49 protein-coding genes and 1 tRNA gene (2 of these 50 running past the window's edge) are annotated in these 57671 nt (G+C 70.1%); 12 read left to right on the top strand and 38 right to left on the bottom strand.

What is annotated here, in order from left to right:
* The 5 genes from EV685_RS05290 to EV685_RS05270 form a co-directional block, all read right to left on the bottom strand.
* A protein-coding gene (locus tag EV685_RS05290) for a DUF58 domain-containing protein (protein WP_130480877.1) crosses the window boundary here: on the bottom strand, positions 1-475 show its 5' portion. It extends 410 nt beyond the left edge of the window; only the first 475 of its 885 coding nucleotides appear in the window; the start codon lies at positions 473-475; its stop codon lies off the left edge, out of view.
* Between the two features lie 11 nt (positions 476-486).
* Positions 487-1506, bottom strand: a complete 1020-nt coding sequence (locus tag EV685_RS05285; RefSeq protein ID WP_130480876.1) for an AAA family ATPase — start codon at positions 1504-1506, stop codon at positions 487-489.
* A 148-nt stretch (positions 1507-1654) separates the two neighbouring features.
* Positions 1655-2089, bottom strand: coding sequence for a hypothetical protein (locus EV685_RS05280; protein WP_130480875.1), 435 nt, complete (start codon positions 2087-2089; stop codon positions 1655-1657).
* A gap of 143 nt (positions 2090-2232) precedes the next feature.
* Complete coding sequence (locus tag EV685_RS05275) at positions 2233-2616, bottom strand: hypothetical protein (protein WP_130480874.1); 384 nt, start codon at positions 2614-2616, stop codon at positions 2233-2235.
* Between the two features lie 65 nt (positions 2617-2681).
* Positions 2682-3593, bottom strand: a complete 912-nt coding sequence (locus EV685_RS05270) for a LysR family transcriptional regulator (RefSeq protein ID WP_130480873.1) — start codon at positions 3591-3593, stop codon at positions 2682-2684.
* Between the two features lie 116 nt (positions 3594-3709).
* On the opposite strand from EV685_RS05270, the gene EV685_RS20755 reads away from it, so the two are divergent.
* Complete coding sequence (locus tag EV685_RS20755) at positions 3710-4711, top strand: NAD-dependent epimerase/dehydratase family protein (RefSeq protein ID WP_130480872.1); 1002 nt, start codon at positions 3710-3712, stop codon at positions 4709-4711.
* 220 nt (positions 4712-4931) lie between these two features.
* On the opposite strand, the gene EV685_RS05260 is transcribed toward EV685_RS20755, so the two are convergent.
* The 7 genes from EV685_RS05260 to EV685_RS05235 all read right to left on the bottom strand — a co-directional run bounded on the left by EV685_RS05260 (position 4932) and on the right by EV685_RS05235 (position 13784).
* Entirely contained in the window at positions 4932-8072 is a 3141-nt protein-coding gene (locus EV685_RS05260) for a type I restriction endonuclease subunit R (RefSeq protein WP_130480871.1), read from the bottom strand.
* Positions 8073-8099: 27 nt separating this feature from the next.
* Entirely contained in the window at positions 8100-9617 is a 1518-nt protein-coding gene (locus EV685_RS05255) for a Fic family protein (protein WP_242615429.1), read from the bottom strand.
* 81 nt (positions 9618-9698) lie between these two features.
* Positions 9699-10832 (bottom strand): restriction endonuclease subunit S domain-containing protein, encoded by a 1134-nt coding sequence (locus EV685_RS05250; protein WP_207224759.1) that lies wholly within the window; start codon positions 10830-10832, stop codon positions 9699-9701.
* Positions 10833-11047: 215 nt separating this feature from the next.
* Positions 11048-11341 (bottom strand): HVO_A0114 family putative DNA-binding protein, encoded by a 294-nt coding sequence (locus tag EV685_RS05245; RefSeq protein ID WP_130480870.1) that lies wholly within the window; start codon positions 11339-11341, stop codon positions 11048-11050.
* 80 nt (positions 11342-11421) lie between these two features.
* A complete protein-coding gene (locus tag EV685_RS05240) occupies positions 11422-13263 on the bottom strand; it encodes a type I restriction-modification system subunit M (RefSeq protein ID WP_130480869.1) in 1842 nt (613 codons plus the stop codon).
* Complete coding sequence (locus EV685_RS20750; protein ID WP_207224772.1) at positions 13260-13436, bottom strand: hypothetical protein; 177 nt, start codon at positions 13434-13436, stop codon at positions 13260-13262. Before EV685_RS20750 ends, EV685_RS05240 begins: the two co-directional genes overlap by 4 nt.
* A 272-nt stretch (positions 13437-13708) precedes the next feature.
* Positions 13709-13784, bottom strand: a tRNA-Ala gene (locus EV685_RS05235).
* A 110-nt stretch (positions 13785-13894) separates the two neighbouring features.
* Between EV685_RS05235 and EV685_RS05230 the strand changes: the two genes are divergently transcribed.
* Positions 13895-14752: an alpha/beta hydrolase gene (locus EV685_RS05230; protein ID WP_242615428.1), complete on the top strand. Its 858-nt coding sequence runs from the start codon at positions 13895-13897 to the stop codon at positions 14750-14752.
* Here the strand turns inward: EV685_RS05230 and EV685_RS05225 are convergent, their stop codons facing one another.
* The 4 genes from EV685_RS05225 to EV685_RS05210 form a co-directional block, all read right to left on the bottom strand.
* Positions 14753-15424 (bottom strand): RnfABCDGE type electron transport complex subunit B, encoded by a 672-nt coding sequence (locus EV685_RS05225; RefSeq protein WP_130481001.1) that lies wholly within the window; start codon positions 15422-15424, stop codon positions 14753-14755.
* Positions 15425-15429: 5 nt separating this feature from the next.
* The gene (locus EV685_RS05220; RefSeq protein WP_130480867.1) at positions 15430-16671 is read right to left on the bottom strand and encodes a polyhydroxyalkanoate depolymerase; all 1242 of its coding nucleotides are present in this window, start codon (positions 16669-16671) and stop codon (positions 15430-15432) included.
* Between the two features lie 220 nt (positions 16672-16891).
* A complete protein-coding gene (locus EV685_RS05215) occupies positions 16892-17761 on the bottom strand; it encodes an HDOD domain-containing protein (protein WP_130480866.1) in 870 nt (289 codons plus the stop codon).
* Between the two features lie 147 nt (positions 17762-17908).
* The gene (locus EV685_RS05210) at positions 17909-20074 is read right to left on the bottom strand and encodes a sodium-translocating pyrophosphatase (RefSeq protein WP_130480865.1); all 2166 of its coding nucleotides are present in this window, start codon (positions 20072-20074) and stop codon (positions 17909-17911) included.
* Between the two features lie 318 nt (positions 20075-20392).
* Between EV685_RS05210 and ppa the strand changes: the two genes are divergently transcribed.
* The 4 genes from ppa to EV685_RS05190 all read left to right on the top strand — a co-directional run bounded on the left by ppa (position 20393) and on the right by EV685_RS05190 (position 23540).
* A complete protein-coding gene (ppa, locus tag EV685_RS05205) occupies positions 20393-20932 on the top strand; it encodes an inorganic diphosphatase (protein ID WP_130480864.1) in 540 nt (179 codons plus the stop codon).
* A 112-nt stretch (positions 20933-21044) separates the two neighbouring features.
* Positions 21045-22865, top strand: coding sequence for an ABC transporter ATP-binding protein/permease (locus tag EV685_RS05200; protein ID WP_130480863.1), 1821 nt, complete (start codon positions 21045-21047; stop codon positions 22863-22865).
* A gap of 100 nt (positions 22866-22965) precedes the next feature.
* Complete coding sequence (locus EV685_RS05195) at positions 22966-23256, top strand: CopG family ribbon-helix-helix protein (protein ID WP_130480862.1); 291 nt, start codon at positions 22966-22968, stop codon at positions 23254-23256.
* Positions 23244-23540: a type II toxin-antitoxin system RelE/ParE family toxin gene (locus tag EV685_RS05190; protein ID WP_130480861.1), complete on the top strand. Its 297-nt coding sequence runs from the start codon at positions 23244-23246 to the stop codon at positions 23538-23540. Before EV685_RS05195 ends, EV685_RS05190 begins: the two co-directional genes overlap by 13 nt.
* Here the strand turns inward: EV685_RS05190 and EV685_RS05185 are convergent.
* On the bottom strand, positions 23534-24811 hold the full coding sequence (locus EV685_RS05185; RefSeq protein ID WP_130480860.1) for a GNAT family N-acetyltransferase: 1278 nt from the start codon (positions 24809-24811) through the stop codon (positions 23534-23536). The genes EV685_RS05190 and EV685_RS05185 overlap by 7 nt on opposite strands.
* Between EV685_RS05185 and EV685_RS05180 the strand changes: the two genes are divergently transcribed.
* The 3 genes from EV685_RS05180 (at position 24810) to EV685_RS05170 (ending at position 31751) form a co-directional block, all read left to right on the top strand.
* Complete coding sequence (locus tag EV685_RS05180) at positions 24810-26522, top strand: NAD+ synthase (protein WP_130480859.1); 1713 nt, start codon at positions 24810-24812, stop codon at positions 26520-26522. The two genes, EV685_RS05185 and EV685_RS05180, sit on opposite strands and share 2 nt — an antisense overlap.
* Positions 26523-26598: 76 nt before the next feature.
* Positions 26599-29460: a zinc-dependent metalloprotease gene (locus tag EV685_RS05175; protein ID WP_242615427.1), complete on the top strand. Its 2862-nt coding sequence runs from the start codon at positions 26599-26601 to the stop codon at positions 29458-29460.
* A 317-nt stretch (positions 29461-29777) separates the two neighbouring features.
* Entirely contained in the window at positions 29778-31751 is a 1974-nt protein-coding gene (locus EV685_RS05170) for a methyl-accepting chemotaxis protein (RefSeq protein WP_165396714.1), read from the top strand.
* 55 nt (positions 31752-31806) lie between these two features.
* On the opposite strand, the gene EV685_RS05165 is transcribed toward EV685_RS05170, so the two are convergent.
* Positions 31807-33630 carry an aminopeptidase P family protein gene (locus EV685_RS05165; protein WP_130480856.1) on the bottom strand — a complete coding sequence of 608 codons (1824 nt, stop codon included), beginning with the start codon at positions 33628-33630 and terminating at the stop codon, positions 31807-31809.
* A 192-nt stretch (positions 33631-33822) separates the two neighbouring features.
* Between EV685_RS05165 and EV685_RS05160 the strand changes: the two genes are divergently transcribed.
* The gene (locus EV685_RS05160) at positions 33823-34362 is read left to right on the top strand and encodes a hypothetical protein (RefSeq protein ID WP_130480855.1); all 540 of its coding nucleotides are present in this window, start codon (positions 33823-33825) and stop codon (positions 34360-34362) included.
* Here EV685_RS05160 and pdeM read toward each other — a convergent pair.
* Positions 34350-35015, bottom strand: a complete 666-nt coding sequence (pdeM, locus tag EV685_RS05155; RefSeq protein ID WP_130480854.1) for a ligase-associated DNA damage response endonuclease PdeM — start codon at positions 35013-35015, stop codon at positions 34350-34352. The genes EV685_RS05160 and pdeM overlap by 13 nt on opposite strands.
* On the bottom strand, positions 35012-37738 hold the full coding sequence (locus EV685_RS05150; protein WP_242615426.1) for a ligase-associated DNA damage response DEXH box helicase: 2727 nt from the start codon (positions 37736-37738) through the stop codon (positions 35012-35014). The genes pdeM and EV685_RS05150 overlap by 4 nt, the downstream gene beginning before the upstream one ends.
* 119 nt (positions 37739-37857) lie before the next feature.
* Between EV685_RS05150 and EV685_RS05145 the strand changes: the two genes are divergently transcribed.
* Entirely contained in the window at positions 37858-38682 is an 825-nt protein-coding gene (locus EV685_RS05145; protein ID WP_130480852.1) for a DNA/RNA non-specific endonuclease, read from the top strand.
* Between the two features lie 17 nt (positions 38683-38699).
* Here EV685_RS05145 and EV685_RS05140 read toward each other — a convergent pair whose 3' ends face one another.
* The 4 genes from EV685_RS05140 to rarD all read right to left on the bottom strand — a co-directional run bounded on the left by EV685_RS05140 (position 38700) and on the right by rarD (position 41784).
* Positions 38700-39083 (bottom strand): type II toxin-antitoxin system VapC family toxin, encoded by a 384-nt coding sequence (locus EV685_RS05140; RefSeq protein WP_207224758.1) that lies wholly within the window; start codon positions 39081-39083, stop codon positions 38700-38702.
* Complete coding sequence (locus tag EV685_RS05135) at positions 39080-39352, bottom strand: hypothetical protein (RefSeq protein WP_130480851.1); 273 nt, start codon at positions 39350-39352, stop codon at positions 39080-39082. Before EV685_RS05135 ends, EV685_RS05140 begins: the two co-directional genes overlap by 4 nt.
* Positions 39353-39484: 132 nt before the next feature.
* Positions 39485-40822, bottom strand: coding sequence for a TAXI family TRAP transporter solute-binding subunit (locus EV685_RS05130; protein WP_130480850.1), 1338 nt, complete (start codon positions 40820-40822; stop codon positions 39485-39487).
* Positions 40823-40878: 56 nt separating this feature from the next.
* On the bottom strand, positions 40879-41784 hold the full coding sequence (gene rarD / locus EV685_RS05125; protein ID WP_130480849.1) for an EamA family transporter RarD: 906 nt from the start codon (positions 41782-41784) through the stop codon (positions 40879-40881).
* Positions 41785-41985: 201 nt separating this feature from the next.
* On the opposite strand from rarD, the gene EV685_RS05120 reads away from it, so the two are divergent.
* Positions 41986-43095 carry a S1C family serine protease gene (locus tag EV685_RS05120; protein ID WP_130480848.1) on the top strand — a complete coding sequence of 370 codons (1110 nt, stop codon included), beginning with the start codon at positions 41986-41988 and terminating at the stop codon, positions 43093-43095.
* Positions 43096-43129: 34 nt separating this feature from the next.
* Here the strand turns inward: EV685_RS05120 and EV685_RS05115 are convergent, their stop codons facing one another.
* The 14 genes from EV685_RS05115 to EV685_RS05050 form a co-directional block, all read right to left on the bottom strand.
* Positions 43130-45628 carry a putative bifunctional diguanylate cyclase/phosphodiesterase gene (locus EV685_RS05115; protein ID WP_130480847.1) on the bottom strand — a complete coding sequence of 833 codons (2499 nt, stop codon included), beginning with the start codon at positions 45626-45628 and terminating at the stop codon, positions 43130-43132.
* 14 nt (positions 45629-45642) lie between these two features.
* Positions 45643-46992, bottom strand: a complete 1350-nt coding sequence (locus EV685_RS05110) for a cyclic di-GMP phosphodiesterase (protein WP_130480846.1) — start codon at positions 46990-46992, stop codon at positions 45643-45645.
* A 163-nt stretch (positions 46993-47155) separates the two neighbouring features.
* Complete coding sequence (gene tolA, locus EV685_RS05105) at positions 47156-48076, bottom strand: cell envelope integrity protein TolA (RefSeq protein WP_242615425.1); 921 nt, start codon at positions 48074-48076, stop codon at positions 47156-47158.
* A 40-nt stretch (positions 48077-48116) separates the two neighbouring features.
* Positions 48117-48593, bottom strand: a complete 477-nt coding sequence (locus EV685_RS05100) for an ExbD/TolR family protein (RefSeq protein WP_130480845.1) — start codon at positions 48591-48593, stop codon at positions 48117-48119.
* A gap of 16 nt (positions 48594-48609) precedes the next feature.
* Positions 48610-49314, bottom strand: coding sequence for a protein TolQ (gene tolQ, locus EV685_RS05095; RefSeq protein WP_130480844.1), 705 nt, complete (start codon positions 49312-49314; stop codon positions 48610-48612).
* Complete coding sequence (gene ybgC / locus EV685_RS05090) at positions 49311-49724, bottom strand: tol-pal system-associated acyl-CoA thioesterase (protein WP_130480843.1); 414 nt, start codon at positions 49722-49724, stop codon at positions 49311-49313. Before ybgC ends, tolQ begins: the two co-directional genes overlap by 4 nt.
* A gap of 37 nt (positions 49725-49761) precedes the next feature.
* Positions 49762-51372, bottom strand: coding sequence for a serine/threonine-protein kinase (locus EV685_RS05085; RefSeq protein ID WP_130480842.1), 1611 nt, complete (start codon positions 51370-51372; stop codon positions 49762-49764).
* Entirely contained in the window at positions 51369-52592 is a 1224-nt protein-coding gene (locus tag EV685_RS05080) for a pyridoxal phosphate-dependent aminotransferase (RefSeq protein WP_275938337.1), read from the bottom strand. Before EV685_RS05080 ends, EV685_RS05085 begins: the two co-directional genes overlap by 4 nt.
* A gap of 25 nt (positions 52593-52617) precedes the next feature.
* Positions 52618-53136, bottom strand: a complete 519-nt coding sequence (nusB, locus tag EV685_RS05075; RefSeq protein ID WP_130480840.1) for a transcription antitermination factor NusB — start codon at positions 53134-53136, stop codon at positions 52618-52620.
* 17 nt (positions 53137-53153) lie between these two features.
* Positions 53154-53618, bottom strand: a complete 465-nt coding sequence (ribH, locus tag EV685_RS05070) for a 6,7-dimethyl-8-ribityllumazine synthase (RefSeq protein ID WP_130480839.1) — start codon at positions 53616-53618, stop codon at positions 53154-53156.
* Between the two features lie 31 nt (positions 53619-53649).
* The gene (gene ribBA / locus EV685_RS05065) at positions 53650-54747 is read right to left on the bottom strand and encodes a bifunctional 3,4-dihydroxy-2-butanone-4-phosphate synthase/GTP cyclohydrolase II (protein WP_130480838.1); all 1098 of its coding nucleotides are present in this window, start codon (positions 54745-54747) and stop codon (positions 53650-53652) included.
* 62 nt (positions 54748-54809) lie between these two features.
* A complete protein-coding gene (gene ribD, locus EV685_RS05060) occupies positions 54810-56051 on the bottom strand; it encodes a bifunctional diaminohydroxyphosphoribosylaminopyrimidine deaminase/5-amino-6-(5-phosphoribosylamino)uracil reductase RibD (RefSeq protein WP_420820804.1) in 1242 nt (413 codons plus the stop codon).
* 97 nt (positions 56052-56148) lie between these two features.
* Positions 56149-57345, bottom strand: a complete 1197-nt coding sequence (locus EV685_RS05055; RefSeq protein ID WP_130480837.1) for a hypothetical protein — start codon at positions 57343-57345, stop codon at positions 56149-56151.
* Positions 57335-57671 carry the 3' end of a hypothetical protein gene (locus EV685_RS05050; protein WP_130480836.1) on the bottom strand. 1004 nt of this gene lie beyond the right edge of the window, so only the last 337 of its 1341 coding nucleotides appear in the window; its start codon lies beyond the right edge, outside the window; its stop codon occupies positions 57335-57337. Before EV685_RS05050 ends, EV685_RS05055 begins: the two co-directional genes overlap by 11 nt.

The raw sequence follows: 57671 nt of genomic DNA, 5'->3' as shown, positions 1-57671 counted from the left end.
CATCTGCCGCGGCCGGCTCGGCGGCGACGCGCCGCAGCGCATCGGCCATGGCCAGGCCGGCGCCCCGGCTGTGGCGCGGGCTCACCTGCAGGTCGTCGCGCGGCGCGTCGTCGCAGGCCAGCAGGCCGAGCGCATCACCACTGCGGAAGGCGCTGTGACCAAGGGCCTCGATGAGGTCGGCGACGACGTGCAGCTTGGGCCGCGCCGAGCCGAAGCGCATCGACGCCGACACGTCCACCACCGCCTGCACGACCACCGCCGCACGCTGGCGCTGGATGCGTACCAGCCACTCGCCGCCGGGGTCGCGCAGGCTGGCCCGCAGATCGAGCCGGCGCGGGTCCGGGTGGTCGAACAGGCGGCGATGCGCCGCGAAGGCCAAGCCGGTGCCCAGGCTGCGACCGGCATGGGCGCCGGGTCGCAGGCCACCGACGCTGCCGGGCAGGCGGTAGTGGAACTCGGCGGCGGGCGACGTCATCGCGTCCGTCCTCAAGGTGCGGCCACCTGATCCATGATGGCCCGCACCAGGGCCGGCGCCAGTTCGGCGCGGCGCAGCTCATGGACCGGCGTGAAGAAGATCCGGTGCCCCAGCACCGTCGGCAGCACCGCCTGCACGTCATCGGGCCGCAGGTGGCTGCGGCCGTCCAGCCAGGCGACCACGCGGGCGGCGCGCAGCAGGGCGCTCATGCCGCGCGGGCTGGCGCCGGCCAGCACCAGGCGGTCCATGTCGATGCCACTCAGGCGCACGCCAAAACGCTGCGGGTCCTCGCTGGCCTCCCACAGGTCCAGCACGTAGCGCTCCAGGGTCTGGCTGCTGCGCACGCCGTGCTGGATCCGCGCGCCGATCTCGTTGAGCCGCTCCCAGGGCAGCAGGCCGGGCGTGACCCGCTCGATCAGCCGGTCGGCGTCGTGGAAGGCGGTGTCGAAGACCAGCGCGCGGCGCACCTCGCGGTCGACCGGCTTGCTCATGCCCAGCTCGAACATGAAGCGATCACGGGCGGCCGAGGCCAGCTCGAAGGTCTCTTCCTTCTCGATCCGGTTGCGGTCGGCGAACACCGTCATGTGCGGGAAGCGGTGTTCGCGCCCGAAGGCCGACACGGTGCGTTCGGCCATCGCCCGCAGCAGCAGCGACTGCACCTGCGGCCGGGCCCGGTTGATCTCGTTGAAGAAGAAGGTCGTCAGCCGCTCGCCGTGGCGCAGCAGCGGGCCGGGGTCGATGCGTGGCTTGCCGTCGGCATCGACATGGGTGTGATAGATCAAGTCGCCGGGCATCAGGTCGACGGTGCCCTCGACCCGCTCGAAGTCGCCGCCGATGCCGCGCGCAAAGGCACGCAGCACGGTGGTCTTGCCCACGCCCACGTCGCCTTCGAGCAGCACATGGCCGCGCGCAAAGATCGCCACATTGATCAGCCGCAGCGTCGGCGCCTGGCCGATCACCACCTGGGCAACCTCGTGTTCCAGGCGCAGCGCCAGCGCGCGCCAGTCGGCCAGTTCGTGGTCCGTGTTCATGGCATCCCTCGGGACCGAAGGGTCCGCGTCGATGCCAGCATGCGCAGGAAGCGGGGTGCGCGCAGCCCCGGGTCTACACCGAGGCGGGGCGCGGGCGCTCAGGCGGGGTCAGGGCGAGTCAGCGCCGGTCGGGGCCGGTCGGGGCAGATCAGGCCTGAGCGGTGCGGCCCGGATCGGTCGGCACCCACGCCCACCAATCATGGTCTTCGGCCACCGGCGTGCCGGCGGCGATGGCGGCCGCCAGTGCGGCGGCGAGTTCCTCGTCGGTGACGGCGAAAGGCCGTGGCACCTTCACGCCCGGGAAGCGGGCGACATAGGCCGCGCGCACCGCCGCCAGGGCCGGCGCCGGCGGCGTTGCCGGTGCCTCGCGCGGCAGGTCGACCCAGCCGTGCGCCTGCAGCGATTCGGCCACCTGCTCGTAGCTCAGACCGGCGTGTGATTCACCGGGACGCACGGTCACGACGACGTCGCCGCTGCGGTCGCTCGGGTGGTTGGATCGGATCCAGATCTGCACCGGCTCACCGGGCAGCGTCGGGCCACCGGCGTAGGCGCGCGTGGGCGGGGCGCGGGGGTCGAGGGTCATCGCGCCATGATGCCGGGCCGGCACGTCGGCGGGATGCCATCCCCCGCATCCGGGTGTGCACGAAGTCTTGATCGGCGCGAGGACATGGGGGTCGGACGCGCGGATCGGACGCGCGGATCGGACGCTCGGATGTGGCGCCCCGATCAGTCGTCCCGCCCCATCGCCGCCGGCCGGTACTTCTCCAGCCAGGCGGGCGTGACATCGAAGCGCTCGGCAGCAAACAGGGCCGCGAAACAGGTGCCCCGGTGCCCTTGCCGCCACAGCGTCACATAGACCCAGCGGCCCCCTCGCCGCAGCAGCAGCACCTCGGCCGGCACATGGCCGCCCCGCTGGTAGAGCGGGTAACGCGCCTCGGCCGCCTGCTGGAAACGCTGCCGGTCCCCGGGGTCGAGCATGGCCTGCTCGGTCGTGACCGGCAGCGTCAGGCCGGGCGAGCCGGAGACGCAGCTGGGGACCGTGAAGCTGGCAGGCTGGGCATTGGCCAGCGGGGTCAGAGCGGCCAGGAGCAGAACGGCAAGGCGGGGCATGGCGGCATCGTAGGAGGGGGGAGGGCGGCTGGGGACGAGGCTATCCCGGAGCCTCCGTCAACCCGTCAACCCGTCAACGCGGGCGGCAGCCGCTGCGCCAGGAAGTCGTAGACCCGCCGCACGACCGGGTTGCCGCGGATCTCTCGGTGCACCGCCAGCCAGCAAGGGAGCGGCGGGATCTTCAGCATCGGCAGCAGCGGCTGGACGCCGCCCAGGTTCGGCAGGGTGTAGGCGGCGATGAAGCCGATGCCGGCGCCGGCCGCCACCAGTTGGCTGTAGACGATCTGGTTGTCGGTGCGCAGCGCGAACCGGCTGCGAGGCAGTGGCAGGCCCAGTCTGGCGAAACCCTGCTCGATGGTCGTGTCGCTGTCATAGCCGATCAGGGTGTGCTCGGCCAGGTCCTCAGGCCGGCGCGGCGTGCCGGCGCGCTGCAGGTAGCTCGCGTGGGCAGCGGCGCAGATGCCGACCTCGCCGAGCTTGCGTGCGATCAGCGAACCCTGGGTCGGGCGCAACATGCGCACCGCGATGTCGGCCTCGCGGCGCAGCAGATTGGTCAGCGTGTTGCTGGCGACCAGTTCGACCTGGATGCCCGGCTCGGCCTGTCGCAGCGCCGCCAGCACCGGCGGCAGCAGCCAGGTGGCCGCCACGTCGCTGGTGGTGATGCGCACCGTGCCGGACGTGGCCTCGCGGCTGCGCTGCAGCGTGCGGCCGAGCGTGTCGGCGCCGTCCTGCATCTGTCGCGCGGCATCGGCGATCGCCAGCCCGGCGGCGGTCGGTACGACGCCGCGGCCCGTGCGCTCGAACAACGGCACGCCCAGTTGCGCCTCCAGCTGGGCCAGGTGGCGCGACAAGGTCGGCTGCTGCGCCTGCAGGCGTCGGGCCGCACCCATCAGGCTGCCGGCGTCCAACACGGCCACGAAGCTCTTCACGAGCGCCCAGTCGAAGTCGCCGGAAGGGGTAGAGGTCGTCGAAGTCATGCAGGAATGTATGGCTGACTTGCCGACCTCGGCAATTGCCGGATGGGTCAGCGGGGTCGAGACTGACGTCATCCCCGGTCTCTCGCCGGGACACCCGAACCGCACAGGAGCCGCCCATGACCGCACCCACCGTCCTCATCCTCGGCGCCGCCGGCCGCCTGGGCAGCGCCGCCGTCATCGCCTTTGCCGCCGCTGGCTGGCGGGTGCTGGCCCAGCAGCGCAAGGCCACGTCCTTGCCAGAAGGCGTCGATCAGGTGTCCACGCCGCTGCACGACACGGCGGCGCTGGCCGCGCAGGCTGTTGGCGCGCAGGTGGTGGTCTACGCCGTCAACCCGCCCTACGACCGCTGGGACCAGGAGCTGCTGCCACTCGCCCGACAGGGCATGGACGTGGCCGAGGCGCTCGGCGCGACGCTGCTGCTGCCGGGCAACGTCTACAACTTCGGCCCTGACATGCCGGCACGCCTGGATGTCGACACCCCGCAGCCCGGCGGCACCCCCAAGGGCCGCCAACGCTGCGCGATGGAGGCCGAGCTGCGCGAACGCACCAGCCGTGGCCGCATGAAGGCCACCGTGATCCGGGCCGGCGACTTTTACGGCCATGGCGTGGGCAGCTGGCTGGACCAGGCCATGGCCAAGGACATCGCCCGCGGCAAGCTGGTCTACCCCGGCCCGCTGGACCTGCCGCATGCCTGGGCCTACCTGCCCGACCTGGCGCGTGCCTTCGTGGCCGTCGCCGAACGCTGCCGGCACGGCGCGGCGCCGGTCTTCGAGACCTTGATGTTCGAAGGCCACACGCTGACCGGCCATGAACTGCTCGCCCACCTGCAACAAGCCGCCGCCGACCTGGGCCATCGGCCCGCCAGCGGCTGGCGCATCGCCGGCCTGCCGTGGGGCGTCATCCGCCTGATCGGCCTGTTCCGCCCGGTCATGCGCGAACTCGCACGCATGAGCTACCTCTGGCGCGTGCCCCATGCCATCGACGGACGTTCGCTGGTGGACGCGGTCGGGCCGCTGGCGGGGACGGCGGTGGGGCCGGCGGTGAGGGCGGCGGTGGTGGGGTTGGGGCTGGTCGGGCCGGCGGAGGGCGCGCGTATCGAGAACCCCCAAGTGTCCTGACGACCAGGGAAAAGCGTTTGAGCTTGACTGAACGCTCGTTTCCAAGGCCGCCGACGGAGCGTCGGTGAGCCGGCGGGTCTGGCGTCCTTGCTGCTTGATCGGTGGGAGGAGGACGGCATCGTCGACCTGGCCTCGTGTTGATCGATGCGCTCGATGTGGTGCAGGTCACTTGCTGCACCAGTTGGCGCCATTCGGACAGTGTGGTCAGAGACCTCCGCATTCACGCCCTGGGCTCAGCGCCTGAGTGCTTCGCGCGCAGGCCTTCGTAGAGCTGCGCGGGCCCCAGCAAGATGTCGCGCAGGCCGTCCTGCACGCGTTCGGATCCCAGCGCCTGCGTGCTCATCTTCTGGTGGGCATCGAAGGCGTCCATGATGGCGTCGAGCAGGGCCTGCTTCAGGTCAGGCGAGTTGGCGAACTGCTCCTTGCTGTTGCTGGCGGCCTGCTGCACCAACAACTCGTTTTCCAGCAGCTTGCCTTTCAGCGCGCCGTTCACGTAGACGAGCTGGTCCGTGTCGGACAGCTCGCCTTCGAACAAGCCGTTCACCTTCTCAATGATCTCGACCAGGTAGTCCTTCTGCTTCTCCTGCACGCCACCCGTGCCCGCCCCGTCCATGGGTGTGAGTGGGTAGGTGCCGTTCGGCGTCAAGCCCAAGGGCTGGTTGCCTCGGTTCTTCAGGTTGTGGTGGGTCAGCACCACTTTGCTCAGGTCGACCGTGTCGCGCTCACGGCCGAAATCGAGCAGGGGGATCAGCCGCTTGAAGAACAGGAAACGCTTCTCGATGGCCGTGTTGCCGTAGTCGAAGATCTGGCTCAGGAAGGCGTACAGGCGCACGTAGGCGCCCATGTCGCCCTTGAAGAGCAACAGCGCGTCCAGCACGTCCTTGGCGGCCTTCGCAGCCGGGTCGTCACCGATGCCCTCGGCGTGCAGCTTCTCGGCCTGTGCGGCCTTGTAGCGCTTGAGCAGGCGGTCGGCCACGGGGGCTATTGCCGCGTCGAGCTGTTTCTGCGTGCCGTTCGGATCGAGGTCGACCTTGGCAACCCGGTCCACCTCGAACTCGTCGTAGTGGCCGGCCGCATCCAGCTTGGCCCGCAGGTCGTAGACCAGGTGCGGATCGGTCGTGGCTTCCAGTTCGGCGGTCTGGTAGTAGGTCTGGAAGGCCGCCAGCACCTGGGCCGGGTCGTTGACGAAGTCGAGGATGTAGGTCGTGTCCTTGCCGGGGTGCGCGCGGTTCAGGCGCGACAGGGTCTGCACCGCCTGGATGCCACCCAGCATCTTGTCGACGTACATGCCACACAGCAGCGGCTGGTCGAAGCCGGTCTGGAACTTGTTGGCCACCAGCAGCAGGTGGTTCTCGGACTGCGCGAATGCCTCGCGGATGTCGCGGCCCTTGAGCTTGGGGTTCACGTCCGCGCTGGCTTCGCTGACCGGTGCCGGGTAGCTCTCCGCGTCATCCACTTCGCCGGAGAAGGCGGTCAACACGCCCAGTTCATAGCCACGCTGCGCGATGTAGGCCCGCACCGCCTTCTGCCAGCGCACCGCCTCCTTGCGGCTGGCCACCACCACCATGGCCTTGGCGCGACCCTCCAGCAGGGGCTGCACGTTCTCGCGGTAGTGCTCGACGACGACCTGCACCTTCTGCGCGATGTTGTAGGGGTGCAGTCGAACCCACTGCATGATCCCCTTCATCGCGGCGCTGCGCTCGACCTGGGCGTCATCGACCTCCTGCCCGTTGTGCGCGAGCTTGAAGGCCAGCTTGTAGCTGGTGTAGTTCTTCAGCACGTCGAGGATGAAGCCCTCCTCGATGGCCTGCCGCATCGAGTAGACGTGGAAGGGTTGAGGCAGCCCATCCGTGCCCGGCCGTCCGAACAGCTCCAGCGTCTTGGCCTTGGGCGTGGCCGTGAAGGCGATGTAGGTCAGCCCTTGCTCGCTGGACTTCGCGGCCATCTGCGCAGCCAGCAGGGCCTCGGTGTCCAACTCGCCGCCGTCCTGCAGATCCTTGGAGACAGCGGCCCATTCTTCGGCCGACAGCAGTTGCTTGAGCTTGGCCGCCGCTTCACCGGTCTGCGAGCTGTGCGCCTCGTCGGCGATGACGACGAAGCGCTTGCCCTCGGTGGCGGCCAGTTCCTGCACCGCCTGCAAGGCGAAGGGAAAGGTCTGGATGGTGCAGACGATGATCTTCTTGCCATCCTTCAGCGCCTGCGAAAGCTGGGCACTCTTGCTGCCCGCTTCGTTGGTGATGCTGGCCACCACGCCGGTGGTGCGCGCGAAGTCGAACAGCGCCTCTTGAAGCTGCGCATCCAGCACGTTGCGGTCGCTCACGACCAGCACACTGTCGAACACCTTCTGGTGCTGCGCATCGTGCAGGTCGGCCAGGAAGTGGGCGGTCCAGGCGATCGAGTTGGTCTTGCCGGAGCCGGCCGAGTGTTGGATCAGGTAGCGCTGGCCACCTTCTCCCCGATTCGCGTTGGCTAGCACGTCGGCCACCAGCCGACGCGTCGCGTCGAGCTGGTGGTAGCGCGGGAAGATCACCGCCTGCAGCTGCTTCTTGTCGTCGCGCTTGCCGACCAGGTATCGGTGCAGGATCTCCAGCCAGCTGTCGCGCGCCCACACCTCTTCCCACAGGTAGGCGGTGGCGTAGCCCTCCGGATTGGGCGCATTGCCTGCCGCGCCTTCGTTGCCCCGGTTGAAGGGCAGGAATCGCGTGGCCGATCCCGACAGCCGCGTGGCCATCATCACCTCGCTCTGGCTGACGGCGAAGTGCACCAGCGCGCCGCCGGGGAAAGCCAGCACGGGTTCCGGCATGCCGCCCTTGGCGGTCTTCGGGTGGGGCAAGCGGTCGTAGCGGTACTGGTCGACCGCATCGTGCACGCTCTGCGTGAAGTTGCTCTTGAGTTCCACCGTTGCCACCGGCAGACCGTTGAGGCACAGCACCAGGTCGAGCGCATCCTTGGGCTGATGGGGCGAGTGGTGCACCTGCCGCAGCACGCGCAGCCGGTTGGCGGCATAGCGCGCCTGCGTGGCCGGGTTCAGGCCCAGCGCGGGCTTGAACTGCGCCAGCGCCAGCGGCTCCTTCAGGCCCAACAGTTCCAGGCCACGGCGCAGCACCTCCAGCGTGCCGCGCTCGTTGAGCACCTTGCGCAGACGATCGGCCAGCACGGTGGGCGCCGCAGTGCCGTGGCTCTTCTGCAGCTTGTGCCAAGCCTCCGCTTGCGTGGCCTCGATCCAGGCCAGCAGGTCGGGCATGTAGAGGCCACGTGCGGTGTCGAAGCCGCTGGCGGCGCCGTCCTCGTAGAGCCAGCCGTGCGCGGCGAGGTGGGCGCAGATGTCGGTCTCGAAGTGGATTTCCTGGTGCAGGCTCATGGCGGCCTTTCTCCCTGTCTTGGTGGGTCACTCGCCCGGGTCGACGTCCGAGTCCAAGGCCTGTCCTTGCATGGCGCGGCGGACGGCCTGCTCGATGGCATCGAGCACATGCGCCTGGACCCGGTCTGCATAGCGCTTGCGGCGGTTGTTGGACAGCGTGCCGCCGTTCTGGTGGATCGTCACGATGAGGGTGGCCAGATCACTGCCGCGCAAGTCGTGGCGGGCGTCGATGTGGCGCTTGACCTGATCGAACAAGGCCAGAAACTCCACCTCCTGGCGCATGTGGGTGTCCAGCGATGCCTCGGCCATGTCGAGCGTGAAGGCCACCGCATCGGTCAGGTCCATGGTCCGGAACCAGATGTCGGCACCGTCGGCCCAGTCGTAGGCATAGTGCTCGTCGCCAGCCCAGGTCACTTGGCACAACTGGCGTGCCGGCTTGCTGAAGGCCGTCAGCGCGCTCAGGTAGGCGGCCTCGTGTTTCTTCATCGCCACCGAGACGGGCAGCAGGAATTGAGGCGGCAACAGGCCCGTCTGCCCCAGGCAGTGGTGGATCAGGAAGCGCGACAGTCGTCCGTTGCCGTCCATGAACGGGTGGATGAACACGAAGGCGAACGACACCACGGCGGCGTGCACCAGGGCGTCCAGCGTGGCGGGGCGCTCATTGGCCAGGCGCATCAGGCCATGCATCAGCGCCACTGCCAGTTCAGGGGCCGGGGGGACGTAGGTCACGCCGGCGGCACCCGGAACGTCCTTCTGCAGCCGGTTCTGTTCGGTGCGGAACTGCACCGCCTTGTCGTATGGGTTGGAGATGGCGGCGTTCTGCAACTCCACCAGCATCTCTTCCGTGACCGGTCGCTGCTCATGGGCGCGTCGCAGCACGGCGGCGAACAGGGCGGTCTTGTCTTGGCTGGGGGTTTCACCCTCGATGGCGAAGGAGCCTTCGGTCTCGCTCAGGTAGGCCCAGGCCAGGGCGCGCTCCAGCATGGCGGCGCCCACCGAATCGGCAAACGCCTTGGCTTGCGCCAGGATGTCCTTGTCCACCAGGGCCTGGATGGCGGGCGTCTTGCGCACCACGGGGCAGAAGTCCAGCTCGCCCAGGCCGTTGCACTCGATGCGCCAGCGCGCATCACGCCGCGCCTGACCCACGAAGTAGGTCGCCGGGTCGAACAAGGGCGCATAGGCAGACGCCACGCGGAAGTCATCCAGCCCGGGCAGCTGCTGTCGGTGCCAACGCTCCCACAGGTGGCCCAGCTTGCGGCCGTACACGCCGTTCGGGGCGGCCAGCACCAGCGCCGTCAGGTCCTGGGGCGGCGTGTTGCGCAGGGCGCTGAGGAGCAGGCCCAGGTGCACGCCCTCGTGCTTGAGGGCGAACAGCGCGTGTTGAAGGACGGTGGGCTCAGGCGCCAGCTTGTCGGGCACCGCCAGTCCACCGTCCGCGCTGCGTTCGATGCGCGTGACCCCTGAGCTCAGGCGCGCGCGCCGCGCACCCAGGAAGTTCGGCGTCCCCAGCCGATCCTGGATCCAGGCGTAGCCCACGTCGCTCATGCCAGTTCCACCCCGAGCGCTTGAAAAACCGCCAGTGTCACGATTTTTTTGCCAGAACGACGGTGCTCACACACTTTTTTCTCAGGCCGCCTGCCAGCCACGCACGTCGATCTGCCCGGTGACGGCGGCGGCGATGAGGGCGGCGCGGCGTTCTTTTAGAAGCGAAATAGTCCGCTGTGCCTCGCCGTAGAGTCGGTCGAGCTTTTTCGTCTCGATGTCAAGGAATTCACTGATCAGTCGTTGCTCTACAACCGGCGGTTTGGTCAGTACATAGTTTCTAATGGTGCCGACATTGACGTGCGGGGAGGTGGCGCCGACGGTGTCCAGTTCGCCTTGTCGATAAGTACTCCGTGCGGTCAATTGCCACATTAAAAACCGAGCGTGCATCGTCGATGCTGAACGAAACTGCATCATCCGCTGACCTAGACAGAACATTTCGCTTTCGGGTACTTGTGCAGCGAAACCCCATCGCTCGCCTTCACGACCGTAGACGATGTCACCTGCCTCGAGAGCCATGCGACGGATGCGCCGTTGATACTCGCCTTGCGCAACTGAATACATTGCATCCAAGTGCAGTTGTCCTTCACTTACATCGGCCGTTCGAATAACTCGATATAAGCCATCGTCGTCATAAGTAGGTGTCTCGTGTGGGCAATCAACTACGAATTCGGTGGCATGTTTCAGCCGCGTGACGTCCCAATGCCCCGGCACCTCTCCCAACCAAGCCACTCCTGAATCCCTCATCGGCACCCCAGGATTGAGCCCGCGCGTCACAGCATGGGAGATGGTGGCCTGCCGCTTCTCGGCCAGCAGGGCGATGAGCTTTTCCTGCTCGGCAATCAGCGCGTCGAGCTTGGCGGTTTCTTGGTCGAGGAAGGTCGCGATGGCGGTTTGTTCGTTAAGCGGCGGGAATGGTGCTCGCTCATTGAAGTAGCGGTCTTGGTCAAGGTTCTGGATGCCGGACGTCTGATTGATGGCACCAACGTTAACGCCGACGGAGTACGCGGCGCTGTGGACATAGTTCCAGAAGCCCGCGCTCATGCCTGACGCCAAAGCCACCCGTGCGACAAAATTCGAGCAAACCGCAGGGGTGTCCAATTGGTACATCACGACTTGGCCAACAGGCTGAAGTTCACCGCCGCCTGACTTTTCAAGCAGGAGATCACCCTTGCGCAACAGCCTGCCAGCTCGCTCCTTTTCGGTGATGGATCGCACCGTCGGAATTGGTGCTTTCACCTTGACACCTATTCGATCGAAATCCGCCACTCGAACGCAAGCAATATCGTCGGTGTCCCCCTTTGGTTCCTCGCCCCAGATGCCGTTGCGCGCCGACTCGATGGACGCCTTGAGACGGTCTACCCGCCAATGCGCTGGAACCTCTCCCAGCCACTCCACGCCGCTGGGCTTGTAGTTTGGATACCTCGGCAAACTCACGCTGCTACCCCCTGCGGCGACAGCAGTTGCATGTCGATGTGCACTTCGGTGTAGGGGCGGACCACGCCGCCGGGGGCCGTGCGTTCCACCAGGCCGAGTTCGAGCAGGGACTGAACATCCTCGTGCATGCGCTTGACGTCACGGCCCGCGCGGCGCCCCAGTTCACACACCCCCAGATCGTCTTGGCCTTGAGGCGCGCCCACCGGCGCCCAACGCTTGTCGCTCAGGCGCGAGAAGAAGGCGGCCGGGGTCTCGAAGTTGAGTTGTTCACCTTGGCGGCGTGTTTGCATCACTAAAAACGGTCTACAAGTAAATCGTGTTTGACTTGTTGGGCACTTTTTAGTCGTGGCGCGTGCGAGATATCGCGTCCTCATTCCGCCAGCTCCCCCAGCATCCGGACGATGTTGGCCGACACCGCCTTCAGCTCCTCGTCGATCGCCTGCAGGCTGCGCGGCGGCTCGAAAACGTAGAAGTGGCGGTTGAAGGGGATCTCGTAGCCGACCTTGCTCTTCTCGTCGTCGATCCAGGCGTCGGGTGCGTGGGGCAGCACCTCGCGGGCGAAGTAGGCAGCGATGTCCTCGCCGAGTGGCACGTTCTCGGTGTCGCGCAGGGCGCTGTCGGGCTGGGGCTTGCCCTTCTGCTTGCCTTTCTGGCCGACGACGATGTTGCCGGCTTCATCACGCAGCGGGCGTTCGACGGTGAGCGTCGTGTAGCCGAAGTCCTCGTTGCGGAAGATGCGGGCGATGGGCACGCGCTTGAGGCGCCCGCCTTCCGGTGCGGCGGGCAGCGTTTCGGTGGCGGGGACGAGCTGCGGTTCGCCGACCGGCTGGCCCCGGGCGTCCAGCACCGTGACCTGCTCGGCTTCGGTGAAGTCGCCGAACAGGTTTGTGACGGTGGAGATGTGCGCGTCGCTCATCTCGCGGCGCTTGCTGCCCAGGCTCTTGCGCATCTTCTGCCAGAAGCTGCTGGCGTCGATGAGCTGCACGTAGCCCTTGCGGTCCTCGGGCTTGCGGTTGGAGACGATCCACACGTAGGTGGCGATGCCGGTGTTGTAGAACATGTCGGTGGGCAGGCCGACGATGGCTTCCAGCAGGTCGTTCTCCAGCACGCAGCGGCGGATCTCGCTCTCGCCGCTGCCGGCGCCACCGGTGAACAGTGGCGAGCCGTTCAGCACGATGCCGAAGCGGCTGCCGCCCTCTGCAGCCGGGCGCATCTTGCTGATGAGGTGCAGCAGGAAGAGCATCGAACCGTCGCTGACACGCGGCAGGCCGGGGCCGAATCGGCCGTCGTAGCCCTTCTGCTCATGCTCCTGGCGCACCTGCTTCTCGACCTTCTTCCACTCCACGCCGAAGGGCGGGTTGGCCAGCATGTAGTCGAAGCGACGGGTGACGTGGCCGTCGTCGCTCAGGGTGTTGCCCGCGACGATGTTGCCGACGTCCTGGCCCTTGATGAGCATGTCGGCCTTGCAGATGGCATAGCTCTCGTCGTTGAGCTCCTGGCCGTACATGGTCAGCCGCGCCTGCGGGTTATGCGCCAGCAGGTGCTCGGCCGCCACGCTCAACATGCCGCCGGTCCCGGCGGTGGGGTCGTAGATCGTCCGCACCACGGCGTTGCCGGGCGTGAGCACGTCGTCGTCCTCGATGAACAGCAGGTTCACCATCAGGCGGATGACCTCGCGCGGGGTGAAGTGCTCCCCGGCGGTCTCGTTGCTGATTTCTGCAAACTTGCGGATCAGTTCCTCGAAGACGCTGCCCATCGTCGCGTTGTCGACCACCTGCGGGTGCAGGTCGATGTTGGCGAACTTCTCGGTGACGAGGTAGAGCAGGTCGGCCTTGGCCAGGCGCTCGACCTGGGCGTGGAAGTCGAAGCGATCGAAGATGTCGCGCGCCGACGGCGAGAAGGCCTGCAGGTAGGCGTAGAGGTTCTGCCGGATGTGGTCCTGATCGCCCAGCAGCGTGGGCAGGTCCAGCGGGCTGCTGTTGAAGAAGCCCACACCGGTCTTGCGCAGCAGGAAGGGCTCGGGATTCAGGCCGGCCTGGGTCTTGGACTTGAACTCGGCCAGCACGGCCGGCTTGGTGGCCTCCAGCACGCAGTCCAGTCGACGCAGGATCGTGAAGGGAAGGATGACGCGGCCGTACTCGGACTGCCTGTAGTCGCCGCGCAGCAGGTCGGCGACGGACCAGATGAAGGAAGAGAGGGCCTGGTTGTTCATGAGGTCGTGGGGGTTCCTGTCGCGTCCGCTGGCGTCGCCAGGGCCACGGTCGCATCCAACGCCAGCGCGATGTCGGAGGTGTTCTTGCCTGCTGCGTGGGCGACTTGCAGGCAAGGCGATAAGACCTGCGTCACCAGCACGGCGACTTTGGTTTCGAACGCTGCGGCTGGCATGGCCGTCTTCTCCCTGGCTTCCACCGTCCGCGCCCCGCTCATTCGCAAGGGGTCATCTGGCCGGCGTTTCGTTTTTCTTCAGCGCGGGGATGGTATCGAACAGGGTTCGGCTGCGAGATCGGCCAGGGCCACAAGCCGCGCGGATGTCGTGCCCTGCGACAAGAGTGGAAAGCCTTGTGACGAGGTCAGGGCAGGGCTCAGAAATCGAAGATGGTCGACCCGCCAAAAGCAAAGGGCCCTGCATCGCTGCAGGGCCCTTGCCGTTGGATCGGTGGTGGAGAGGAGGAGGATCGAACTCCCGACCTCCGCATTGCGAACGCGGCGCTCTCCCAGCTGAGCTACCCCCCCACACGAACGACAAAAAGTATAGCAGGGCGCTATCGGGGGCTGGTGTGGCGTTGGTGTAGAAACCGGGCACTTGTGGGCAACGATAGGGCGAGGCGATGGCGGGTGAACGGGTGAATGAGGGGGTTGATCAGGCGGCGCTGGATGCGCTCTACGACAACCGGGCGCGGGTGCCGGAGCATGGGCAGATCTTCGAGCGCTGGGCGGCGGCTTCGGCGCGGGCTCGGGAGGGGCTGCCGGGCGTTGCGCTCGACCTGGCCTACGGGCCGACGGCGGGGCAACGGCTGGATGTCTTTCCGGCTGACGACGATGGCGCGCCGGTGCTGTTTTTCATCCACGGCGGTTGGTGGCGGTCGCTGGACAAGTCGCAGCACAGCTTTGTGGCGCCGGCCTTTGTGCAGGGCGGGGCGACGGTGGTGGTGCCGAACTACGACCTGTGCCCCACGGTGTCGATCGGCGAGATCGCCGCGCAGATGGCCCGGGCGCTGGCCTGGACCTGGCGGGAGGTGGCCCGCTACGGTGGCGATCGGCGGCGCATTCTGGTGGTCGGTCATTCGGCCGGCGCGCACCTGGCGACCCTGATGCTGGCCTGCGACTGGGCCCGGGTCGATCCGGATCTGCCGGCCGATCTGGTGCGGCGCTCGGTCGGGTTGTCGGGCGTGTACGACCTCGCGCCGGTCTCGCGCGTGGGCTTTTTGCGCGACGACCTGAAGCTGGGCGACGAGGACGTCGCGCGCTGGAGCCCCGTGTGCCGGCCTGCGCCCAAGGGCCGGCACGCGGCCTTCGTGGGTGGCGACGAGAGCAGCGCCTTCCTCGATCAGAACCGCGCGCTGGCGCAGGCCTGGGGGACGCGGGCGGTGCCGGTCTGCGAGACGCTGCCCGGTGTCAACCACTTCACCATCGTCGACGAGCTGGCCGAGCCCGGCACGCGGGCGCAGTCGCTGGTGTTCGAGTGGCTCGACGAGGTCTGATCAGGTCGGATCGGGCTTGCGCTGGGCCCGCGCACGCGCCAGCGCGGCCTGGATGACGGCGCGCTTGCGGGCGAGTTCCTCGCCATGGGCGTCGCGGGTCAAGGTCTCGACGTGGGCGAGCTTGTGTTCGGCCTTGGCCTGCAGCGCCTGGGCATGGCGTGCCTTCAGGCGTTCGCGGCGGGCCTGGCGTTCGAGGTAGAGGCGCCGGGCGGTGGCGGCGGCCTCGTCGCTCCAGGCCGACCAGCCGCTGCGGCCGGGCGTCACGACGTCGAGCTGGATGCAGTCGACCGGGCAGGCGGGGATGCACAGCTCGCAGCCGGTGCAGTCGGCCTCGACCACGGTGTGCATGCGCTTGTGGCTGCCGACGATGCAGTCGACCGGGCAGGCCTTGATGCACAGGGTGCAGCCGATGCACCAACGCTCGTCGATCCAGGCAACGGTGCGCGGCCCTTCGTGGCCACACGCCGGATCGAGCGGGACCGCCGCCTGACCGGTGATCTCGGCCAGCCGCTGCACACCTTGCGCACCGCCGGGCGGGCAGCGGTTGATGGCCGCACGGCCGGCCACGATGGCCTCGGCGTAGCCGTGGCAGTCCGGCTCGCCGCAGCGGGTGCACTGGGTCTGCGGCAGGGCCGCGTCGACCTGTGCGATCGTGAAGACGGGCCGGCTCAGGACGGTCAGCGCTGGTGTTGCAGGATGAAGGAACGGATTTCCGGATAGGCCTTCTCGCGCCAGCGGCGGCCCGAGAAGATGCCGTAGTGGCCCGCGCCTTCGACGCTGTAGTGGCGCTTGCTGGCCGCCGGGATGCCGGCGCAGAGGCCTTGGGCGGCCTCGGTCTGGCCGGCGCCGGAGATGTCGTCCAGTTCGCCCTCGACCGTCAGCAGCGCCGTCTGGGTGATGTCCTGCGGGCGCACCAGCTGGCCGCGCACCTGCCAGGTGCCGTAGACCAGCGCAAAGTCCTGGAACACCGTCCGGATGGTGTCGAGGTAGTACTCGGCCGGCATGTCCAGCACGGCGTTGTACTCGTCGTAGAACTTGCGGTGCGCGTCGGCGCTGTCGTCGTCGCCGCGGATCAGGTCGAGGAAGTAGTCCCAGTGCGAGTTGACGTGGCGATCGGGGTTCATCGCCACGAAGCCGGTGTGCTGCATGAAGCCGGGGTAGACCCGACGCCCGGAGGCCGGGAAGTTCTGCGGCACGCGGTAAATGACGTTGCTCTCGAACCACTCGAGCGTGCGGTTCATCGCCAGGTTGTTGACGGCCGTCGGGCTCTTGCGGGCATCGATCGGGCCACCCATCATCGTCATGGTGCGCGGGGTGGCTTCGCCATTGCTGGCCATCAGCGAGATCGCGGCCAGCACCGGCACGGTCGGCTGGCACACCGAGATGACGTTGACCTCGGGGCCGATCTGGCGGATGAAGTCCTGCACGTAGGCGACGTAGTCGTCGAGGTGGAAGGCGCCGTCGGACAGCGGCACCATGCGCGCGTCGACCCAGTCGGTGATGTAGACCTTGTGGTCCTGCAGCAGCGTGCGCACGGTGTCGCGCAGCAGCGTGCTGTGGTGGCCCGACAGCGGCGCGACGACCAGCACGGCCGGCTGGGCGCGCATGCGCTCCAGCACCTTGCTGTCGTCGGTGTAGCGCTTGAAGCGCAGCAGGCGGCAGAAGGGGCGCGCTTCGACGGTCTGCTCCTGGACCGCGACGTCGACGCCGCCGACCTTGACCGAGGTGATCTCGAAGGCCGGCTTCTCGTATTCCTTGGTCAGGCGATGCAGCAGGTCGAAGCCGGCTGCCATGCGCTGCGAACCTGGTGCGTTGGCGAACGGCGACATCGGATGGCTGTACAGCTTGGACGAGGCGCTCGCGAATTCGGCGAACGGGCTCAGCAGGGCACGCTGGGTTTCATAGAGCTGATAAAGCATCGCGCATCCTTTTGGGGCAATGGGTGGCCGATCGGGTGTCGGCAAACAGCACAAGGGTTGCATGCTGCACCGCAACATTCTATCCGGGACACCCCGGATTCGAAGCTTGTCGCGGCGCTTGACCGTGATCAAGCCAGCAAAGATGCGAGCTTGCGCGAGCGCGCTGAAAGGGTGCTGACACCCGTGGGCTCGGGTCGCCCGGACCCGTCTTCCCCCCTGATCAGGCGGGCTGCAGGTGCTCGAAGACCGGCTGCAGGGCGTCCTGCCAGTGGGTCAGCTCATGTTCATGGATCTGCAGGTGACGCAGGCAGTCGCCGCCGCGCTGGATCCATTCCGGTGCATCCGGGTGGCCTTCATGGCTGTGCACCAGGTGCTCGGCCAGCACGGTGGCGGCCAGCAGCACACGCACCGGTTCGGCGATCGAGCGGTCTTCCAGGGCCTCGACCTCGTGGTGCAGGCGGATGGCGGTCTTGAGGTCCTCCGGCAGTCCCCAGGTGCGGGCGACCAGGGCGCCGACGATGGTGTGGTCGGTCTTGTGGGCGATCTGCTCGGTCAGGGTGTGCGTGCGGTCCATGCGGGCACGCGCCTCGACCAGCGTGCCGGCGTAGCCGGGCAGGCCCTGCAGCATCACCGGGATGCCGACGTCACAGAACAGGCCCAGCGTGTGGGCCAGGTCGGGCGAGGTGCCGTAGAGCTGGCGGGCGACATAGCCCATGGCCAGCGCGCGGCGCGAGGAGCCGAGCCAGAAGGTTTCCAGCAACGGATGGTTGAGCGGCAACGCGCGGGCGGCCAGGAACTGGGTCAGCAGCACGGCGGTCTGGCGCAGGCCCAGCAGCGACATGGCCTGCGGCACGTTGTCGACGCCGCGACCACGGCTGTAGACGGGGCTGTTGGCCGCACGAACCAGCGAGGCGGCCATGGCGACGTCCGCCGAGGCGATCGCGGCGACCGCGTCCCAGTCGGGATCGGCCTCGGCCATCACCGCCTGCAGCCGCGTCAGCAGCTCGGGGCAGGGCGGGATGGTGAGCGTGCGCACGGGGCCGGACTGGCGCGCGTGGTCAAGTTCTCGATCGATGGGGGAGGTGGACATGGGCGGGACCGGGCCGGACGCGTAGCGGACTGAGCGTCGACTCTAGGGCGCCGGGCCGGGCCTGAAAGGACAAACAGCGCGGACGGAGCCGCGCTGTTTGTGCTGGACACGGCGGACGCTGCCGCCTGTCCGGGAGGTGGGCCGACCTTACTGGCTGGCCGCCGGTGCAGCGACCGGGGCCGAGGCTTCGGCCGCCTGCACCTGCGCCGCAGGTTCGGCATGCGCCGCCTTGGGCGCCTGCGCCGCGCCGGCCGGCAGCAGCGGCACGATCAGCAGGGCGACGATGTTGATGATCTTGATCAGCGGGTTGACGGCCGGGCCGGCGGTGTCCTTGTAGGGATCGCCGACGGTGTCGCCGGTGACGGCCGACTTGTGGGCCTCGCTGCCCTTGCGGTGGATCACGCCGTCGCTGTCCTTGAAGCCTTCCTCGATCAGCTTCTTGGCGTTGTCCCAGGCACCGCCGCCGGTGCACATGCTGATGCCGACGAACAGGCCGGTGACGATGGTGCCCATCAGCAGGCCACCGAGCGCGGCCGGGCCGAGCAGCAGGCCGACCAGGATCGGCGCGACCACCGGCAGCAGCGAGGGCACGATCATTTCCTTGATCGCCGCCGTGGTCAGCATGTCGACCGCTGCGCTGTAGTCCGGCTTGCGCTTGCCGGCCATGATCTGGCCGTCAGCGAACTGCTTGCGCACCTCGACCACGACCGCACCGGCCGCACGGCCGACGGCCTCCATCGCCATCGCGCCGAACAGGTAAGGGATCAGGCCGCCGATGAACAGGCCGACGATCACCTTGTGGTCCGACAGGTCGAAGGTGACCGACAGGCCGCGCGCTTCGAGCGCGTGGGTGTAGTCGGCGAACAGCACCAGCGCGGCCAGGCCAGCCGAGCCGATCGCGTAGCCCTTGGTGACGGCCTTGGTGGTGTTGCCCACGGCGTCCAGCGGGTCGGTGATGTCGCGCACGCTGGCGGGCAGCTCGGCCATCTCGGCGATGCCACCGGCGTTGTCGGTGATGGGGCCGTAGGCGTCCAGCGCGACCACGATGCCGGCCATCGACAGCATCGAGGTGGCGGCGATCGCGATGCCGTACAGGCCAGCCATCGCGTAGGCGGCGTAGATCGCCAGGCAGATGAAGGCGACCGGCCAGGCGGTCGACTTCATGCTCACGCCCAGGCCCGCGATGATGTTGGTGCCGTGGCCGGTGGTCGACGCCTGCGCGATGTGCTGCACCGGGCTGAATTGCGTGCCGGTGTAGAACTCGGTGATCCAGACCATCGCGGCGGTCAGCAGCAGGCCGACGATGCAGGCGCCAAACAGGCTCGTCGCGCTCGCGCTGGCGCCGTCGGCCAGGGCGACCGGCTGCGGGAACATCGCCGAGGTGACGAACCAGAAGGCCACCAGCGACAGCAGACCCGCGACGATCAGGCCCTTGTAGAGCGCCGGCATCACGTTCTTCATGCCAGGGCTGGCCTTGACGAAGTGGCAGCCGATGATGGAGGCGATGATGGACACGCCACCCAGCGCCAGCGGGTAGACCACGGCGGTCAGGGCCGCGCCGGTGGCCATCAAGGCACCGAGCGCCATCGCGGCGATCAGCGTGACGGCGTAGGTCTCGAACAGGTCGGCGGCCATGCCGGCGCAGTCGCCGACGTTGTCACCGACGTTGTCGGCGATCACCGCCGGGTTGCGCGGGTCGTCCTCGGGAATGCCAGCCTCGACCTTGCCGACCAGGTCGGCGCCGACGTCCGCGCCCTTGGTGAAGATGCCGCCGCCCAGACGGGCAAAGATCGAGATCAGCGACGAGCCGAAGGCCAGGCCCAGCAGCGGCTTGAGCGATTCGCTCGACACGTTGGTGCCGCCGGTGACGACGTAGAAGAAGCCGGTCACGCCCAGCAGGCCCAGGCCGACCACCAGCATGCCGGTGATGGCGCCGCCGCGGAAGGCCACGTCCAGCGCCGGCCCGATGCCGCGGGTGGCGGCCTGCGCGGTGCGCACGTTGGCGCGCACCGACACGTTCATGCCGATGAAGCCGCAAGCCCCCGACAGCACCGCGCCGAGCACGAAGCCTGTCGCCGTCATGCCACCCAGGAACAGCGCGATCGGGATGGCCAGCGCCACGCCGACGATCGCGATGGTGCGGTACTGCCGCGCCAGGTAAGCGGCGGCACCTTGCTGCACCGCTGCGGAGATTTCCTGCATGCGGGCATTGCCCGCGTCCTGGCCCAGGATCCAGCTGCGGGTGACAAAGCCGTAGATGACGGCTGCCAGGCCACAGAGCAGCGCCAGCATCAGCGCCGTGGATGACGACATGGGGTTTCCTTCCTCATCGATTGATCATCGGGAGCGTCGCCGGGCGATGAGCGCCCCGCGACGGCATCGTGCCTGCGGTGCCTCCTGCGAGGCGGACCCATGCTAGGGGAAGGGTTTCCCGGCCCCGCCCCGTGTTTTCCAGCACGTTCCACCCTGGGACAGGCCCGGCTGACCTCGGTCAAGCGGGCCGGCCAACGCAAGGCCACCGCAAGGCCCAACCGTAGAATCCGGGCGATTCCCGGTTGACGGCAACCCGGCTTTGCAAGCCAAGAGAACGCCGCGCCGACCCCGTCTCCACAACCACCTGGCCGATCCCCCATGAGCCTGCACAACGTCACCCCCGGCGCCAAGGCGCCCGATCAGTTCAACGTGATCATCGAGATCCCGATGAACGCCGACCCGATCAAGTACGAGGTCGACAAGGAGACCGGCGCGATCTTCGTCGACCGCTTCATGACGACCGCCATGCACTACCCGTGCAACTACGGCTACATCCCTCAGACGCTGGCCGATGACGGCGACCCGGTCGACGTGCTGGTCATCACCCCCTACCCGCTGACCCCGGGCGTGGTCGTCACCTGCCGCCCGATCGGCGTGCTGAAGATGGACGACGAGGCCGGTGGCGACGCCAAGCTGCTCGCCGTGCCGATCGACAAGATCCTGCCGATCTACACCCACTGGCAGAAGCCCGAGGACATCAACCAGATGCGCCTGAAGGCGATCCAGCACTTCTTCGAGCACTACAAGGACCTCGAGGTCGGCAAGTGGGTCAAGGTCCAGGGCTGGGAAGGCCCGGAGTCGGCCAAGGCCGAGGTCGTGACCGGCATGGAAAACTACGCCAAGTCCAGCCAGGCCTGATCGGCTCGTCCCGAGCCCCGAAAGAGAGAGCCCCCGGGCTCTCTTTTTTTTCGTCCGCTGATTTAGTCTCGCGGCTTCGTGCCCGCAGAAATCGAACGAATCACGAGGACCCATGGACTGGAACCAAGAATTGCTCAACAGCGCGATCTGGCTGGCGCGCACCTATGCGGTGACGCTGGTCGCCTTTGTCGTGGTGATGGGGGTGCTCGCCCGCACGACGGTCTGGGGGCGCCAGTTCTGGGCGCTCAGCGGCGCGTGGTTCTGGCCTTCCACGGCCGAACTCGGCGGGCGGCCGCGGCAGTGGCGCGACTGGAAGCCGCTGATGGGCGTGGCGCTGATCCTGTTCTTCGTGCTGCTGACGGTGCGGGTGAACGTGCTGTTCTCGTTTTGGTACAACGGTTTCTACACGGCGCTGCAGGGGCTGGACCAGCCGGCCTTCTGGACCCACATGCACCTGTTCGCGCTGCTGGCGTCGCTGCATGTGGTGCGGGCGCTGGTCAATGGCTACATCCGTTCGGCGTTCTCGATCCACTGGCGTGAGTGGATGAACGACCGCCTGCTGACACGCTGGCTCGATGGCCGCGCCTACCACTTGGGCCGCTACGCCAGCCCCGAGGTCGACAACCCCGAGCAGCGCATCCAGCAGGACGCCACCAGCCTGGTCGGCGACACGCTGGGACTGTCGATGGGGCTGGTTGGCTCGGTGGTCTCGGTGGTCGAGTTCACCGGCATCCTCTGGGGCCTGTCCGGGCCGCTGGCGCTGGCGGGCACCGAGGTGCCGCAGGCGATGGTCTTCCTGGTCTACATCTACGTCATCGTCGCAACCTTCTTCGCGGTGCGCATCGGCCGGCCCTTGATCAGCCTGAACTTCCTCAACGAGAAGCTCACCGCCACCTACCGCTACCTGCTGATGCGGCTGCGCGAGTACGGCGAGAGCGTGGCCATGTACCGCGGCGAGGCGGCCGAGCGGGTCACGCTGGAACGCGGCTTCATGGCCGTCATCGCCAACGCCTGGGCGACGCTGTGGCGCACGCTGAAGTTCGATGGCTACAACCTGTCGATCAGCCAGGTGGCGGTCATCTTCCCCTTCCTGATCCAGGCCCCGCGCCTGTTCGCCGGCACCATCAAGCTGGGCGACGTGATGCAGACCGCGCAGGCCTTCGGCCAGGTCGAGGAGGCGCTCAGCTTCTTCCGCACCTCCTACGACTCGTTTGCCAGCTACCGGGCCGTGCTCGACCGCCTGACCGGCTTCACCGGCAACACCGATGCCGCCAGGGCGCTGACGATGCCGACGCTTGCGGCACGTCCCGAGGGCCTGTCGCTCGACCACCTGACGGTGCGCCGGCCCGACGGCCGGGTGCTGACCGCCGACCTGAGCCTGCAACTCGACCCCGGTCAGGCGCTGCTGATCCGCGGCCCTTCGGGCAGCGGCAAGACCACCTTGCTGCGCAGCCTTGCCGGCCTGTGGCCGCATGCCCAGGGCAACGCCGCCCGGCCGGACGATGCCGACTGCCTGTTCCTGTCGCAAAAGCCCTACCTGCCGCTGGGCACGCTGCGCCACGCGCTGGCCTACCCGCGCGCGACGCTGGACGATGCCCAGGCACGCGCCATCCTCGACCAGGTCCAGCTGGGCCATCTGGCCGACCAGCTGGAGGTCGACCGCGACTGGTCCCAGGTCCTGTCACCGGGCGAGCAGCAACGCCTCGCCTTCGGCCGCGTGGTCGCCACACGCCCGGCGCTGGTCTTCCTCGACGAGGCCACCTCGGCCACCGACACCGGTCTGGAACACAGCCTCTACAGCCTGATCCGCCGCGAACTGCCCCAAGCGGTGCTGGTCAGCGTCGGCCACCGCGAGACGCTGGCGCCGCTGCACGACCAGGTGCTGCAGATCGAGCTGGGTGGCGGGTGGAAGCTGGGGACGAGCTTGGCTTGAGCGCTCATTCGCCCCGATCCCCTTGTTGTCTGGCGATGGCTGGTTTGACGGCGACAGTTGGGGTAAGGTAGTACCTAGTGATACTCAACGTGGCGCCGACATGACCGCTTCAGCCGTTCGCCCCATGGCGATCAAACTTGACGACGACACCAAGGGCCGCCTGAAGCGCTTGGCCGAAGCGCGACACCGCACGTCCCACTGGCTGATGCGCGAGGCGATCACCCAGTATGTGGATCGGGAGGAAAAGCGTGAGGCCTTCCGTCAGGACACCCTCAAGGCCTGGGAGGCGTACCGAGCCACAGGGCAGCACGTGAACGCCGAAGAGGCCGACGCCTGGATGGCCAGGCTCGAACAAGGCGATGACGTCGACCCTCCGCCATGTCACGTCTGATCTGGTCGCCTGCGGCGCTGCTTGACGTGCAGCGCCTCTATCGGTTTCTCGCCCTCAAGAATCCCGACGCGGCACAACGGGCAGTGAAGTCCATTCGAGGGGGCGTCAAGGTGCTGGCTCAGCAGCCTGGACTGGGCCGTCTCATCGAAGACATGCCCGACGACTTTCGGGAATGGATCATCGACTTCGGTGACAGCGGCTACCTTGTCCGCTATCACGTCGACGCGCTCGCTGATGTCGCCACGATTCTGGCCGTGCGGCACCAGAAGGAAGCAGGCTACTGAAGCACTTGCCCCGCCTTGAACGGACTGTGCTCCGCCAGCTCATCCACATAGGCATCGATGCCCGCGCCCTCGCGCGCCAGGTGGCGTGCGACGGCGTCGTGGAAGCCGGCGTCGGCCAGGGTGTGGGCTGACCAGGTGGTGACCGGCAGCAGGCCGCGCGCCATCTTGTGTTCGCCTTGGGCGCCACCCTCGAAGCGTTGCCAGCCGTGGGCGATGCACCATTCCAGCGGGGCGTGGTAGCAGGCCTCGAAGTGCAGGCAGCGCACCGGCTCGGTGGCGCCCCAGTAGCGGCCCCAGGCGACGCGGCGTTCGGGGTCCAGGGCGATCAGCGAGCGGGCGATCGGCACGCCCGCGCGTGAGCCCACGACCATCAGCCAGTGCTCGGGCATGTCGCGCGCCATGCGGGCGAAGAAGTCGCGGCTCAGGTAGGGCGTGCTGTGGTGGGCCTGGTAGGTCAGCGTGTAGCAGTGGTGGAAGTGGTCCCAGTCGGCCTCGTTGATCTCGCGGCCGACAAGGCAGTGCATCGTCACGCCGGCCTCGCGCACATAGCGGCGTTCTTGCTGGACCTTCTTGCGCTTGTCGCGCTGCAAGCTGGCCAGGAAGTCGGCCATGTCGGCATAGGGCTGTGGCTGGCGGTTCTCCCAGTGGAACTGGACCGTGCGGCGCATCAGCCAGCCGGCCGCTTCGGCGCAGCGGCGGTCGGCCTCGTCCATGAACAGGATGTGGGCCGATGACAGGCCCATCGCCCGCATCTGCTGCTGCATGACGTGCAGCAGCCGCGTGCGGCCGGCGTCGTCGCGGGCCAGCAGGCGGGTGCCGGGCACGGGCGTGAAGGGCACCGCGCCCAGCATCTTGGGGTAGTAACGACCGCCCGCGCGCTCCCAGGCGTCGGCCCAGGCCCAGTCGAACACGTACTCGCCGTAGGAATGGCGCTTGAGCCAGAGCATCGCCGCCGCCTGCAGCGCGCCAGCGCGATCGCGGGCGGCCAGTACGAAGGGCTGCCAGCCGGTGTCGGCGCAGGCGCTGGCGCTGTCGACCATCGCACTCAGGAAGGCGTGGCGCAGGAAGGGCGTGGGCTGACCGGTCTGCGCCAGCAGGGCGTCCCATTCAGCGCCGTCCAGCTCGTCCAGGCCGGTGTGGGCGTGCCAGGACCAGGTCTCGACGCCGGCCGGGACGTCGCCTGGGTTGTGTCCCGCCTCCCCGTCGGGCAGGGGCGCGCCGCTACCATGCCCAACACCCCTGCTGCCGCGATCTTCCGCACCGCTGTCCATGTCTTCACCGACCTCCGTGTCGTCCGCCGCCGGCCTGCCGGTGGCGCTGCTGCAACTCAATCCGACCGTGGGCGACCTCGCCGGCAACGTGCGCCGCATCGCCGAGGCGGCCCGCGCCGCGCATGCCGCCGGGGCCCGGGTGGCCGTGGCGCCGGAGCTGGCGCTGTGTGGCTACCCGCCCGAGGACCTGCTGCTGCGCCCGGCCTTCCTCGACGCCTGCGAGACCGCCCTGGGCGAGCTCGCCGCCGCGCTGGCCGACCTGGGCGACCTGCACGTGGTGGTCGGCCATCCGCGTGATCTGAGGCGTGAACTGGCCGGCCATCCGGGCCATGTTCGCACGCGCTCCTGGGCCCTGCAGGGCTGCCTGAACATGGCCTCGGTGCTGCACGGCGGCGAGGTCATCGCCAGCTACGCCAAGCGCGAGCTGCCCAACTACCAGGTCTTCGACGAGCGCCGCTACTTCGTCAGCGGCCGTGATGCCGGTCTGGCGCCCGTGGTGATCGAGGTCGGCGGGCGCCGGCTCGGGCTGCTGATCTGCGAGGACGCCTGGTTCGATGAGCCCGCCGACGCCGCGCAGGCCGCCGGTGCCGATGCGCTGCTGGTGCTCAATGCCTCGCCCTTCCACCTGGGCAAGCCGGCCGAGCGCGAAGGCCGCATGGCCGATCTGGCGCGCCGCACCGGCCTGCCGCTGCTCTATGCGCATCTGGTTGGTGCGCAGGACGAGGTGGCTTTCGACGGCGCGTCCTTCGCGGTTGACGCACAAGGCGTGCTGGCCGCCCGCGCGCCGATGTTCGAGGACGCCAACCTGCTGGTGAACCTGCTGCCCGGCGGCGCGGTCAGCGGCCCGGTCGTCGAGCTGCCCGAACTGGAGGCGCAGGCCTGGGGCGCGCTGGTGACCGGCGTGCGCGACTACATCGGCAAGAACGGTTTCCCCGGCGCGCTGATCGGCCTGTCCGGCGGCATCGACTCGGCGTTGGTGCTGGCCATCGCGGTCGACGCGATCGGCGCCGAGCGCATCCGCACGGTCATGATGCCCAGCCCGTACACGGCGGAGATCTCCTGGGTCGATGCGCGCGACATGGCCGATCGCCTGCAGGTGCGCCATGACGAGATCAGCATCGTGCCGATGTTCGACGCCTTCCGCGCCACGCTCGATCCGCTGTTCGAGGGCCGGCCCGAGGACGCGACCGAGGAGAACATCCAGGCCCGCATCCGCGGCACGCTGCTGATGGCGCTGTCCAACAAGTTCGGCGCCATCGTGCTGACCACCGGCAACAAGAGCGAAATGGCGACCGGCTACTGCACGCTCTATGGCGACATGGCCGGCGGCTACGCGGTCATCAAGGACGTCGCCAAGACGCTGGTCTACCGCCTCGCCGAGTGGCGCAACCGGCAGGGCGACGCGCCGGTGATCCCCGAACGCATCATCACCCGGCCGCCTTCGGCCGAGCTGCGGCCCGACCAGACCGACCAGGACAGCCTGCCGCCCTACGAGGTGCTGGACGCCATCCTGGCGATGTACATGGAAGAGGACCGCTCGCTCGAACAGATCGTCGCCGCCGGCTATGCCGCCGCCGACGTCGAGCGGGTGACGCGGCTGATCAAGTTCAACGAATACAAGCGCCGCCAGGCGCCGATCGGGCTGCGCATCACCCACCGCGGCTTTGGCCGCGACTGGCGCTACCCGATCACCTCGAAGTTCCGCGCCTGAGGCCGCCCCGGCCCGAACAACCACTGTCACCGCCACAATGCCGCCACGCCCGAACGCCGCACCCGCCGCCCGCTTCTTGTCCCTGTCCCTGCTGACGCTGTTGGCGGCCTGTGCGCAGACCGGCGAGAAGGGCGATCCGGCGGCCATGCCGGCCGCAGCGGCTGCAGCGCCCAAGCCCGCCCCACAGGCGGGATCTGCGGGATCTGCGGGAGCGGCCGGATCGGCGACTTCGGCCAACGCGGCGGCCGCCCCCGCAGCCCCCGCCGCACCTGCCGCAGCGCCGGCACCCGGCGCGCCGCCGGCCTTTGCCACCGTCATCAAGGACGCCCGCCGCAGCGAGGGCCTGCTGCCGGTCTGGCAACGGGAGGACAAGGTCTGGATCGAGCTGGCCGAGGCCGACCTCAACGTGCCCTTCTTCCTGTCGCCCAAGATTGCCAGCGGCATCGGAGAAGGCCGTCTGGCGGGCGGGCTGATGCTGGGCAGCGGCGCCTGGGTCGAGTTCCGTCGCATCCACAACCAGGTCCAGCTGATCGAGCGCAACGCCGACCATGTCGCGCGCAGCGGCACGCCCGAGGCGCGGGCGGTCGCCGCCGCCTTCTCGCCCAGCCTGATCGCCAGCACGCCGGTGGCCAGCGCGCCGCACCCCGAGCGCAAGACCGTGCTGATCGACGCTGCCGCGTTGGTGATGGGCGACTGGCCCGGCCTGGCCAGCGCCTTGCAGCGCAGCTACCGGCAGAGCTACGGCTACGACGGCCGCAACTCGGCCATCACCTCGGTGCGGGTGTCGCCCGAGCTGCTGGTGTTCGAGCTGCAGAACCACTACGCCGCACCCAACCTGGCCTTCCCCCAGCCCGGTGGCCCGCCCGGCGCGGTGGCGCCGTCCTTGCCGTCCACGCTGCCCGACCCGCGCAGCCTGTTCGTGCGCCTGCATTACTCGCTGACCCGCTTGCCGGCCGAGCCGATGCGGCCCAGGCCGGCCGACCAGCGCATCGGTCACTTCACCACCGTCGTCCAGGACCACAGCGACGACCTGGCGCGCAACGCCAAGCTGCGCCACGTCAACCGGTGGCGGCTGGAGAAGAAGGAGCCGGCCGCCGCGCTGTCCGAACCGGTCAAGCCGATCACCTACTGGATCGACCGCAACGTGCCGCTGAAGTACCGCTCGGTCATCAGCGACGGCATCCTCGAATGGAACACCGCGTTCGAGCGCATCGGCTTCAAGAACGCGATCGAGGTGCGGGTCCAGCCCGATGACGCGCGCTTTGACACACTCGATGCCGGCATCGCCTCGGTGCGCTGGATGCTCAGCGCCCAGCCTGGCCTGGCCGGCATCGGCCCGTCCCACGTCGACCCGCGCAGCGGCGAGATCCTCGATGCCGACATCGCCTTCGAGGGCAATTCGCTGCGCTTCCAGCGCCTGTTGCGGCGCCAGATCCTGGCCGAGGGTGGCCAGACCGACTGGTCGACCGTGCTGCAGGTCGGCGCGGCCGGCCCAGACGGCAGCCGGCCGGCCGCCGCCGGTCCGCTGGCCCCCGCCTCGGCGCTGCAGGCGGCACTGGGTGCGCCGGACCTGGCGTGCGCCGCCGCCGAACGGGGCGCGGCCCAGCTGGGCTACGCGCTCGAACAGCTGGCCGCCGAGTTCGGTGCGTCCAACACCGACAACGACAACGACACCGACGACGACGCCACCGAGGCCGCCGCCGAGGCGCTGGTGCGGTCCTATCTGAAGAACCTGGTGATGCACGAGGTCGGCCACACCCTGGGTCTGCGGCACAACTTCCGGGCCTCTCAGGTGGTGGATCCGACGCGGCTGGCCGATCCGGTCTGGTCGCGCGAGAACCCGCTGACCGGCTCGGTGATGGACTACGTCGCCGCCAACCTGCCCAGCCCGGGCGCGCCCGCACCGGCGGCCTACCAGCAGCAGCTTGGCGCCTACGATTTCTGGGCCATCGAATACGCCTACCGGCCCCTCGATCCGGCCGACGAGCGCGCCGAACTGGCCCGCATCGCCGGCCGCAGCGCCGAGCCCGAGCTGGCTTTCGGCACCGACGAAGACGCCCTGCTGGGGCTTGATCCGCAGGTGCTGCAGTTCGACCTGGGCAGCGACCCGCTGGCCCATGTCAGCAAGCGCCTGGCGATCGCCCGTGACCTGATCTCACGGGCCGAGCGCCAGACCCTGGCCGACGGCGACGAATACGCCCGGCTGCGCCGCCGCGTCTCCTACGCCCTTCTCGACATCGGCGGGGCGACCGGCATCGCGCTGCGCCAGATCGGCGGCGTGGTGACGCTGCGTGACCGCGCCGGCAGCGGGCGTGATCCGCTGCAGCCCTTGCCGGCGGCCCCGCAACGTGCCGCGCTGGACCTGCTCGCCCGCGAGGTGCTGTCGACCCGCGGCCTGGCGGTGTCGGCCGCCCTGCAGCGCCGGCTCGCGCCCGATTACTTCGACCGGGCCGAGAACCTCGGGCGCAGTCCCGTCAACACCGAGTTCCAGCCCGAACAGGTGCTGGGCGGCCTGCAGCGCAGCGTGCTCAACCAGCTGATGAGCGACGGCTTGGCCCAGCGCCTGCTCGACCAGCAGGGCAAGGCCCGCACGGCCGACGAGGTGTTGACGCTGACCGAGCTGCTCGAACGGGTCCGCACGGAGGTCTGGGCCGAACTGGCGCGGCCCGAGGCTGGCCGGATCGAGCCCCTGCGCCGCGACCTGCAGCGCGAACACGCCAGCCGCTTGGCCGGCGCGCTGCTGCGCGCGGCACCCGGCCAGCGCGCCGAGCTGCGCAGCCAGCTGCGCGTGCAGGCCCGCGAACTGCACGCCAGCCTGCGCCGCAGCCTGCAGGCCAAGGGCTGGGATGCGCTGGCACGGCGCCATCTGCAGGACCTGCACGACGAGCTGGGCGAGGCGCTCGACGCCCGCGTGGTCCGCGCGGTCAGCGGCGGCTGAACGCCTCGGCGGCGGCGCCGGATGCGGCGGTGGCGCTCAGGCAACCGGCTTGCCCGCATCGCTTGGATTTATTGATCGCGGCGCGCGCCGGCGGTGGCATCCTGGGACCGGACCGTCGGTCAGCCTGACCGTGACGGGCGCCCGGAACCCGGGGTGGCGCTTGCGCGGTCTGCGCCTTCTTCGCGGTCTGCGTGGTCTGCGCGATTGCGGATGCATTTGCTGGTGCGGCATCCCGCAAGTCGTGGCTTGTCGGAACGGCGTGCGTGCGAAGAATGGCGGACATCCCACACCGCTGCGCTGCCGTCGCCTCCTCTGCCATGTCCAACACTGCCTTGTCCTTCTTCCAGCGCTTCACGCAGGGCGTGGCGCGGCGTCTGGCGCTGGGCTATGCGGCGCTGCTGCTGGCCCTGGCCATCGTGGGCGGGGTGGCCCTCCATGACCTCGGCGGCCTGCAGCGCGAGACCGAACTGGCGCAGACCCGTCACCTCGACCGCGTCGAGCTGGTGCTGTCGCTGCAGTCGGGCATCGACCGCGTGTCGGTCCACGCCCGCAACCTGGTGCTGGCCGACGATGCGCTGTCGCAGACGCAGGAACAGCGCCTGCTGAACCAGCAGCTGGCCCGCGTCGACGAGCTGGAGCGTCGCTTGCGTGCGCTGGACTGGGACGGCGCCAGCCTCGGTCTGCTCGACGCCTGGAGCGCGGCGGCCACGGCGGTGCGGCCGCGTCTGGATGCCTTGACGCGGCAGGGTCGCCAGGCGACCGGCCCGAGCCGTGACGGCCTGACGACGGCGCTGGTACAGCTGCGCCCGGCCGAATCGCTCTGGCAGCAGCAGACCCAGACCCTGATTCGCCACGTCACCGAAGATGCCGAAGCAGCGCTGGTGGCACACCGCGCATCGCACCAGAACGTGCGCCAGCAGCTCTCGGCGCTGCTGCTCATCGGCTTGGTGCTGGGCAGTCTCTTGTCCTGGCTGCTGGTGCGCAGCGTGCGCCAGCCCGTCCGTCAGGCCGTGCGCATGGCTGAGAAGCTGGCGCAGGGTGCGCAGGCCGACCTGGCGGTGCGCGGCGACGAACTCGACCGCATGCAGCACGCGATGCGCGGCCTGCAACAGCGTTTGCGTGCCCAGTCCGTCGACCTGACCCAGCCGCCGCTCCAACGGCCCTCCGTGGCGGTGCCGGGTCGCCTGCAGGAGTCGGAGGCGCCGCGCACGACCGCGCCGGTGTCTGCCTCGCTGTCTGCCCAGGAGTCCGCCCCGCTGTCCGCCCCCCTGTCCGCCCCCCTGTCCGCGCTGGTGGCCGCACCACTGCCGGTTGCCGGCGCTGAGCGGGTCCGGCAGGAACCTCAGTTCGACGGTGCCGAGCCGACCGCCGCCGCAGCGCCGACGCCGGCTACGGACGTCGCCTTGCAGGCCTTGCTGCAGCGGGTCCAGTCCAGCCAACACCCGGTGGATCCCCTGCTCGCGAACGAGGCCAGCGACGACGCGGCCGGCAGCACCGACGCCCAGACGCTGGTCAGCCACGCCGTGGACGTGGCCGAGCGCGGCAGCGAGGTCGTCACCCAGGTGGTCTCCAACATGGAGGACATCTCGACCTCGAGCCGCAAGATCAACGAGATCCTGGCCACCATCGACGGCATCGCCTTCCAGACCAATCTGCTGGCGCTGAACGCCGCCGTGCAGGCGGCCCGTGCGGGTCATGACGGCGGATCGGGCAACCACGGCGCCGTCGCGGGCGAGGTGCGTGGGCTGGCCCAGCGCGCGGCCAGTGCGGCGCGCGAGATCAAGGGGCTGATCAACGCCTCGCTGGATCAGGCCGAAGCCAGCAACCGGCTGGTCAGGGATGCCGGCGTGACGATGGACGCGCTGGTCTCGTCGGTCCAGAGCGTGACCGACCTGGTCGGCCAGATCGGTGGCAACACCGAGGCCCACAGCCCCGAGACGCTGCGCGAGGCCGACCGCTCGGTGCGCCAGCTCGACCAGCTGACCCGCCAGAACGCCACGCTGGTCGAACAGAGCGCCAGCGCGGCCGATGCGCTGCGCGACCAGGCCGAGCGCCTGCAGAAGGTGGTCGCCGCCTTCCGCCTGCTGCAGCAGACCCAGGAAGCGGCATGGACGGCCCACACCGCCATCCACAGCGCCCGCACCACCTCGCGTGGCGACACCTTGCCCGGTGGTCTGGACGAACTTCCGCCGACCGGCACGCCGGTCGCTGATCCGAAGGTCAAGGCCAGCCGCAAGAGCCGCCGCAAGGGCAACGAGCCGCCGGCGGGGAGTGACTGGAAGAACTTCTGACGCGGGGGCGTCGGGCCGCTGAAGCCCGCGCTGGCTGCGCGCCAGCGACCCCGACTCAGATCGGCTCGGTCCGCCGCATCAGCCAGTCCAGCGCATCACCCTCGACCCGCGGCGACAGGCGGGCGCGGACCTCGGCGTGATAGCTGTTGAGCCAGGCGCGTTCGTCCGGGCGCAGCAGCGCCGGGTCGATGCAGCGGGTGTCGATCGGGCAGAGCGTCAGGGTCTCGAACGCAAGGAAGTCGCCAAAACCCTCGTGCAGCGCTGCGGGCACGTTCATCACCAGGTTCTCGATGCGCACGCCCCACTGGCCGGGCCGGTACAGGCCGGGCTCGATCGAGGTGATCATGCCCGGCTGCATCGCCATCTGCGGTTCGGGAATGGCCGGCGAGATGCTCTGCGGGCCCTCATGCACGTTGAGGAAATAACCCACGCCGTGACCGGTGCCGTGGCCGTAGTTCAGGCCGGCCTCCCACAGCGGCGCCCGCGCGATCGCGTCCAGCATCGGCGACAGCGTGCCGAGCGGGTAGCGGGTGCGTGACAACGCGATCGTGCCCTTGAGCACGCGCGTGTAGTCGGCCTTCTGGGCCGCGCTGGCCATGCCGATCGGCCAGACCCGGGTGATGTCGGTGGTGCCGCCCAGGTACTGCGCGCCCGAGTCGATCAGCAGCAGTCCTTCGGCGACCAGGCCGTCCGGCGTCGAGATCGGCGCATGTGACTCGGCCGTGGCGCGGTAGTGCGGCATCGCGCCGTTGGCGTTGAAGCCGGCGATGGTCGGGAAGCTCAGGCTGACGAAGCCGGGCTGCTTGGCCCGTTCGGCACTGAGCCACTCATCGACCGTGATCTCGCTGATCGCCTCGCGGCCGAGCGCGGCTTCGAAGCGGGCATAGAAGGCACACATCGCGGCACCGTCGGCCTCCATCGCCTGACGGATGTGGGCGGCCTCGGCAGCGGTCTTGCGGCTCTTGGCCAGCGTGCTGGGGTTGATCGCCTCGATCACCTGCACGCCGGCCGCGACCGCCTCGCGGAAGCCCAACGTGATGCGGCGCGGGTCCAGCAGCAGCTTGGCCTCGGCCGGCAGCGCCGCCAGGGCGGCGGCGGCGGCGTCGTAGGGCGCCAGCACCAGGCCGTCACTGGCGAGCGTGGCGGCGAGCGCGGCGTCGACCTTGCCGGCGCCGACGAACAGCGTCGCCGCGCCGCCGGCCGGGATCAGCAGGTGGGCCAGGAAGACCGGGTTGTAGTCGACGTCCGCGCCGCGCAGGTTGGTGATCCAGGCGATGTCGTCAACGGTGGAGACAAAGTGGTGCGTCGCCCCGTGCGACTGCATCGCCGCGCGGACCTGGGCCAGCTTGTCGGCCCGGCCGACGACGGCTTCGGGCGGGCGGTGTTCATAGACCGGCGCCTGCGGCAGCGCCGGGCGGTCGGCCCAGGCCTCGGCCAGCAGGTCGACATCGGTGCGCAGCCCGATGCCATGGGGTGCCAGCGCCTCGGCCAGTGCCTTGGCGGCCGCCAGGCCCATCACCGCGCCGTCGACGGCCAGGCTTTGGCCGGCCTGGACATGGCCGGTCAGCCACTGGATCTGGTGGGACACGGCGCCGCTGGGGATCTTGACCAGCTCGACGCCGGTGCCCGCCAGTTCGACCTCGGCCTGGACCCAGTAACGGCTGTCGGCAAACACCGCCGCCTGCTCGGCCGTGACGATCAGCGTGCCCATCGAGCCGGTGAAGCCGCTGTAGCGCACGCGGCCTTGCCAGCGTTCGGGCAGGTATTCCGACAGGTGGGGGTCCGAGGACGGCACCAGCACGGCGGCCAGGCCGTGGTGGTGCAGGGCGATGCGCAATTCGGCCAGGCGCTGGCGGATCGGGTCGGTGCGGGTGTCCATGGGCGTGGGCGGGCTCGAAGGAGGCACGGTGGCCGATCGGGCGATTGTGGCAAGGGCGACGCGGCGCGCCCGTCCGATGCCGACCAAGTCCCTGCCGATCGGGCCGGTGTGGCGGATCTCACGATGGGCATGCCCTTGTCATGTGGGCCGGCTAGCGTCGGCGCCGCCTCAAGGACCTTCCACCGCGCCCCCGTGCTCGATCACCACGTTCCCGTCAAGACGACCGCCTGCCGCCGGCTCTTGAGCGACCACAGCGGCCCGATCACGCGCGCGCGCCGGTCGCTGCTGATCATGGTCGACGGCCGTCGCTCGGTGGCCGAGTTGCGGCCGGCCATGGCGGCGCTGCAACTGGGCATGGGCGACCTGCAGGCGCTGACCGAGGCGGGCCTGCTGCACTGGCTGAATCGGGCGGCGGATGCGCCGCCCCAGCGCCCAGCGGGCAATCGCAGCGTGGCCGGTGCCAAGCTCTATGCGCTGGACCTGCTCGGCCGCATGCTGGCCCGCGATGACGTGCTGCTGCGCGAAGCCGCCCGCGCGGTCACCGTCGAGGCCGACCTGTTGCCTTGGCTGCGGCTTTGCGAGCATGTGCTGACCGAGCGTTGCCATGCGCAGCGAGCGGCGCTGTTCATCGACAAGGTCTGCACCCTGTTGCCGGAGGAATGGGCCACCGCCTTGCGGGCCGGGGACCCATCCGAACTGGACGCGGAGCGGCTGGCACGTCAGAGCCGGTAGACCCGCTCGCCGGTCGTGCCATAGAGCTGGTCACCGCTCAGGCGCCGGATCACCTGCCCGCCGGTGAACTCGCCGAAGGCCGGCAACACCAGCACCGTGGCGCTGGCGTGGAAGCAGGGCAGGCGCACGCTGTCCAGCCCGTGGCCGATGCGTGTGACCGGGTGGATGTGGCCGGCCAGCGCGAAGCCGGATGCCCGGGTCTTCGGGTCATGACAGAGCGCCAGGCCGGCACAGGTGTGTGGCTCGTCGACGACCTCGATGTCGAACGCGGGCGGCGGGTCGCCGGCGTGGTCGTCGTGGTTGCCGCGCACCAGCGTGATCGGCAAGTGGGCATGGCGCTCGCGCCAGGCCTGGATCGCCGCCATCGTGGCCGGGGCCCGGCCGGTGGCGGCATGCAGCAGGTCACCCAGCACGGCCAGATGCCGCACCGGCCAGCGCGCGAGCAGGTCGTCCAGCCGGGCCAGGTTGGCCTCGGTCGTGCCGGCCGGCACCGGCACACCCAGGCGCCGGAAGCTGGCCGCCTTGCCCAGGTGCACGTCGGCCACCAGCAGCAGCCCCGCGTCGGCGAGGTAGGCGGCGCGCTCGGGCAGCAGGGTCAGGGGCCGGCCGTCGGGCAGGACGTGGTCGAGGTGCGGGGTGGGGGCGGACGTCATCGCCCGCGAGTGTCGCGTCGTCGCGGCGAGCGCAGCGCCGGGGCCGGCTCGCTCGGACGGCCCTGCACGGCGGCTTCCAGCTCCGCGAGCAGGCGTTGTACCCGCTGGTTCAGCGGTTCATTGCTGATGCGCTCGCGCAGCCGTTCGAGCATCAGCGGCACGCCGAACGGTGTCAGGCGCTGGGGCCGGGTGATGACCAGCTCGCCGGCCGCCAGCCGGGCCAGGCAGCGCTGCAGGCGTTCGACGTCCAGCTCCTGCGCCAGGGTCTCGGCCTCGGCCTGGGCCAGCAGCAGGTTGCCCGGGTCGAACTTGCGGAACACGTCGAAGAACAGGCTCGACGAGGCCTGCACCTGCCGCGTGCTGCGTGGCGCACCCGGGTAGCCGGTGAAGACCAGGCCGGCGACACGCGCGATCTCGCGGAAACGGCGTTGCGACAGCTCGGTCGCGTTGAGCGCCTGTTGCAGGTCGGGCAAGAGCCGCTCGGCCGACAGCAGACCGCGGGCGCTGGAGCCCGGCCCGTCCGGCTCCAGCAGGGTGGCCCAGTCGAACGGCGTGCGCGACAGCAGCTCGAAGCCGTGGTCGTTCATCGAGAGGCTGAAGGTGCCGGGCCGGTCGCGCGCCGCCCGCCAGGCCAGCAGCGCGCCCAGGCCGATGTGCACCATGCGGCCGGCCAGCGGGTAGCCGAACAGGTGCTGGCCCTCGTCGGTTTCTAGCAGCTCGAAGACGACCCTGCCCGTGCGCGGCAAGGCCGACTCGCGCGCCTGCAGCGCCAGCAACGGGGCCAGGGCGCGGAGTTCGGGCGGCACATCGGCCGGCACCGGCGTGTCGACCGCGCCCGTCAGGGCCGGCAGCAGCGGCTCGGCCCGCGCCAGCAGATCCAGCACGCTGTCGGCCAGTTCGCTGGACAAGGGCATCTTGCCGCCCTGCCAGGTCGGCACCGCGCCCTGGTTCTTGGGTGCCGGCTTGACGTAGGCGGTCAGGTCGCGCACACGGATCAGCTGCAGCACCCGGCCGCTGAAGATGAAGCAGTCGCCCTCGCGCAGGCTGGCCAGGAAACCTTCCTCGATCGAGCCCAGCCGGCCGCCGTTCAACCACTGCACGGTCATCGAGGTGTCCGACACGATGGTGCCGATGGCCATGCGGTGGCGCCGCGCCACGTCGCGCCGGGCCACGCGCCAGAGCCCGTCGTCCGGGTCACGGGCGATGCGGTGGTGCTCCGGGTAGGCCGCCAGCGCCAAGCCGCCATGCACGGTGAAGCCCAGACAGCCGTCGAAGGTCTCGCGGTCCAGGTCGCGGTAGGGCCAGGCCAGCCGGACTTCGTCGAACAGCGCGTCGGCGTCGAAGCCTTCGCCAACCGCCAGCGTCAGCAGGTGCTGGATCAGCACGTCGATCGGCCAGGGCGGCGGCTCGCGCGACTCGATCCGGCGCGCCAGCGCGGCTTCGCGGGCCGCTGCGCCTTCCAGGATCTCCAGCGCATGTGTGGGCACGACGGTGATGCGCGACGGTCGCCCCGGCGCATGGCCCGATCGCCCGGCGCGCTGCAGCAGCCGGGCGATGCCCTTGGGCGAGCCGATCTGCAGCACACGTTCGACCGGCAGGAAGTCCACGCCCAGGTCCAGGCTGCTGGTGCAGACCACCGCCTTGAGCGCGCCGTTTTTCAGCCCGGACTCGACCCACTGCCGCACGGCGGGGTCCAGCGAGCCGTGGTGCAGCGCGATCAGGCCGGCCCAGTCCGGGCGGGCTTCGAGCAGCGCCTGATACCAGACCTCGGCCTGCGAGCGGGTGTTGGTGAAGACCAGGCAGGACGCGGCGGCGTCGACCTCGCGCACCACCTCGTCGCGCAGCCGCAGGCCCAGGTGGCCACCCCAGGGGAAACGTTCCAGCGTGTCGGGCAGCAAGGTGTCGACCGTCAGCGACTTGGGCAGCGCGCCCTGCACCGTCACCGCGTCCGGCCCGGCCAGGGCCTCTGCCGCCAGGGCCAAGTTGCCCAGCGTGGCCGACAGGCCCCAGACCCGCAGGCCGGGGTTGAGTCGGCGCATCCGGGCCAGCGCCAGCATCACCTGGGTGCCGCGCTTGTTGCCCAGTAGCTCGTGCCATTCGTCGACCACCAGCACCTCGACGTCGCCCAGCACGGCCGAGCTGTCGGCCAGCGCCAGCATCAGGCAGAGACTTTCCGGCGTCGTCACCAGCGCCGCCGGCCAGCGCTGGCGCTGGCGGGCCTTCTCGCTGGCCGCCGTGTCGCCGGTGCGCATGGCGACGGTCCAGCCCATGCCGAGGCCGTCGCAGGCCGCTTGCAGCGCCAGCGTCGTGTCGGCCGCCAGCGCCCGCATCGGCGTGATCCACAGGATGCGCGGGCCGCTGCGCCCGACCCGCTCCGGCCGGGCCCGGCAGACCGCCAGGGCGCCAAACCACGCCGCCAACGTCTTGCCGGCACCCGTCGTGGCATGCAGCAGGCCGCTGCGGCCGGCGGCCATGTGAGCCCACACCTCGCGCTGGAAGGCAAAGGGTTGCCAGCCGCGCTGGCTGAACCAGCTTTCGGCATCGGGCGCGACGGGGCCAGCCTTGTCGGGGCCTGAGGTGCGAGCGTGCGCTGACTTCGCTGGCGCGGCGGCCGCCTTGCGCCGTGCCTGCGCCCGCCGCAACGCGGTCAGCTGGGTGCCCACGTTGGGCCCAGGCGGCAAGCCGCCGCGCCAGGGCGGGTCGTCGGGTGATTGCTCGCTCACGTCGGGTTGATGTCGGTTGGGCTCGATCCTTCGGGGGGGACGGCGGCCGCAGCTTAGCCGGCAAAGTCGCCAGCGCCGTCCCCGAACGGGATCGAGGACGCGACCTAGGAGCACATGCGATGCGATGGACCCGCCCAAGCTGGCGCATCCCCATGAGCAGGGCCGCTGGCCTGCTCGTCCTCGGCCTGCTGGCGAGTTGTGGCGACGGGGGCCCGGACGCCGGCATCTCCGCCTTTGATGCCCCTCGTCAGACGGCATCGAGCCACCGACTCGTGACGCTGGTACATGTCGGCTATCAGCTGAGCTACGACTGTGACGACCGCCTCGGCGTGCGATTTGCCTACACGCTCACGTCTGACACGGGTCAAGCCGCTCGCCCGACCGAGTTCACGCGGGTCGACCCTTTGCTGCCAACCGGCTGTCCGGCCCAGCTCAGCGCAGGCGCCTACGGCCCGGGCTGGGCGCGCGGCCACCTGGTTGCCGCCAACCACATGGACGCCAGCGACACGCAGATCGCCCAGACCTTCCTGATGAGCAACATCGTCCCGCAGCGGTCCACGTTCAACCAGGGCATCTGGGCCGAAGCCGAGGCCATCGCCGAATGCTGGCGCGACACCGCGCCGGTCCAGGTGGTTGGCGGCGTGCTGGCGAACGACCCGGCCAACGACGCGTTCACCGTCTCGCACGGCGTCGCCACGCCGGACTGGTTCTGGATGATCCTCGTCAGCGCCGATCCAGCCCGCCCGGGCCAGCAGCGTGTGCTGGCTTGGTGGATCCCCAACATCGACGCCACCGGCACCCTGTCCAGCCGCCGCGTCAGCATCACGACGATCGAGTCCCGCATCGGCACCGCGCGGGTCGGCGTGAGCGGTGTCGATGCGGCCTTGAAGGACTCGATCGGGTCGGACTGGGGCGTGCCGGCGGGGGGGTGTGGGGCGGGGTGAAGTGGCCCGGGCCAGGATCAGATCGCGAAGGGTTCGATCGCCAGTAACGGCACCGGCGAGAAATGCCGGACATTGCCTGTGAGAACCGCCAGGCCATGCACGCGGGCGGTTGCCGCAATCAGCGCGTCGGCCATCTGCAGGCCGTGACTCAAGGTCAGGCTGTTCATCAGTTCCAGGGCCACAGCGGAAATGTCGGCCGACAGCGGCATGACCTGGGCCGATCGACGCTCGAACATTCGCCGCAGTGCTTGCCATTCATGGCGGTTGCGCAGGCCTTGAAGTATCTCCATCTCAGTCACTGCCGAGATCGTCAGGCGGGAGAGGCCGTCAAGCCGGTGCGTGGCCTGGGCGTGATCACGCAGGTGCCAGATCAGCACGTCGGTGTCGACCAGCAGGGTCACGTCCGGCGCCTGCCGTCGCTGCCGTAGCGGCCGGTCCGCAGGTCGCGAACGTGGGCCGTTACATCGGCCAAATCGTCGCGGTCACGCCAGATGCCGAAGGCCGGATCGTCGATCCCGCTGTCGCCTTCCATCGTCACGGGCATGTCTGGTGATTCGAACTCGGCCTCGATGCGTACGGTGACCCGTTCGGCCTGATGCGGTGCCAGCCGCGCTCGCCAGGCTTCGGGCAGCTGGTCCAGTGGTACATGTTCGATCACGACGGCGTTCATGGGGTGTTCCCGGCGATGAGGTCGGGCCAGATTAGCAGCCGCGCCTTCACGGTCGATCCCACCCACGGGGGAAGGTGAAACCCGGTCCCCCCTTGCCCCGTTCCGAATCCGAGCGGCCGAGCGGATTCCCCCTCACGCCGCCTGCAAACGCCGCCTCACCAGCTGGATGTGGCTGCGCAGCGCATACAGCTCCTCGGCGTGCGACAGCGGCACCGGCAGGCGTTCGACGCGGGCGTCCAGGGCCTTGAGTTCGGCTTCGAGGGCGGCGATGGCCTCGGGCGTCAGGGCCGGGTCGCCGGCGCGTTCCTCGATCTCGCGCAGCGTGCCGTACCAGCGGAAGATGCGTGAGCGGATGCGCATGGTGTAGAGCGGCGGCACGATGCGCGACAGCGGGATCACCACCGCGACGATCGACACCAGCACGACCCACATGCGGTCGATCAGGTTGGCCAGCCAGAACGGCAGGTAGCGCTGCAGCAGCGGCGTGCCGCTCTCGAAGTAGCGCTGGGCCTCGCCGGCCAGCGTGTAGTCGCTGACGCCGGCCTGCGGGAACTCGCCCTTGCGCTGGAACCAGTTGCCCTCGCCGTGGATGCGTCCTGCGGCCTGCACCAGCAGCTGCTGCAGGGCCGGGTGGGTGTCATCGCGCACGACCAGCGTGGCGTTGGCGGCCAGCAGGCGCAGGTCCTGACGCGGCAGGTCGCGGGCCAGGTCGACCACGCCACGCGGCAGCAGCACCGGCTGGACCTGCGGCACGCGCCGCGCATAGGCCTCGGCCTGGGCGAAGTCCAGCAGGCGGACGCCCGGCGTGATCAGCAGCATGCGCACCAGCGGAGATTCGGGTGCCGAGACCAGCGCCAGCGCGTCGATGCGGCCGGCCAGCAGCTCGACCACGGCTGGCGTGGGTTCGAGCCGGCCGAGCTTCTGGGTCCGCGGGTCGATGCCATTGGCGTTGAAAAGCCGCCGCATCACGTTGGTGACGCCGCTGCCTTCGTGGCCGATGTTGATGCGCCAGCCCTTGAGCTGCGCCAGGCTGTCGAGCGTCTTGCGCTCATGCCGTTGGACGGCGACCGCCTCGCGGTAGAACACCCAGACCGGCTCTCGGAACAGGTTGCCCAGGCTGGCCAGGCCCTCGGGCGGGGCCTCGTCCGGCCCCAGCTCGTCCTGCGCGCCGCCCTGCACGAAGGCGGCATCGACGGCGCCGGCCTGCAGCAGCGTGAGGTTCTCCTGCGAGCCCTTGGTGGTGCGCAGCTCGACGGTGATGCCGTGTTTCTTCAGCGCGTTGACATAGCGCGGGCCGAACTCGGCATAGGCGCCCTGGTCGGGGCCGGTGGCCAGCACCATGCGTTGCGGCGGCGTCGGGCTCAGCACCCGGTAGGCCAGCACCATCAGGCCGATGGCCAGCAGCAGCACGGGGCCGGCGGTCAGCAGCAGGTCGCCGATCTGGAGCAGGGTGGTCTTGAACTTGCGCATGCGGAGGTGTCGGCTTTCGGTTCTGGGTTCGGGTGGGGACGTGTGCGGCGTCGCCATCACATCGGCTCTGCATCGACCGCGTCCACGACAGGATCGCGCGGCCGGTGGCGCCACAGCATCTCGGCGCTGAAGACCACGCAGGCGATCCAGATCAGCACAAAGCCCTGCAGCCGGGCGCCGCCGAAGGGCTCGCCGAACAGCCACACGCCCAGCGCCAGCTGGATCGTCGGGCCGATGTACTGCAGCATGCCCAGCAGGCTCATCGGGATGCGCTGGGCGGCCGCGCCGAAGAAGATCAGCGGAATGGCGGTCAGCGGACCGGCGGCGGCCAGCAGCAGCTGGGTCGACAGGCTGGCGTGCTGGAAGCCGGTGGCGCCCTGTGTGCCCATCCACAGCAGGCCGATCAGGGCCAGCGGACCGAGCAGCAGGCTCTCCAGTGTCAGGCCTTCGAGCGTGCCCAGCGGGGCCTTCTTGCGCAACAGGCCGTAAGTCCCGAAGGAGGCCGCGAGCGCCAGCGAGATCCACGGCACCTGCCCGGTCTGCCAAGCCAGCCAGGCCACGCCGGCCGCTGCCAGTGCGACGGCCGCCTTCTGCGCCAGCACCAGCCGTTCGCCCAGCACCAGGCGGCCCAGCAGCACGTTGAACAGCGGGTTGATGAAGTAGCCCAGGCTGGCCTCGACCACCCGTCCGTTCGTGACCGCCCAGACGTAGATGAACCAGTTGGTGGCCAGCAGCACCGAACTGCCGACAAAGGCCAGCATCACCCGCCGGTCGCCCAGCGCGGGACGCAGCCAGGCGGTGCGCCGCAGCGCCGTCATCAGCACGGCCATGAAGACCAGCGACCAGACCACCCGGTGCGCAGTGATCTCCAGCGCCGGGATCTCGTCGACCAGGCGGAAATAGAGCGGGAACAGCCCCCACAGCACATAGGCCGTCGCCGCCTGCAAGGCCCCGCGACGCATCAGGCGGGACGCCGCGCGGGCCGCGTGGCGGGTCGGTTCAACAGGCGCGGCATGGTGGCTCGGTCAGGGCAAACACGGGGGGCGGAGCATAGCGGGGCGTCGTGAACCGTAGGGGCCGGAGGTCGGGCCCGACTTGAAAGCCCGGCGATCGGCCCCAACACCACAGGCTGTCCGCCATTCGGTGTTGCCGATACTGTCGCCATGAACGCCCTCCGCCAGAACCTCCAACGTTTCCTGCGCCCCGTCCTGTTCGCCCTGCCGATGGCGTTGCTGGCCCTGCTGGGCGCCCAGCTGCTGGTCGGGCCGGCGGGTGCGGCCGATGCGCAGCCTCGGTCGGTCAGTCCGCGCGGGGCCCTGTTGCCCGACGAGGCGGCGGTTGTGCGGCTGTTCGAGGAGACCGCGCCGTCGGTGGCCTACATCACCACCGAGACGGTGCAGCGCAACGCGCTCGGCGGGGCCGAGATGAGCCAGGGCGCGGGCAGCGGCTTCGTCTGGGACAGCGCGGGCCATGTGGTGACGAACTACCACGTCATCGAAGGTGCCCGACGGGTCTTCGTGCAGCTCGATGCCGGCAAGCCGATCGAGGCCGAGCCGGTTGGCGGCGCGCCCGAGTACGACCTGGCCGTGATCCGCCTGAAGACCCTGCCGCGGGCGCTGCGGCCGGTGCCGCTGGGCAGCAGCCGGGACCTGCGCATCGGCCAGACGGTCTATGCGATCGGCAACCCCTTCGGCCTGCAGCGCACCTTGACCAAGGGCCTGGTCAGCGCGCTGGACCGCGAGTTGCCGACCGCCAACTTCCGCGAGGTTGTCGGCGTGATCCAGACCGATGCGGCGATCAACCCCGGCAACTCCGGCGGGCCGCTGCTGGACAGCGCCGGTCGGCTGATCGGCGTCAACAGCGCGATCCGATCGGCCAGTGGCAGCAGCTCGGGCATCGGCTTTGCGATCCCCGCCGATCTGGTGAACCGGGTCGTGCCGGCCCTGATCAGCAAAGGCCACGCGCCCTTGCCGGGCATCGGCGTGACCCCCGTGCGGCCGGACCTGGTGGCGCGCGCGGGCATCAGCGGCGTGGTGCTGGCCGAGGTCGGCCGTGGCACGCCGGCGGCGCAGGCCGGGCTGGTGGCGATGAACCGCCGCAGCGGCGACCTGGGCGACGTCATCACCGCCGTCAACGGCCGGGCGGTGGACACGCTGTCGGACTTCGTCGCCGAGCTGGAACGGGCCGGCGTCGACAGCCAGGTCGAACTGAGCGTCAAGCGCGGCGAGCGCGAGCGGCGGGTCCGCGTGCGGGTGATCGACCTGCGCGAGTGAGGTCCGCGCCCCGGACGCCGGGGTCGAACGCGGCTCAGGCCAGCTTGCGCTGCGGCGGGTCCAGCAGGGCCTCGAAGTCCGGCACGGTCAGGGCGCCGGCCACCAGGAAACCCTGGAAGGACGCACAACCCAGTTCGCACAGGGCGCGGTGCTGGGCGTCGGTCTCGACCCCTTCGGCGATCACGTCCAGGCCGAGCGCCTGGGCCAGCTGCACGATGGTGTGGGTGATGGCGCGGTCGCTGGTGTCATCGGGCAGGTTGCGGATGAACTCGCGGTCGATCTTGAGCCGGTGGATGGGCAGGCGCTTGAGGTAGCGCAGGCTCGAATAACCGGTGCCGAAGTCGTCGATCGCCAGCCGCACACCCAGGTCGGCCAGGGCCTGCAGCTGCTGCAGGTGGGCGTCGACCTCGTCGAGCAGCAGGCTCTCGGTCAGCTCCAGCTCCAGCAGCCCGGGCGGCAGATGGGCTTCGGCCAGCGCGCGGGCCACCCCGGCGACAAAGCCGGCATCGCGGAACTGCAGCGCCGAGACGTTGACCGACACCGGCAGCGCCCGGCCGGCGCGGTGCCAGCGGGCCGCTTGCGCGACCGCCTCATGCAGCACCCAGTCGCCCAGCTCGGCGATGAAGCCGGTTTCTTCGGCCACGCCGATGAACTGAGCCGGCGAGACCGGTCCGCGTTGCGGATCGGTCCAGCGGCACAGCGCCTCGGCGCCAAGGATGCGGCCGTCGCGCAGGTCGACCTGGGGCTGGTATTGCAGCCGGAACTGGCCAGCCGCCAGGCCCAGCCGCATGGCCTGGTCAAGCTGCAGGCGGGCGAGCAGGTCGCGGTTCATGGCCGGTTGGTAGAAGCGCAGCTCGCCGCCTTGCTGCAGCCGGGCGGCCTGCATCGCGCTGTCGGCGTTGCGCAGCAGGGTGTCGGCGCTGACGCCATCGGCCGGGAATAGCGCCACACCGGCACTGGCCTTGATGGTCAGGCTCAGGCCCGACAGCTTGACCTGGCCCAGCGTCAGCGGTTCGGCGATCACCTGCAGCAGCCGTCGTCCGACGGCTTCGGCCTGGGCCGCGTCGGCGCCGTCGAGCATCAGCACGAAGCTGTCGCCCGCCAACCGGCCGAGCGTGTCGGCGCCACGCACCTGGGCGCCCACGCGGCGCGCCATCTCCACCAGCACCTGGTCGCCGCAACCGTGGCCGAGCGAGTCGTTGATGCGGTCCAGCCGTTCGAGGCCGACCATCAGCAGCGCAAAGCCGCCGCCGCCGGCAGCCCCCAGCCGCTGTCGTTCAATGGTGGCCTGGATCTGCTGCTCCAGCCGGATCCGGTTGGGCAGGCCGGTCAGGCCATCGGTCTCGGCCAGTTCGCGCAGCTGGCGCTGCTGGGCGACCCGCTCGCGCAGGTCACGCAGCACGACGATGCAGGCGCCCGCGTCCGCGTCGTCCTGGATAGCGTGTGCGATCAGGTGGGCCTGTACCGGCACGATGCCGTCCAGCGCCTGCAGCTGCAGCTCACCCCGCCATGGACGCCCCGGCGCGACACGCGCCAGCAGCGCCTCGATCGGGCCGGCCGGGCCGTCCAGCAACCAGCCGGGCGAGCGGCCCAGCAAGGCCGGGCGCGGCTGGCCGGTCAGCGCGGCAGCGGCCGGGTTGGCGGCGATCACGCGGTGGTGGGCATCGAGCACCAGCAGCGCGTCCAGGCTGGCATCGAAGACCTGCGAGGCCAGCTGCAAGCGCGCTTCCTGGGCCAGCGCCGGGCTCAGGTCATGCCAGACCTGGATCCAGCCTACCGGCCGGCCGTGGCCGTATTGCGGCATCAGCCGGCGTTCGAAGATGCGACCGTCGGCGCAGGCGATGCGGTCGACCGCGCAGCGCGCATCGGCGCTGCCCGGCGTGGCCTGACCGAGCGCCTGCTGGCGCGTGTGCAACTGGTCGGCGTAGCCCAGCGGATCCGCCAGCCGTTCGCCCAGGTGGTCGAGCAGCTGGGCGTCGTCCCAGCCGTCGAGCTCGGCGGCGCCTTCGGGCAGATCCCACAGGGCGGCGCAGGCGGCGTTCAGGCCGCGCACCCTGCCGTCCAGATCGGTGACCAGGATCGCGTCGCGGCTGGAGGCCAGCGTGGCGCCCAGCTCGCCGGCGAGGCGACCGACCTCGGCGGCCAGGCGCTGTTCGGCCTCCCGGTCGATCCAGCTCAGCAGCCAGGCCGGGCCACCTTCGGCCGTCAGGACCGGGGCGATGCGGCGTTCGACCGCGACGCTGCGGCCGCCGGGCTGCATCACCAAGCTGTCCGTGTGCAAGCTCATACCGCTGGTCAGTGCGGCCGGATCGGCGGCTTCGAGCCAGAACAGCTGGTCCTCGGGCGTGGCCGCCAGCTGGACGACGGGCAAGCCGACGAGCGCCGCCATCGGCTGCGCATGCAGGCGAGCCGCAGCGGCGTTGGCGGCGCGCACCGTCAGGTCGACCGGGTCGACCAGGCAGGCGGCCTGCGGCAGACCGGCGAGCCAGTCCGGCGGCCAGACGGCGTTGCGCTCGGGCGGGGCGTGCGACATGGTCGGCGTCCCGCTCACGCCACCTGGGCCTGGCGCTGGCTGGCCGGCTCCAGGTCATGGGCGAAGTAACAGTGGATGCGGCCACCGCGCGGTGCCAGCGCATCGACCACCGCGCGCGGCAGGTGCTGCGGATGGAGGCTGCGGCGGATGCCCAGGTCGGGCTGGCTGTTCAGGTGCAGCAGCTGCGTCTGGTCGGCCGGCAGGCGCGGGTCGTGCATCCGCACGGTCGGGCGCAGCGGGCGCGAGGGGTGCACCGCAACGACCAGCGCCAGCCTTTCGTCGCTGAGTTGCACGATCGAGCCGGGCGGGTAGACGCCCAGCAGCTTGATGAAGGCCGCGAGCACCGCCGGGTCGATCTGGGCACGCTGGTGTGCGAACAGCAGGGCCTGGGCCTCGTGGGGCGTGCGCATCGGCTCGCCGGGTCGCGGGTTGCACAGCCGGTCATAGCGGTTGACCAGCGCGACCACGCGCGCGGACACCGAGATCGCCGGCCCTGCCAAGCCCATCGGCAGGCCGCTGCCGTCATGCCACTCGTGGTGCTGGCCTATCACCCGCAGCACCTCGGCATCCAGGCCCATGGTCATGCCCAGCCGGACGCCCTGGGCGACGTGTTCACGGCATTCGCGCAGCTGCAGCGCCGGGTTGCTGGCATCGGCGTTGCGCAGGTGGTCGGGCAAGAGCAGCTTGCCGACGTCGTGCAGCAGCGCACCCAGCGCGAGGTCTTGCAGCGCCGCGCCGTCCAGCCCCAGGGCGCGGCCCAGCAGCAGGCTCAGCACGGTGACGTTCATCGCATGCTGCGACTGCGCCGTGCCGGCGGCCTCGCCGATCAGGCGCACAGTGGTGTCGGGGTCGCCGAGCAGTTCGTCGCACAGCCCGTGGGCCAGCGCCTCGGCGGCCTGACGGGCCTGTTGCGGTTGCGCGACCACGTCGCGCATGACGCTCTGCCAGCCGCGCGTGACCTGGGCATGTACCCGTTCGCTGTGGGCCAGGCTGTCGCGCTGGGCCTGCTGCTGTGCGCGGCGCTGGCGCAGGGCCGCATCGGGCATCGGCGCTGCAGATGGCGCCGGTGTGGCCGCAGCCGGGCCGGCTGTCGACGCCGACGTGGCACCGCGAAGGTCCAGCGTCCGAGCCTCGCACGCCTCGGCCAGCGCTGCCGCGTCGCTGGTTGAGCGCTGCACCCGGACCTCGTTCACGCCCAGCCGGCGCAGGGTCTCGATCTCGTCGACGCCATCAAGCCGGAAGCGTCCGCGCGGGAAGGGGTGGTCCATCCAGCCCAGGTCGAGGTGGATGAACAGCCCGGCCCGCAGCCGATCCACGGGCAGCATCAGGAAATCGTCGGAGGCGGGTGTGGCAGCGGAAGGCATCGGCGGCAGGTGTCGATGGGCCGAGCGTTCGGCCCCTTGCCGCTCATATCGGGCCTGCCCAAAGTCAACTTGAGCGCCACCGTGCGCTGCGTCACGACCGTGCCGCGTGGTTCGTGACGGGAGGCGCACCCGTTACGTTTGCCGCCGGCCAGTCGATGCCCGATCAGCGCTGGGTCGGGTCGAAGCTCAGCAGCATCACGGGCGGGATGCGGCCGTCGGTGTCGGCCGGCAGCACGTCGGTGCGGGTCAGCGCCCGCTGGACGGCCTGGTCCCAGTCCGGGTTGCCGCTGGACTTGACCAGGCGAGTGCCCATGATCTTGCCGTCCGGCGCGACCCGGACCTCGACCTCCGCCAGGATGGACAGGTCGCGGGCGCCCGAGTAGACGATGTTGGGCAGCACGCGGGCACGGATCCGCCCGGCATAGGTGGCCGACGGCGCAGCCGACACGGCGGCGCGGCCGCTGCTCGGCCCGGTGTTGTTGCCGACCGCCGGGTTGTCGTTGCCCAGCTCGCGGTTCATGCGCGCGATGTTCTCCTGGCGCTGCTTGCTGACCCGCTCGGCCTCGGCCTTGTCGAGCTTTTCCTGCGCGGCTTTTTCTTGAGCGGCCTTTTCCTGAGCGGCCTTTTCCTGCGCAGCCTTCACTTGTGCGGCCTTGATCTTCACCGCCTTGTCCTTCTCGGCGCGCTCCTTCTCGGCGCGCTCCTTTTCGAGCGCAGCCTTCTTGCGCTCGGCCTCGTCCCGGGCCGCCTTCTCCTTGTCGTCCTTCTCCTTCTGGGCCTTCTTCACCGCGATGTCGGCGTCGGCCTTCTGGGCCGGGGCCGGCGGCGGTGGCGGAGGTGCGGGCACCGGACGAGGCGCAGGGGCCGGCGGCGCGGGCGGAGGCGGCGGCGGTGCCATCGGCGCGGCGATCTGCGGCACGGCGGCCCAGAGTTCGGCCGACACGGTGTTGACGTCCTGGCGGCGCCAGGCCACGCCATAGGCGAGTGCGGCGACCAGCCCGGCGTGCACGAGCAGGGCGATGGTGAAACCGGTGCCCATGCCGTCGGGCGACGGCGGGCGGTGGAGGGCGTCGAAGGTGTTCAAGTCGGGTGCGTGGCAGTCACGACGGGGGTGTCGACCGGGCTCAGCTGCCGGTCGTGCGCACGGCCAGGCCGACCCGCGGAACGCCGGCCTTCTGCAGCGTGTCCATCACCTTGACGACGGCCTCGTACTTGACGCCCTTGTCGGCCGAGATGATGACTGGCACCTGCTTGGCGCCACCGGGCGCGGCCTGTTGCAGCGCCTGGACCCGGGCGGCGAGCTGGCGCAGCTCGATGCGTTCGCCGTCGGACGGCTTGCCATCGGTGACGGCCGGCGCACCAGGTGCGGCGCTGACCTTCAGGCGCAGCTTCTCGGCGCTGTCGAGGATGACCTCGACCACCCGGTCGGGCTGGCGTTGGGCCTGCCCGATGCTGGGCAGGTCGACCACGCCCGGGGTCATCAGCGGGGCGCTGACCATGAAGATGATCAGCAACACCAGCATGACGTCGATGAACGGCACCATGTTGATCTCGTTCATGGTGCGGCGGCGTCCATGGCCGCGACCGGCGACAGCGGGCATCTGCGTGCGCTCCGGCTCAGCGCGCCACGCCCTGGGGGGCGGACGCGGCCTGACCGACGTTGCGGGCCAGGATGTTGGAGAACTCTTCCATGAAGGTCTCGAGCTGGATCGCGATGCGGTCGATGTCGCGGGCGAAGCGGTTGTAGGCGATCACCGCCGGAATGGCCGCGAACAGGCCGATGGCGGTGGCCACCAGCGCCTCGGCGATGCCCGGCGCGACGGTGGCCAGCGTGACCTGCTGCAGGTTGGACAGGCCGGTGAAGGCATGCATGATTCCCCACACCGTGCCGAACAGGCCGACATAGGGCGAGACCGAGCCGACCGTGGCCAAGAAGGACAGGTTGTGCTCGATGGTGTCGAGTTCGCGCTGCAGGCTGGCGCGCATGGCCCGGCGGGCACCGTCGAGCAGGGCGCCCGGATCGGTCACGCGGCGCTCGCGCAGCTTCAGGTACTCGCGCATGCCGGCCGCGAAGATGCGCTCCATCGGCGCGCCGACCTCGGCGTTGCGTTCGCTGGCGCCGTAGAGCTCCTGCACGTTGCGGCCGGACCAGAACTCGCGCTCGAAGCCGTCGTTGCCGCCACGCACCTTGCGCAGGCCGATCAGCTTGCCGAAGATCACCGCCCAGCTGGCCAGCGACACGCTCAGCAAGATGGCCATGACCAGCTGGACGACCAGGCTGGCCTGGGTGACGAGGTGCAGGATGTTCAGGTCCTGATTCATGCGCGGGGTGGGTTCATCAGTGTTTCGAGGAGGTCGTCGGGCAGGCGGCACGGCGCGAAACGCGCCGCATCGACACAGCCGACACGGATGCGGCCCTCGGCGAGCACCGCATCGCCACGCCGCACCTGCTGATCAAGCAGCAGGCTGGCCCGGCCGGGCCGCTCGCGCAGCTCGCAGGTGACGTCGAGCGCGTCGTCGAGCCGGGCCGGCTGGCGGTAGCGGACCGAAGTATCGGCGACGACGAACAGCAGGCCCGTGTCCAGGCGCAACCGTTCCTGGGACAGGCCCAGGCTGCGCAGCCATTCGGTGCGTGCACGTTCGAAGTACTTCAGGTAGTTGGCGTAGAACACCACGCCGCCAGCATCGGTGTCTTCCCAGTAGACCCGCACCGGCCAGACGAAGCTGGACATCGGCATCGATGGGCTCGACCGGCCCGGCAGACCGGCGTCAACCATGGCCGACAGCCCACCAACCCAGCAGCAGCAGGACGCCCAGCACGGCAGCGGCGACGGCGGCCGACAGCCAGGGCGGGCGCGGCGGTTCGGCCGTCATCTCTTGGTCGGATGCTCCGGCGGTCTTGGCCGGGACCGGCGCTGGCGGCGCGGCGACCGGCGCGAGTTCGCCGAAGCCGCTCAGGCGATGGCTGTCGTCGCGGCCGGTGGCCGGGTTGGCGGCCGGCGGCAGCACGGCGCTGGCGCCATCGGCGCGCATGCGGACGTTGCTGGAGGGCGGGCGGCCGTTTGAGGACGTGGCCGGCAAGGGCAGGTCCGGCGTGCTGGGCAGCAGCAGGTCGGGCGAGGTCGGCAGGAAGCCGGTGGGCGGATGGGTCGGTGCGAAATCGCTCGGCGGCGGTGGCGTCGGGTGGGCGATCTGGGTCAGGCGCGGGCGGTCTGCGGGGGGCTGGATCGCCGTCGGTGGCGCAACCGGGGCGGCTGCCGGCGCGGCCACAGGTGCTGGCGCTTGCGCTGGTGCGGGCGGTTGGGCGGGCGGTTGGGCGGGCGCCGACTGGGCCGCCAGCCAGGTGCGCAGCTCGCGCGCCAACGCGCCAGCGCTGCGGGGCCGGGCGGCAGGGTCGACCTCGATGGCCTGCATCACCACCGCATCGAGCGCGACCGGCAGTCCCGGCGCCTGCAGCGACGGCCGCAGCGCGCCGCCTTGGCGGACCGCGCGGCGGATCTCGTCGAGCGTGGCGCCGTTGTAGGGGCGCTGGCCGGTCAGCAGTTCGTAGAGCACAACGCCGAGCGAGTAAACATCGCTGCGCGCATCGCATTCGCGGCCGTCGTACTGCTCCGGCGCGGCGTAGTAGGGCGAGCCGAAGGCGGCATCGTCGACATCGTGGTGGACCAGCCGGGCAAGGCCGAAGTCCAGCACCATCGGTCGCGTCCGTCCGACCATGAAGATGTTGGCCGGCTTGACGTCGCGGTGCACCACGCCCTTGCTGTGCGCGTAGCCCAGGGCGTCAGCCACCCGCCGCACGATCAGCGCGGCCTGGTCGGCACCCGGTCGCCAGCCGCCGCGCAGCAGCTCGGCCAGGTCCTTGCCGCGCAGCAGCTCCATCGCGATGTAGGCACCGTCGGCGCTGACACCGGCGTCGTGCACCGTGACGATGTGCGGGTTGCTCAGCCGGGCCGTGGCTCGCGCCTCTTCCAGAACCCGGGCCGACAGCGTCGCGCGCTCGTCGGGCGTGCCGTGGATGCTGATGATCTTGACCGCCACCTGCCGTGCCAGCAAGGAGTCGTAGGCCGACCAGACCGTGCCGACGCCGCCCGAGCCCAGCCGTTCGTCGAGCCGGTAGCGGCCGGCCGGACCGATCTGCGGCGGCGCGGCATCGGCGGCGGGCATCGCGCCGGGTTCGGTGTCCTCTTCGCCGTCCAGGCGCTGGGTGTTCTCGTGCCAGTCCGGGCGTGGCCCACCCAGGCTGACGTCGACAGCGGCGCTGCCATCGGACGGGTTGGCACCCGCATGCGCACCGGACACGGCGTCCAGCGGCCAGGCGTCGCTGTCGCTGCTGGCGGCGTTGAGCGGGGCGGCACCGCCCCAGGACGTCGGCTCGTTCATGGCTGAGGGGCCCGCAAGGTGCGGGCCAGTCGCTGGATGGCCGCCTGCAGCACGTCCATCGAGCTGGCGAAGGACAGGCGGGCGTGGTGGCCGGTCTCGGCATGGCCGAAATCCCGGCCGGGGGTCAGGGCGACGTGCGCGCGTTCCATCATGTCGAAGCAGAAGTCCCAGCTGCTGGCAGCGTGCGCCCGGGTGTCGAACCAGACGTAGAAGGCGCCGTCGGGCATCACCGGTACCGGCAGCCCGAGGGCTTCGAGCTGCGGCACCAGCCAGTCGCGGCGGGCCCGGAACTCGGCCCGGCGGCGTTCGCATTCGGCCAGCGTGGCGGGCTCGAAGCAGGCCAGCGCGGCATGTTGGGCCAGTGCCGAGGCACAGATGTAGAGGTTCTGCGCCAGCTTCTCGACCGGCGCGACCAGGGCGGGCGGCAGCACCAGCCAGCCGAGCCGCCAGCCGGTCATGCCGAAGTATTTGCTGAAGCTGTTGACGACCAGCACGTCCTCGCCGAGCGACAGCGCGCTGCGCCCGAGGGCCTGGTCGTAGCCAAGCGCGAGGTAGATCTCGTCGACGATCGTGACGCCGCCGCGCGCGCGCACCACGTCGACGATGCGGGCCAGTTCGTCCGGCGCGATCGAGGTGCCGGTCGGGTTGGACGGCGAGGCCAGCATCACGCCCCGCGTGGCCGGGCCCCAGGCCGCCGCGACCGAGGCCGCGTCGAGCTGGAAGCGCTGGGCCGCACCGGAGGGCAGCAGCCGTGGCGTGCCGCCAGCGGCCGTCACGAAATGACGGTTGCAGGGGTAGCTCGGGTCCGGCATCAGGATCTCTTCACCCGGCTCGACCAGCGCCGTACACAGCAGCTGCAGGGCGGCCGATGCGCCCGCCGTCACCACGATGCGGGCCGGATCGATGTCCAGGCCCCAGCGTTGGCCGTACCAGTGCGAGATCGCCGTGCGCAGCGCGGGCGTGCCGATCGCGGGCGTGTACTGGGTGCGGCCGTCGGCCAGCGCTTGTCGCGCGGCGTCGACGACCAGCGGCGGTGCGGTGAAGTCCGGCTCGCCGATGTTCAGGTAGAGCATCGGCTCGCCACCGCGTGCCGGATCACAGGCCGGGCTGGCGGCGATGCGATCGGCCGCCTTGGCGCACTCCATCACCCAGAAGGGTTCGATCTGGTCGACGCGACGGGCCAGTCGCCAGGGCGTGGCCGAGGCTGCGTTCGGGTTCAAGGTGATGCTGCGGCGCTGGCCGTTGTCAGCCCGCCGGACGGCGGTTGCGCTGCGCGGCAACCTCGACCGGTCGCAGCGTCGGTGCGATCTTGTCAAGCACGCCATTGACGTACTTGTGGCCGTCGGTGCCACCGAAGGACTTGGCCAGTTCGACCGCCTCGTTGATCGCGACCTTGTACGGGATGTCGACGCAGTGCTTGAGCTCGTAGCCGCCGATCAGCAGCACGCCGTGCTCGATCGGCGACAGCTCCTGGACGCGGCGGTCCAGGTGCGGCGTGATCAGCGCGTCCAGGTCGTCGATCTGGGCGATGCAGCCGTGCAGCAGCGCCACGAAGTGGGCGTTGTCGCACTTGGCGTGTTCTTCCTGCTCGCGCATGTGGGCATCGACCACGCCGACGTCGGCGCGGCTGATCTGCCACTCGTAGAGCCCTTGCAGGGCCAACTCGCGCGAGCGGCGCCGGGCCGACTTGGGGCGGGCCGTACCGGCTGCACCACCGGCGGCGGGGCCGCGCGGCTTGTGGGCCGGGCGGGTGTCGGGCTTCATGTCAGGCTTGGGCGCGTTCAACTCAGGTCTTCCAGCAGGTTGGCCATCTCGACGGCCACACGGGCCGCGTCGCGGCCCTTCTCTCCGGCGCGGGCCCAGGCCTGGGCGTCGTTCTCGACGGTCAGGATGGCGTTGGCGATTGGCGTGCCATGGTCCAGCGACACCCGGGTCACGCCGGCTCCGCTCTCGTTGGCGACCAGCTCGAAGTGGTAGGTCTCGCCGCGGATGATGCAGCCCAGCGCAATCAGCGCGTCGTATTCCTTCAGCTCGGCCATGGCCTGCAGCGCCAGCGGCACCTCGAGCGCGCCGGGCACCGTCACGTGGCGGATGTGCTTGGGCGACACGCCCAGCGCCTGCAGTTCGGCCTTGCAGGTCTCGTAGAGCTTCTCGGTGAGGGCGGCGTTGAAGCGCGCCTGCACGATGCCGATGCGCAGGTCGTGGCCGTCGAGTTCGCCGGCCACGCCCTTGTCTGCGTCTTTCATGATCGCGGTCCTGTTCGGGGTTCGGGGTGGGTCAGACGGCGGTGGTCGGCAGGAAGCCGGTCACCTCGAGGCCATAGCCGCCGGTCATGCTGGGGATGCGCCGCTGGTTGCTCAGCAGCTTCATCCGGCGCACGCCAAGTTCGCGCAGGATCTGCGCGCCGACACCATAGGTGCGCAGGTCCGAGCCGCTGCGTTGCGGCTCGAAGCCGTCGGGCTTGATCTGGGCGAGCAACTGATCGGCATCGCCGGCCGCATTGAGCAGCACCGCGACACCGCGACCGGCCTGCTGCAGCGTTGTCAGCGCCTGCGGCAGCGACCAAGAGTGGCGCGGCGTGCCGATGTCGAGCAGGTCGATGACCGAGAGGGGTTCGTGCACCCGGACCAGCACCTCGTCCTCAGGGGTCCACTCGCCCAGGCTCAGGGCGAAGTGGATCTGGCCGGTGCGGTCCCGGAAGGTGCGGCAGTCGAAGCTGCCCCAGGCGGTCGACAGGCGCTGGTTCGAGAGCGTCTCGATCAGCGTCTCGTTGCGGCTGCGGTAGGTGATCAGGTCGGCGATCGTGCCGATCTTCAGGCCGTGCTGTTCCGCGAAGACTTCCAGCTGCGGCAGGCGGGCCATGGTGCCGTCGTCGTTCATGATCTCGCAGATCACCGACGAGGGCGTCAGGCCGGCCATGCGGGCGAGGTCGCAACCGGCCTCGGTATGGCCGGCACGCATCAGCACGCCGCCGTCCTGGGCCTGCAGCGGGAAGACGTGGCCGGGCTGGACCAGGTCGGACGGCTGGGTCTCGCGCGCCACCGCCACCTGCACGGTACGGGCACGATCGGCCGCCGAAATGCCGGTCGTGACGCCCGTGCGGGCTTCGATCGAGACGGTGAAGGCGGTGCCGTGCTTGGTGCCATTGCGCGTGGCCATCGGCGGCAAGCCGAGGAACTCGCAGCGTTCGCGGGTCATGGTCAGGCAGATCAGGCCACGGCCGAACTTGGCCATGAAGTTGATCGCCTCGGGCGTCACCAGGTCCGAAGCCAGGACCAGATCACCTTCGTTTTCACGGTCTTCCTCGTCGACAAGGATGACCATGCGACCAGCGGCCAGCTCGGCCACCAGCTCAGGAATGGGGGAGATGGGCATCGTGCGATTGTAGGCGGGCGGGTCTGCGCGGACCGCCCGCATGGCCGATCAGGACGGCCTGTTCAGGCCTGCGCGAGGCCGTGCCAGCCGGCCAGGCGACCCTTGGGGCGGGCCCGCAGGCAGAGGTCCGCGCCGACCGGCCGAACGTCGGTCCAGTCGAGTTCGAGGGCCTCGTCCAGCGAGGCCAGCGGACCCCAGTGCCACATGCCGCGACCCAGGCCCAGCAGCTTGGGCGCCAGGTAGACCAGGAACTCGTCGACCAGCCCTTCGCGCACGAAGGAGCCGTTCAGCCGCTCGCCGGCCTCCAGGTGCAACTCGTTGACGCCGTGGCGTGCCAGATCGACCAGCATCGCGGCCAGGTCGACCTTGCCGTTCGGTCCGCCCGCCAGGTGGACCAGCTCGACCGGGGCGGCGTCGGGCCGCTGGCGGACCTGTTCCAGCCAGGCCGAGCGCGTCGCGTCGTCCACGCAGGTGTAGACACGCACGGCGCCCGGAGCGGCCAGCAGGCGTGCCGTCACCGGGGTGCGCAAGGGGGCGTCGACCACCACCCGCAGCGGCTGGCGCGGTGTCGTGACCAGGCGCACGTCCAGCCGTGGATCGTCGTCCAGCACGGTGCCCACGCCGGTCAGCACAGCGCTGGCCCGGCGTCGCCAGGCGTGGCCGTCGGTGCGGGCGGCTTCGGCGGTGATCCACTGGCTGGCGCCGTTGTCCAGCGCGGTGCGACCGTCCAGGCTGGCGGCGACCTTCAGCCGCACCCAAGGGCGCTGGCGCAGCACCCGCGAGAGGAAGCCGATGTTCTGTTCCCGGGCTTCGACCGCGCCGAGGCCCTGTTCGACGCGGATACCCGCCGCAGCGAGCCGTGCCAGACCTTGTCCGGCGACCTGCGGAAAGGGGTCGGTCAAGGCGGCGACGACACGCCCGATCCGGGCCTCGACCAATGCGTCCGCGCACGGCGGCGTGCGGCCATGGTGGGCGCAGGGCTCCAGCGTGACGTAGGCGGTGGCGCCGGCCAGGTTGTGCCCGGCCGCGCGAGCCATGCGCATGGCCATGACCTCGGCGTGGGGCCCGCCGACGCGTTGCGTGTGACCGCAGCCGATCAGCTGGCCAGCCACATCGGTGATGACGCAGCCGACCCGCGGGTTGGGCTCGGTCAGACCGAAGCCGCAGGCCGCCAGTGCCAGCGCCAGGCCCATCGCCGCATGGTCGGCCGCGTCGAAGCCGGCCACGGGCTGGAGCGCGATCGGCGCGGGCAGCGGTGACGGCAGTGGCACGGTCTCAATGGGCGTCTGGGCGGGTGTCGGCATGGCGGCGTCGGAAAGGCGAAGTGGCGTTCAGGGCGGAGCGCGATTTCAACCCAGTTTGGCGCCGGCCCCTTGCGGCCTTCACGGACCCCTGCTGCCTTCAAGGCGGCTGATGCGGCACGGTCGAATCGTCCAGCCAGTTCATGTCCAGGCTGCCCGGCAGACCGGCGGGCGCATCGCGGGGACAGGCGGCGCCCGCGCGCACGACCAGGAAGTTCTGGTCGCCCAGCGCGGTGTCGACCGCCCGGTGGACCGCCGGATGTTCGGCCGGGTCGACCTGTCCGTTGCGGTCATGGTCGGCGCTGTAGCGACAGACCCGTCGCACCGGCGGGGCCGGCGGCGGGCGGTTGACGAGGCCGATCGACCAGCCCTGCGGGACGATCTCGAGGCGGCCCGACCAGCGCGGCGGCTGGCCGGAGCCGCTGACCACACAGAGGTAGCGCACGACACCGGGCGGATGGGCCGCACCGTCGACCGGCAGGGCGCTCGGTGCGTCATGGCCGCAGTCGGCGTCCGGCGCGGTGTCGCCGGACGCGGCGGGCCGCATCGCCAGGTCCAGCGGCAGGGCGGCCGACAGCGGTGATTCGGCCTCGGCGGCGCCGGGGTGATCGGTGTCGGTCGCGAAGCGCACGACGCCGCCGATCAGCAGGCCGCCGGTCGCGATGCAGTCTTCGGCCTGCCGGACGCCATCGACTCGGCTCGCCAGGCCGCCGCAGCGGGCCACGACGGCACCGCTGGCGTCGTCGATCAGCCAGACCGCCGGCAGGCCGGCATGCGGTTGCCAGGCGCTGCGGCCGTCGCCGAGCGGGCTTGCGCTGGCCGGGATCAAGGCGTGGCGAGGTGTCGGCCGAGCTCGCCCACCAAGGTCCCGGCGCGGAGGAGCCCGGTCCAGAAGCACCGCGCCGGCCAGTTCTTGGTCCAGCGCGGGATCGGCTGGCATCAAGGTGTCGAGCGCGAGTCCGGCCGGCTGGCCGCGCCAGGCGTTCCAGCGCACCTGACTGCGCCGTGCGCGCAGGCCGGGGATGTCGGTGGCCAGGTCCTGCGTGGTCAGGAGATAGGGGCTGTCGGCGGGAAGCGCAGGCTCGGACGGGCCGCCGAAGCGCAGTTGCTCATGCAGCGACTGCACGATTGCCAGGGCCTCCAGGCGTTGCCGCTCATGGGCGCTGCTGCCCTGCATCAGCGTTTGCAGGCGCCACAGCGTCGCAAGCGCCGTGACCAGGGCCAGCAAGGCCAGCAGGGCCTCCACCAGGCCGATGCCTCGTGCGGGCCGCTGCCGTGGGGGTGCGTCAAGGACCATGGTCGCGCCAGCTGCCGGGCAAGGCGGTCCAGGTGCCGACGCCGCCGCGCATTCGTGCGAGGACAGACGGCCGGTGAACCAGATCGACCGGGCCAATCAGGCGGGCGTCGCCCCAGGTCGAGATCGCGCCTTGCCAGCGACCTCGGGGCAGACCGGGCGGGTCGTCGGATCGCCAGTCCAGCGCGTCGGCCAGCAGCCACCCAACGGCCTGCACCGCACCCGTCAACCGCACCGGTCCGTCGACCACCAGCAGCAGCGGTCGTTCGGCATCGCCCCAGCTGCCACCGTCGAGGCGCAGGGCGCCGTCCAGCCACACCGCGCGGTTG

This window comes from Sphaerotilus mobilis (assembly GCF_004216565.1).
Classification (GTDB): Bacteria; Pseudomonadota; Gammaproteobacteria; order Burkholderiales; family Burkholderiaceae_C; genus Sphaerotilus; species Sphaerotilus mobilis.
Note: the sequence above shows the minus strand (reverse complement) of the source record. Positions and strands in the feature narration are given on the sequence as shown.

Coding starts and splice junctions, on each gene's coding strand:
- EV685_RS05285 (WP_130480876.1), bottom strand. CDS start 1,506: ATGAACACGGACCACGAACTGGCCGACTGGCGCGCGCTGGCGCTGCGC.
- EV685_RS05280 (WP_130480875.1), bottom strand. CDS start 2,089: ATGACCCTCGACCCCCGCGCCCCGCCCACGCGCGCCTACGCCGGTGGC.
- EV685_RS05275 (WP_130480874.1), bottom strand. CDS start 2,616: ATGCCCCGCCTTGCCGTTCTGCTCCTGGCCGCTCTGACCCCGCTGGCC.
- EV685_RS05270 (WP_130480873.1), bottom strand. CDS start 3,593: ATGACTTCGACGACCTCTACCCCTTCCGGCGACTTCGACTGGGCGCTC.
- EV685_RS20755 (WP_130480872.1), top strand. CDS start 3,710: ATGACCGCACCCACCGTCCTCATCCTCGGCGCCGCCGGCCGCCTGGGC.
- EV685_RS05260 (WP_130480871.1), bottom strand. CDS start 8,072: ATGAGCCTGCACCAGGAAATCCACTTCGAGACCGACATCTGCGCCCAC.
- EV685_RS05255 (WP_242615429.1), bottom strand. CDS start 9,617: ATGAGCGACGTGGGCTACGCCTGGATCCAGGATCGGCTGGGGACGCCG.
- EV685_RS05245 (WP_130480870.1), bottom strand. CDS start 11,341: ATGCAAACACGCCGCCAAGGTGAACAACTCAACTTCGAGACCCCGGCC.
- EV685_RS05240 (WP_130480869.1), bottom strand. CDS start 13,263: ATGAACAACCAGGCCCTCTCTTCCTTCATCTGGTCCGTCGCCGACCTG.
- EV685_RS20750 (WP_207224772.1), bottom strand. CDS start 13,436: ATGCCAGCCGCAGCGTTCGAAACCAAAGTCGCCGTGCTGGTGACGCAG.
- EV685_RS05220 (WP_130480867.1), bottom strand. CDS start 16,671: ATGCTTTATCAGCTCTATGAAACCCAGCGTGCCCTGCTGAGCCCGTTC.
- EV685_RS05215 (WP_130480866.1), bottom strand. CDS start 17,761: ATGTCCACCTCCCCCATCGATCGAGAACTTGACCACGCGCGCCAGTCC.
- EV685_RS05210 (WP_130480865.1), bottom strand. CDS start 20,074: ATGTCGTCATCCACGGCGCTGATGCTGGCGCTGCTCTGTGGCCTGGCA.
- ppa (WP_130480864.1), top strand. CDS start 20,393: ATGAGCCTGCACAACGTCACCCCCGGCGCCAAGGCGCCCGATCAGTTC.
- EV685_RS05200 (WP_130480863.1), top strand. CDS start 21,045: ATGGACTGGAACCAAGAATTGCTCAACAGCGCGATCTGGCTGGCGCGC.
- EV685_RS05195 (WP_130480862.1), top strand. CDS start 22,966: ATGACCGCTTCAGCCGTTCGCCCCATGGCGATCAAACTTGACGACGAC.
- EV685_RS05190 (WP_130480861.1), top strand. CDS start 23,244: ATGTCACGTCTGATCTGGTCGCCTGCGGCGCTGCTTGACGTGCAGCGC.
- EV685_RS05180 (WP_130480859.1), top strand. CDS start 24,810: ATGTCTTCACCGACCTCCGTGTCGTCCGCCGCCGGCCTGCCGGTGGCG.
- EV685_RS05185 (WP_130480860.1), bottom strand. CDS start 24,811: ATGGACAGCGGTGCGGAAGATCGCGGCAGCAGGGGTGTTGGGCATGGT.
- EV685_RS05170 (WP_165396714.1), top strand. CDS start 29,778: ATGTCCAACACTGCCTTGTCCTTCTTCCAGCGCTTCACGCAGGGCGTG.
- EV685_RS05165 (WP_130480856.1), bottom strand. CDS start 33,630: ATGGACACCCGCACCGACCCGATCCGCCAGCGCCTGGCCGAATTGCGC.
- pdeM (WP_130480854.1), bottom strand. CDS start 35,015: ATGACGTCCGCCCCCACCCCGCACCTCGACCACGTCCTGCCCGACGGC.
- EV685_RS05145 (WP_130480852.1), top strand. CDS start 37,858: ATGCGATGGACCCGCCCAAGCTGGCGCATCCCCATGAGCAGGGCCGCT.
- EV685_RS05135 (WP_130480851.1), bottom strand. CDS start 39,352: ATGAACGCCGTCGTGATCGAACATGTACCACTGGACCAGCTGCCCGAA.
- EV685_RS05130 (WP_130480850.1), bottom strand. CDS start 40,822: ATGCGCAAGTTCAAGACCACCCTGCTCCAGATCGGCGACCTGCTGCTG.
- rarD (WP_130480849.1), bottom strand. CDS start 41,784: ATGCGTCGCGGGGCCTTGCAGGCGGCGACGGCCTATGTGCTGTGGGGG.
- EV685_RS05120 (WP_130480848.1), top strand. CDS start 41,986: ATGAACGCCCTCCGCCAGAACCTCCAACGTTTCCTGCGCCCCGTCCTG.
- EV685_RS05115 (WP_130480847.1), bottom strand. CDS start 45,628: ATGTCGCACGCCCCGCCCGAGCGCAACGCCGTCTGGCCGCCGGACTGG.
- EV685_RS05110 (WP_130480846.1), bottom strand. CDS start 46,992: ATGCCTTCCGCTGCCACACCCGCCTCCGACGATTTCCTGATGCTGCCC.
- EV685_RS05100 (WP_130480845.1), bottom strand. CDS start 48,593: ATGCCCGCTGTCGCCGGTCGCGGCCATGGACGCCGCCGCACCATGAAC.
- tolQ (WP_130480844.1), bottom strand. CDS start 49,314: ATGAATCAGGACCTGAACATCCTGCACCTCGTCACCCAGGCCAGCCTG.
- ybgC (WP_130480843.1), bottom strand. CDS start 49,724: ATGTCCAGCTTCGTCTGGCCGGTGCGGGTCTACTGGGAAGACACCGAT.
- EV685_RS05085 (WP_130480842.1), bottom strand. CDS start 51,372: ATGAACGAGCCGACGTCCTGGGGCGGTGCCGCCCCGCTCAACGCCGCC.
- nusB (WP_130480840.1), bottom strand. CDS start 53,136: ATGAAGCCCGACACCCGCCCGGCCCACAAGCCGCGCGGCCCCGCCGCC.
- ribH (WP_130480839.1), bottom strand. CDS start 53,618: ATGAAAGACGCAGACAAGGGCGTGGCCGGCGAACTCGACGGCCACGAC.
- ribBA (WP_130480838.1), bottom strand. CDS start 54,747: ATGCCCATCTCCCCCATTCCTGAGCTGGTGGCCGAGCTGGCCGCTGGT.
- ribD (WP_420820804.1), bottom strand. CDS start 56,051: ATGCCGACACCCGCCCAGACGCCCATTGAGACCGTGCCACTGCCGTCA.
- EV685_RS05055 (WP_130480837.1), bottom strand. CDS start 57,345: ATGGTCCTTGACGCACCCCCACGGCAGCGGCCCGCACGAGGCATCGGC.